At 62.4% G+C, this 57,671-nt stretch carries 47 protein-coding genes and 4 pseudogenes (1 of these 51 only partly in view); 32 read left to right on the top strand and 19 right to left on the bottom strand.

Annotated features, from left to right (window positions below; all coding sequences use genetic code 11):
* The 4 genes from K410_RS0134700 to K410_RS37725 form a co-directional block, all read right to left on the bottom strand.
* Positions 1-345, bottom strand: partial view of an RNA polymerase sigma factor gene (locus tag K410_RS0134700; RefSeq protein ID WP_024342274.1) — the start only. The gene continues 345 nt to the left of window position 1, outside the view; 345 of the gene's 690 nt are visible here — the first part of the coding sequence; it begins with the start codon at positions 343-345; the stop codon falls past the left edge of the window.
* A gap of 175 nt (positions 346-520) precedes the next feature.
* On the bottom strand, positions 521-4,078 hold the full coding sequence (locus K410_RS0134705) for a YhaN family protein (RefSeq protein ID WP_024342273.1): 3,558 nt from the start codon (positions 4,076-4,078) through the stop codon (positions 521-523).
* Positions 4,079-4,082: 4 nt separating this feature from the next.
* Positions 4,083-4,841 (bottom strand): metallophosphoesterase family protein, encoded by a 759-nt coding sequence (locus K410_RS37720; protein ID WP_049820484.1) that lies wholly within the window; start codon positions 4,839-4,841, stop codon positions 4,083-4,085.
* Positions 4,796-5,857, bottom strand: a complete 1,062-nt coding sequence (locus K410_RS37725; RefSeq protein ID WP_080654952.1) for a DUF3987 domain-containing protein — start codon at positions 5,855-5,857, stop codon at positions 4,796-4,798. Before K410_RS37725 ends, K410_RS37720 begins: the two co-directional genes overlap by 46 nt.
* Positions 5,858-7,970: 2,113 nt before the next feature.
* On the opposite strand from K410_RS37725, the pseudogene K410_RS0134725 reads away from it, so the two are divergent.
* A pseudogene (locus tag K410_RS0134725) lies at positions 7,971-9,317 on the top strand (IS5 family transposase).
* Between the two features lie 97 nt (positions 9,318-9,414).
* Here K410_RS0134725 and K410_RS0134730 read toward each other — a convergent pair.
* Positions 9,415-10,182: a FadR/GntR family transcriptional regulator gene (locus K410_RS0134730; protein ID WP_024343210.1), complete on the bottom strand. Its 768-nt coding sequence runs from the start codon at positions 10,180-10,182 to the stop codon at positions 9,415-9,417.
* Positions 10,183-10,355: 173 nt separating this feature from the next.
* Here K410_RS0134730 and K410_RS0134735 point away from each other — a divergent pair.
* Positions 10,356-11,091: pseudogene (locus K410_RS0134735) on the top strand (SDR family NAD(P)-dependent oxidoreductase).
* A gap of 41 nt (positions 11,092-11,132) precedes the next feature.
* Here the strand turns inward: K410_RS0134735 and K410_RS0134740 are convergent.
* From K410_RS0134740 to K410_RS0134755, 4 genes are all read right to left on the bottom strand, one after another.
* Positions 11,133-12,776 (bottom strand): acetate--CoA ligase, encoded by a 1,644-nt coding sequence (locus tag K410_RS0134740; protein WP_024343211.1) that lies wholly within the window; start codon positions 12,774-12,776, stop codon positions 11,133-11,135.
* 45 nt (positions 12,777-12,821) lie between these two features.
* Positions 12,822-14,021: an acyl-CoA dehydrogenase family protein gene (locus K410_RS0134745; RefSeq protein WP_245265987.1), complete on the bottom strand. Its 1,200-nt coding sequence runs from the start codon at positions 14,019-14,021 to the stop codon at positions 12,822-12,824.
* The gene (locus tag K410_RS0134750; RefSeq protein ID WP_283805945.1) at positions 14,018-14,995 is read right to left on the bottom strand and encodes a phosphotransferase family protein; all 978 of its coding nucleotides are present in this window, start codon (positions 14,993-14,995) and stop codon (positions 14,018-14,020) included. The genes K410_RS0134745 and K410_RS0134750 overlap by 4 nt, the downstream gene beginning before the upstream one ends.
* A gap of 95 nt (positions 14,996-15,090) precedes the next feature.
* Entirely contained in the window at positions 15,091-16,722 is a 1,632-nt protein-coding gene (locus K410_RS0134755) for an AMP-binding protein (protein WP_024343214.1), read from the bottom strand.
* A 318-nt stretch (positions 16,723-17,040) separates the two neighbouring features.
* Between K410_RS0134755 and K410_RS0134760 the strand changes: the two genes are divergently transcribed.
* Genes K410_RS0134760 through K410_RS0134775 form a run of 4 tightly spaced genes read left to right on the top strand, consistent with a single transcriptional unit; the run spans position 17,041 to position 21,111 of the window.
* Positions 17,041-18,213: a CaiB/BaiF CoA transferase family protein gene (locus tag K410_RS0134760; RefSeq protein WP_024343215.1), complete on the top strand. Its 1,173-nt coding sequence runs from the start codon at positions 17,041-17,043 to the stop codon at positions 18,211-18,213.
* Entirely contained in the window at positions 18,210-19,007 is a 798-nt protein-coding gene (locus tag K410_RS0134765) for a crotonase/enoyl-CoA hydratase family protein (protein ID WP_024343216.1), read from the top strand. The genes K410_RS0134760 and K410_RS0134765 overlap by 4 nt, the downstream gene beginning before the upstream one ends.
* A gap of 30 nt (positions 19,008-19,037) precedes the next feature.
* Positions 19,038-19,949: an SMP-30/gluconolactonase/LRE family protein gene (locus K410_RS0134770; protein ID WP_024343217.1), complete on the top strand. Its 912-nt coding sequence runs from the start codon at positions 19,038-19,040 to the stop codon at positions 19,947-19,949.
* A gap of 25 nt (positions 19,950-19,974) precedes the next feature.
* The gene (locus K410_RS0134775; RefSeq protein ID WP_024343218.1) at positions 19,975-21,111 is read left to right on the top strand and encodes an acyl-CoA dehydrogenase family protein; all 1,137 of its coding nucleotides are present in this window, start codon (positions 19,975-19,977) and stop codon (positions 21,109-21,111) included.
* A gap of 38 nt (positions 21,112-21,149) precedes the next feature.
* Here K410_RS0134775 and K410_RS37730 read toward each other — a convergent pair whose 3' ends face one another.
* Positions 21,150-22,193 (bottom strand): acyl-CoA dehydrogenase family protein, encoded by a 1,044-nt coding sequence (locus tag K410_RS37730; protein ID WP_024343219.1) that lies wholly within the window; start codon positions 22,191-22,193, stop codon positions 21,150-21,152.
* A 239-nt stretch (positions 22,194-22,432) separates the two neighbouring features.
* On the opposite strand from K410_RS37730, the gene K410_RS0134785 reads away from it, so the two are divergent.
* The 3 genes from K410_RS0134785 to K410_RS0134795 all read left to right on the top strand — a co-directional run bounded on the left by K410_RS0134785 (position 22,433) and on the right by K410_RS0134795 (position 25,723).
* On the top strand, positions 22,433-23,587 hold the full coding sequence (locus K410_RS0134785) for an ABC transporter substrate-binding protein (RefSeq protein ID WP_245269622.1): 1,155 nt from the start codon (positions 22,433-22,435) through the stop codon (positions 23,585-23,587).
* A 73-nt stretch (positions 23,588-23,660) separates the two neighbouring features.
* A complete protein-coding gene (locus K410_RS0134790; protein WP_028139103.1) occupies positions 23,661-24,470 on the top strand; it encodes an alpha/beta fold hydrolase in 810 nt (269 codons plus the stop codon).
* 113 nt (positions 24,471-24,583) lie between these two features.
* Complete coding sequence (locus tag K410_RS0134795) at positions 24,584-25,723, top strand: iron-containing alcohol dehydrogenase (RefSeq protein WP_029674754.1); 1,140 nt, start codon at positions 24,584-24,586, stop codon at positions 25,721-25,723.
* A gap of 7 nt (positions 25,724-25,730) precedes the next feature.
* On the opposite strand, the gene K410_RS41340 is transcribed toward K410_RS0134795, so the two are convergent.
* Together K410_RS41340 and K410_RS37740 are read right to left on the bottom strand one after the other, a co-directional pair.
* Positions 25,731-26,540, bottom strand: a complete 810-nt coding sequence (locus K410_RS41340; RefSeq protein ID WP_080655014.1) for an ABC transporter substrate-binding protein — start codon at positions 26,538-26,540, stop codon at positions 25,731-25,733.
* 106 nt (positions 26,541-26,646) lie between these two features.
* Positions 26,647-27,279 (bottom strand): TetR/AcrR family transcriptional regulator, encoded by a 633-nt coding sequence (locus K410_RS37740; RefSeq protein ID WP_024343224.1) that lies wholly within the window; start codon positions 27,277-27,279, stop codon positions 26,647-26,649.
* Positions 27,280-27,472: 193 nt separating this feature from the next.
* Between K410_RS37740 and K410_RS0134810 the strand changes: the two genes are divergently transcribed.
* From K410_RS0134810 to K410_RS0134860, 11 genes and pseudogenes are all read left to right on the top strand, one after another.
* Positions 27,473-28,660: an ABC transporter substrate-binding protein gene (locus tag K410_RS0134810; protein ID WP_024343225.1), complete on the top strand. Its 1,188-nt coding sequence runs from the start codon at positions 27,473-27,475 to the stop codon at positions 28,658-28,660.
* A gap of 66 nt (positions 28,661-28,726) precedes the next feature.
* Positions 28,727-29,584, top strand: a complete 858-nt coding sequence (locus K410_RS0134815; protein ID WP_024343226.1) for a branched-chain amino acid ABC transporter permease — start codon at positions 28,727-28,729, stop codon at positions 29,582-29,584.
* Positions 29,581-30,531: a branched-chain amino acid ABC transporter permease gene (locus tag K410_RS0134820; protein WP_024343227.1), complete on the top strand. Its 951-nt coding sequence runs from the start codon at positions 29,581-29,583 to the stop codon at positions 30,529-30,531. The genes K410_RS0134815 and K410_RS0134820 overlap by 4 nt, the downstream gene beginning before the upstream one ends.
* Positions 30,528-31,283, top strand: a complete 756-nt coding sequence (locus K410_RS0134825) for an ABC transporter ATP-binding protein (RefSeq protein WP_024343228.1) — start codon at positions 30,528-30,530, stop codon at positions 31,281-31,283. The genes K410_RS0134820 and K410_RS0134825 overlap by 4 nt, the downstream gene beginning before the upstream one ends.
* Positions 31,280-31,981 carry an ABC transporter ATP-binding protein gene (locus tag K410_RS0134830; RefSeq protein ID WP_024343229.1) on the top strand — a complete coding sequence of 234 codons (702 nt, stop codon included), beginning with the start codon at positions 31,280-31,282 and terminating at the stop codon, positions 31,979-31,981. Before K410_RS0134825 ends, K410_RS0134830 begins: the two co-directional genes overlap by 4 nt.
* A gap of 9 nt (positions 31,982-31,990) precedes the next feature.
* Positions 31,991-33,226 (top strand): thiolase family protein, encoded by a 1,236-nt coding sequence (locus tag K410_RS0134835; protein WP_024343230.1) that lies wholly within the window; start codon positions 31,991-31,993, stop codon positions 33,224-33,226.
* A gap of 9 nt (positions 33,227-33,235) precedes the next feature.
* Positions 33,236-34,786 (top strand): AMP-binding protein, encoded by a 1,551-nt coding sequence (locus K410_RS0134840; protein ID WP_024343231.1) that lies wholly within the window; start codon positions 33,236-33,238, stop codon positions 34,784-34,786.
* Between the two features lie 15 nt (positions 34,787-34,801).
* Positions 34,802-36,310: an AMP-binding protein gene (locus tag K410_RS0134845; protein WP_024343232.1), complete on the top strand. Its 1,509-nt coding sequence runs from the start codon at positions 34,802-34,804 to the stop codon at positions 36,308-36,310.
* Positions 36,311-36,333: 23 nt separating this feature from the next.
* Positions 36,334-37,512, top strand: coding sequence for a lipid-transfer protein (locus K410_RS0134850; protein ID WP_024343233.1), 1,179 nt, complete (start codon positions 36,334-36,336; stop codon positions 37,510-37,512).
* 24 nt (positions 37,513-37,536) lie between these two features.
* Positions 37,537-38,330, top strand: a pseudogene (locus tag K410_RS0134855) (SDR family NAD(P)-dependent oxidoreductase).
* A gap of 22 nt (positions 38,331-38,352) precedes the next feature.
* Positions 38,353-39,144, top strand: a complete 792-nt coding sequence (locus K410_RS0134860) for an enoyl-CoA hydratase (protein WP_024343234.1) — start codon at positions 38,353-38,355, stop codon at positions 39,142-39,144.
* 96 nt (positions 39,145-39,240) lie between these two features.
* On the opposite strand, the gene K410_RS0134865 is transcribed toward K410_RS0134860, so the two are convergent.
* Both K410_RS0134865 and K410_RS0134870 read right to left on the bottom strand, forming a co-directional pair.
* The gene (locus K410_RS0134865; RefSeq protein WP_049820487.1) at positions 39,241-39,885 is read right to left on the bottom strand and encodes a TetR/AcrR family transcriptional regulator; all 645 of its coding nucleotides are present in this window, start codon (positions 39,883-39,885) and stop codon (positions 39,241-39,243) included.
* An 80-nt stretch (positions 39,886-39,965) separates the two neighbouring features.
* Positions 39,966-41,123: an acyl-CoA dehydrogenase family protein gene (locus K410_RS0134870; RefSeq protein WP_024343236.1), complete on the bottom strand. Its 1,158-nt coding sequence runs from the start codon at positions 41,121-41,123 to the stop codon at positions 39,966-39,968.
* A gap of 536 nt (positions 41,124-41,659) precedes the next feature.
* On the opposite strand from K410_RS0134870, the gene K410_RS37745 reads away from it, so the two are divergent.
* The 6 genes from K410_RS37745 to K410_RS0134900 are packed head-to-tail and all read left to right on the top strand — an operon-like array spanning position 41,660 to position 48,515.
* On the top strand, positions 41,660-42,484 hold the full coding sequence (locus tag K410_RS37745) for an ABC transporter ATP-binding protein (RefSeq protein WP_349509787.1): 825 nt from the start codon (positions 41,660-41,662) through the stop codon (positions 42,482-42,484).
* Positions 42,484-44,448 carry an AMP-dependent synthetase/ligase gene (locus tag K410_RS0134880; protein WP_024343238.1) on the top strand — a complete coding sequence of 655 codons (1,965 nt, stop codon included), beginning with the start codon at positions 42,484-42,486 and terminating at the stop codon, positions 44,446-44,448. The genes K410_RS37745 and K410_RS0134880 overlap by 1 nt, the downstream gene beginning before the upstream one ends.
* Complete coding sequence (locus K410_RS0134885) at positions 44,445-45,329, top strand: branched-chain amino acid ABC transporter permease (RefSeq protein ID WP_028139109.1); 885 nt, start codon at positions 44,445-44,447, stop codon at positions 45,327-45,329. Before K410_RS0134880 ends, K410_RS0134885 begins: the two co-directional genes overlap by 4 nt.
* A 51-nt stretch (positions 45,330-45,380) precedes the next feature.
* A complete protein-coding gene (locus K410_RS0134890) occupies positions 45,381-46,385 on the top strand; it encodes a branched-chain amino acid ABC transporter permease (RefSeq protein ID WP_210164251.1) in 1,005 nt (334 codons plus the stop codon).
* Positions 46,386-46,433: 48 nt separating this feature from the next.
* A complete protein-coding gene (locus K410_RS0134895; RefSeq protein WP_024343241.1) occupies positions 46,434-47,663 on the top strand; it encodes an ABC transporter substrate-binding protein in 1,230 nt (409 codons plus the stop codon).
* A gap of 60 nt (positions 47,664-47,723) precedes the next feature.
* Positions 47,724-48,515: an ABC transporter ATP-binding protein gene (locus tag K410_RS0134900; RefSeq protein WP_024343242.1), complete on the top strand. Its 792-nt coding sequence runs from the start codon at positions 47,724-47,726 to the stop codon at positions 48,513-48,515.
* A 22-nt stretch (positions 48,516-48,537) separates the two neighbouring features.
* Here K410_RS0134900 and K410_RS0134905 read toward each other — a convergent pair whose 3' ends face one another.
* Both K410_RS0134905 and K410_RS0134910 read right to left on the bottom strand, forming a co-directional pair.
* On the bottom strand, positions 48,538-49,638 hold the full coding sequence (locus tag K410_RS0134905; protein WP_210164252.1) for a phenylacetate--CoA ligase family protein: 1,101 nt from the start codon (positions 49,636-49,638) through the stop codon (positions 48,538-48,540).
* Positions 49,639-49,793: 155 nt separating this feature from the next.
* Positions 49,794-50,573, bottom strand: a complete 780-nt coding sequence (locus tag K410_RS0134910) for an enoyl-CoA hydratase/isomerase family protein (protein WP_024343244.1) — start codon at positions 50,571-50,573, stop codon at positions 49,794-49,796.
* A 108-nt stretch (positions 50,574-50,681) separates the two neighbouring features.
* Here K410_RS0134910 and K410_RS37750 point away from each other — a divergent pair, with 108 nt between their 5' ends.
* From K410_RS37750 to K410_RS0134925, 3 genes are read left to right on the top strand one after another with little or no spacing between them, the layout of a single operon-like run.
* Positions 50,682-51,791, top strand: coding sequence for a CaiB/BaiF CoA transferase family protein (locus tag K410_RS37750; RefSeq protein WP_024343245.1), 1,110 nt, complete (start codon positions 50,682-50,684; stop codon positions 51,789-51,791).
* 44 nt (positions 51,792-51,835) lie between these two features.
* Entirely contained in the window at positions 51,836-53,074 is a 1,239-nt protein-coding gene (locus K410_RS0134920; RefSeq protein ID WP_024343246.1) for a thiolase family protein, read from the top strand.
* Between the two features lie 28 nt (positions 53,075-53,102).
* Entirely contained in the window at positions 53,103-53,876 is a 774-nt protein-coding gene (locus tag K410_RS0134925) for an SDR family NAD(P)-dependent oxidoreductase (protein ID WP_024343247.1), read from the top strand.
* A 56-nt stretch (positions 53,877-53,932) separates the two neighbouring features.
* On the opposite strand, the pseudogene K410_RS41595 reads toward K410_RS0134925, so the two are convergent.
* Positions 53,933-53,983: pseudogene (locus K410_RS41595) on the bottom strand ((2Fe-2S)-binding protein); the annotation flags it as partial.
* A gap of 176 nt (positions 53,984-54,159) precedes the next feature.
* Here K410_RS41595 and K410_RS0134930 point away from each other — a divergent pair.
* Together K410_RS0134930 and K410_RS0134935 are read left to right on the top strand one after the other, a co-directional pair.
* On the top strand, positions 54,160-54,351 hold the full coding sequence (locus tag K410_RS0134930) for a hypothetical protein (protein WP_024343248.1): 192 nt from the start codon (positions 54,160-54,162) through the stop codon (positions 54,349-54,351).
* Positions 54,352-54,636 (top strand): phasin family protein, encoded by a 285-nt coding sequence (locus tag K410_RS0134935; RefSeq protein ID WP_024343249.1) that lies wholly within the window; start codon positions 54,352-54,354, stop codon positions 54,634-54,636.
* Positions 54,637-54,883: 247 nt separating this feature from the next.
* Here the strand turns inward: K410_RS0134935 and K410_RS37755 are convergent, their stop codons facing one another.
* Positions 54,884-55,240, bottom strand: coding sequence for a hypothetical protein (locus tag K410_RS37755; protein WP_024343250.1), 357 nt, complete (start codon positions 55,238-55,240; stop codon positions 54,884-54,886).
* A gap of 357 nt (positions 55,241-55,597) precedes the next feature.
* Here K410_RS37755 and K410_RS0134950 point away from each other — a divergent pair.
* Positions 55,598-56,781 (top strand): IS3 family transposase gene (locus K410_RS0134950; protein ID WP_155253859.1). Its coding sequence is split into 2 segments (ribosomal slippage): positions 55,598-55,850 and positions 55,850-56,781, totalling 1,185 coding nucleotides; the frame shifts between segments, so codons are not numbered across the junction.
* 109 nt (positions 56,782-56,890) lie between these two features.
* Here K410_RS0134950 and K410_RS40125 read toward each other — a convergent pair.
* Complete coding sequence (locus tag K410_RS40125; protein WP_155253860.1) at positions 56,891-57,046, bottom strand: hypothetical protein; 156 nt, start codon at positions 57,044-57,046, stop codon at positions 56,891-56,893.
* Positions 57,047-57,671: the final 625 nt, after the last annotated feature.

Raw genomic sequence — 57,671 nt, forward strand, 5'->3', positions numbered from 1 at the left:
TTCGACGCAGGTCTTGAAGGTCTTGCAGAGCGCCTGCCCGTCCTTCGAGTTCGGCCTCAGCACCGCCACGATCAACTGGTGGTGCGCACGCCAGATAATGTCCTCACCCTCGTTGCGGTGGTTCTTGCCGACCAGCCGTTTGATGCGGCGCAACAACTCGTCCGAGACGTGGTTGATCAGAGCGGCAAGCAGCCGTTGATCGCCATTGGGGCCGATGTGCTGTATCGCGGCCACGACGTCTCCAGGCGGCAAGCGGCGAAGGCCGTTGCCGGCGGCGACTTGCCTCCAACCTTCCAGGTCGGATGGCGAGGGCGGTTCCTCGGGCGTCTTGGCACCTGTCTTCATGTTTTTAACCTCGCGATCCGGAAGGGCGGCCCTACCTAGGAAGCGACCGCACATCCAAAATTCCGGAAGCGGGGTCCGAATATTTCTTCAAATGTAGATTTGTCGTCCTTTAAGCCATTGAAATAAAAGGAAAAACATCAGAGTGATACCATAAATTACGGGAAATAACTTGGCTTCAGGCGGCCTCCGACTGCGGCGTCGGCGGGCTCGCGGCGGCCGCCGGCAGCGTAGCGCCGGTAATCGGGACGCCCAAGGCCTTTCGTGCAACCTCAAGCAGATGCTCGTGGTGCGTGAAGAATAGAACTTGCGTCTTCTTCGCCAGCTCCCCCAGCACGCGGAAGCCGGCCGCCGCGCGCTTGTCGTCGAAGTTGATGAACAGATCGTCCGCGATGAACGGCATGGGCTCGGCGTGGTCAAGATAGTCTTCGACCGCGGCGATGCGCAGCGCGAGATAGAGCTGGTCCGCGGTGCCGGAACTCATTCCGGCGACGGCCACCCGGCGGCCGTCGTCGCGGATGCCGGCGAGCTGCACATTGTCGTGGTCGTCGAATTCGAGCTGGAGCGTCTTGAACGATCCGCAGGTGAGCATGGCGAACAGCTCCCCCGCGCGCTTGAGCAATGGCGCCTGCTTTTCGCGCCGGTAGCGATCGATCGCCCATTGCAGCAGCACGATGGCCGAGCGCAGCCGGACGTATTGTTCGGCGATCTCAGTCATCTCGGCAAGCGCCGTTTGGCGATCCGCTGCGTCCCTCGCCGCCTTGTCGTCCCCGCCGATGGCCTCGAAGGCCTGGCGGGCGGCGTTGCGGGTTTCGCGCGCCTCCATCAGGTTGTTGCGCAATTCCTGTACTTCGTCGTTGATCGTCTGCTCCTTCGCGGCGGTGGCGTCGAGATCGATGCCAGTGCACTCGGCGGCCAAGTCCGCGACTGAGAGGCCGTCTCCATCCTGTGTCAGCGCCTTGGTGAGGCGATCCAATTCTCCAGTCAGCGCACGCATTTCATCTGAACGCCGGATGGCGGTGCGCAGGTCGTCGATGGTTGAGACCGAAGCCATCCGCTGTAAGCGCGCGATGATGTCGCGGGCTTCGGCGCTCGATGCGCGGCATTCCTCGATCTTCTTCTGAACGCCGCCGATGCCTGTCTCTTTGGCGGCTTTGAGATCGCGAACACGCGCAGCTTCGGCTGCGAGACGATCGAGATTCAAGACGGCTTCCTCGGCATCGGTGCCGTGCAGGTGCGGCGCGATGGCCTGCACCAATGCGGCCACGTTGGCCTCGAATGCCATCGTATCCCTTTCGATCTTTTCGATCCGCTCATGCCTGAGGTCATTGATGCGCACGGAAGTTTCGCGCATATCGTCGAGGGCATTGATTTGCGCTTCCGCGGTCTCGGGCGCCGCTGTCAGCGGGAATTGCAGAGTCTTCAGTGCCGAAGCCCATTCGGCCGTCCACGCTTTCCATTCAGCCTCTGCCTTCTCCAGATCCTTATGCTTGCGCGTCAAGGCGCCTGCCGCCTTGTGATACGCGGCATCAAGATCGCGCCGGGCTTTGGCGGCGGTTTCATGCGTGCGTTCCACCGAAGCGGCGGCCTCCACGACCAGAAGGAGCGGCTGGCCGGACAGCGCATCTGTGGAGAGACCCAGCGCGCCAAGTTCGGCCAGGACGAGTCGCTTGGCCTCCGCCACACGCTGCTGGCAGGCGCTCGTATCCCGCTCGGCTGCGCCGCGTGCCGCGATGCGTTCCAGGATATCGGAGCGTGCGCGCAGCCACTCGATCATTACGTCCGGGGTCTCGGGCGCGGCGAAGACGCCAGCCCACAATTGGCTCCAAGCAACATCGAGCTTCGTGCGCTCTTCTTCCAGCGCCTTCTCTTCCAGGCCCAAGGACTCCAGTAAATCGTCCTGCTCGCTGATCTGCCGGCCAATGACCGCGAGCTGCGCGGCCGCGCCGGCATGCTCGAAGCGGCGATCCGCCGCCGTATCCGCAACCTGGATCGCGGTCTCGAAGTCTTCCGCGAGCACCCCCGACGGGGAAAAGGCCGCAACCTCATCTCCCGGAACCGCGGCGCCCTCAAGGTGGCGCCGCCGGATAATGGACCAGCCCGCGTCGCGCCGGCCGCGTAAGCGCTCAATTTCATCGGCCGAGACGAGTTGCTCGTCGGCGATCAGGCGCTCATGGGCTTTGCGATGCCGTGCGCGTTCTTGCTGTGCATGGCGGATGCGTTCGCGGCAGGTCTGCTGCCGTTGTTCGAGGCCGCGGCAAGCATCACGGTGGGCTTCAACGGCAGCGAGCGGCGGAACGTGCATGGACCCAAGAACGGCAGATTCAGCCACCGCCGGGCGCAAGGCTTTCAGCGCGCGTTCGATCGCGGCCTGCGCCTCCTGCTCGGCGCGCTTGGAATTGGCGATCTGGCCGGCAAGGTCGCCGAGTTCGCGGACAGCCTTGATGGTCATTGCGAGCTTGGACACATCGGTCAGTGCGCCGAGCGCCTCGATATCGGCCTCGATCTCGGCGAGTTTCTCCTGCGCTTCGGCCACGGCCCCTCTTGCATTCTCAACCGCGCTGGACTGCGCGCCGCGCCGATTGAGCAAGCCGCGAAGGGCGGCCACTTTGGCCTTAGCGGGAATCCGCCCGATCACCTGATCGAGGTCACCGCTCCATTCGAGTTCTGCGGCGAGTCGAAGGAGTGCCGCCTCGGCCGCCGCAAGTTCCGCCCGCCGCTTGGGGAGATCGGCTTTGCCGGCCCGGACCTGAATGCGGCGATCACGAAGTTGCGCGATGTCTTCGGCGCGCGCGAGCAATCCGTCATCGAAGTTGAGCGCTCCCCGTTCGACCTCAAGGGCCGCAATCTGCTCGCTCAAGGCGACGATACGCGCGGTGGCCGCGGCTTCATCAGCCGCCGCCGCCTCCAGGATTCGGGCGGCATCGGCATCAAACGCAATTACGGTCCCGAGCGTCTCAATGGCGCTTTGCGTCTCCGCGCGCTTGCGTACGTCGCGGCACACACGGCGAATGCGGTTGAGCTTGCTCAGCTCCGCCGATTTGAGCTCGATTTCCTGCTCGATCGCGGTGTGTGCATCGTTCGATGTCTCGAAGGTGCTTTTGAGCAACTGCCACTTGCTTGTGGTCACGACGTTTTCGCGCAAGCCCGCTTCGGCTGCCTTCAGGCGTTCTTCCGCCTGGAAATACTTGCGGTGCGCCGCCCGGCGCGAGGCCCAAAGCGCGTCGGCTTCAGCCTCCATGGCTTTAAGTGTCTCGCGCAGGCCCGTGATGCCGGCGCTCGCCGAGAACAGCATCTGGCCGACATCGTCTTGGGCTTGCAAGATGTCCTTGCCGCCCTGTTGCAGGCGTGGATGATCGAGGCTGAACATCCGTGTGTAGAAGCGGCGATCCGCGCCCGCAAGAAACGGGGCGAGCGCCCCCTCGCCCGACGGGAGCGGAATGTCGTCATCACCCAGCAGCGTGTCCTTGTTGCCTTTGCGGCGGCGCACTTTGAGCGTCTCGACGCCCTTCTCCAGGAGCGCTCCCACCCGCATGGCGTTGTACTCGTGCAGGAAGTTGCGCGGTGAATTAGCCGGGATGCCAAAGAGCAAATCTTCGACACCGCCCATGGTCGTGGACTTGCCGGCCTCATTCTCGCCGAGCAGCATCTGGAAGTCCGGCTTGCCAGCCGGAAGGTCGATGGTGGCGTTCGTGAAATGCCCATACTTGAGAAGATCAAGCTGTCGGATGCGCATCGGATTACACCTTCTCTGCTGCGAGGCGTGCATTGAGATACGCGCCGGCATGCGTGATGACGCCCGCGATGTCGGCATCGATGGCGGCCTTCAATGCAGCGTCGCTCGACTCCGCTCGGATATCGTGGGGCAGCTTGCGGACGAGATCGCCAAGCTCCGACGCGAGCCGCGCCTGAAGGTCAGCATCGCCTCCGGCGCCCTGGATCATCCGCTGCAAATCGCCCAGAGCGTCCTTGCGGGAGGCTGAGGCGTCAGGGCTTGCGGTCGCGATAACGAGGCGCTCGATCCAGGCCGTCTCCTCGCCCAAGCCCAAAGCGGCGGCCCGCGCCTCTGCAAGGAGGCGATCCGCCGACGCGAGCAACTCGCCGTGCAGCTTTGTCTGCCCGGTCAACTCAACCCTGCATGCCAAAAGACGGCCTTGCGCGTTGCGCGCCACGGCGTTCTCGATTGCCGCGCGCACGCGATCGATGGCGTCGGCCGATGCGTTGCAAGAGCCCACCGGCACCGGCAAATGGATCCAGCGCACGCAATCCACGTGGAGCGGCGAGATCGCCTCGACCTGGCCGTCCTCGACCGCGACAGGCGAAGCGCCTTTCGGGCCGCTTTCGCGGATGTGTCGGCCTTGCAGGTTGCCGCAGAAGACGACATGCGGCCGCTCATTGAGAACCGCGGCTTGATGCACATGCGCAAGCGCCCCATAGTCGTAGCCCTTGTTGATCAGATCCTCGATGACGCAGGGCGCATAATTTGCGTGCCCCTGCATCCCGCCCAAAGACGGCTCAAGAGTGCCGACAATCGTTCGACAGGCCCCGGTGCGCGCGGCAACTGGACGCGCGGCTCGACGTCCGGATAGATCCACCACGTTCGTGCAGCCAATCCGTCGTGAGCGTCGCCCAGCAGCGCAGGAAGTCGGCTCGGCTGCGTCGCGCCCAAAATTGAGACCAGAAGCGCCGGAATGAAAACCTTCCCTTCGCTCTTGGTGCGAACGACGTGCGGCTTGCCATCGTAGCCCTTCAGGATGAGGCCGCGCGACCGGAGACCTTGATTTGATGCTCCGAACGCCAACGCACCGCTGAGTTCGTGCGAGAGCATCATGCGGCCATCGATTCCGGTGCGAAGCTCATCCAGCAGGCCGGCACCACTGAACTCCGAGAGAATGATCCCGGGCGCCGCGACGACACCATCTCCATCGGAAGCTTCGTTCTCCATCGGAATGCCTTCGAGCAACAGGCGCCGCGCGACGGTTTCGCGCAGCTTTCGGTCGAATTTCTCCAGGAATTTGTGCTCGGTCCCCTTCAGCATCAACCCGTGCGCTTTCTGCATCTCGTGCTCGATCGCAAGAAGAGGCCGTTCAACCACACTGATCCCCAGCGATTTGCCGACTGACGGCGGCCCGATAAGGCCGGTGAACACCGCCAGGGGCTCTGCATCGCCGTCGAATGTCAGAAGGCGGGCGCGGTTGCCGATCGCGCCCGAGCAGGCGGTCAAGATGGAGCCCGCGACATAGTCGGCGCAGAGCAAGCGGGCCTCCGCAAAATCTACAACCAGCGAACGAAGGTTCGCCGGCAATGACTCAACCGGGAAGCGCGGAGCCGGCGACGTCGTCGGCAACAGAAACGAAGGATCGAAGGTCGGCCACCCGTCGGTGTTGGAGGCATCGGGACGCTCCGCTCCCGATGCCTCCGCCGAGCCAATCATGATGGGGGCATCGGCCCCTAATTCGTGCACGTTAGCCTGGTTGAGTTTCGGCTCCTGCTTGGGCTTAGCTTGTCTGGCCATATGGTTTTTCCGCAATTCTGCGGTCCCTGGTGAGGTCACGCGTCACGCGCCATTCGCGCGACGAACCTCACAGCTACCCGGCGGAAAACCGACCTTACCGGGCAACACCCCGAGATAAGGGCTCCGGCAGGGAAGATTGGTCGAAATTTTCGTGTTGGCCTTCTTTCATCATCGGGGAGCACCGGCCCTGCCAAAATGCCAAAATGTCAAAAGCCGTTAATGCGGAGCTACGGGACTGGTTTTAGGCCTAGTCCCGGCAATTCTGGCATATTGGCATTTTGACAGGTGCATACGTCTTCAAATGATCCGTCTCATGTTCGGATTCATGCTCAAGACAACCGGGCGCGCCCCCCAATCGAAGCTGGATTGACGGCGGCGCTGCCGAAAAGCCAAAATGCCAAAGCTCGATCAGAGCAAAATGGTAACTATCCTGGGTCGTATGACATCCGCGGATTTTACGTAAAGCGCGCTGGGCTGCGCCTGATACTCAAGAGAGGCCCATTTGTGATGCGCCGGCACAGGGCATGCCGCGCGCATCAGCTAGACTTTCCGTTCCGGGTTAATCCGCCGCCTTCAACGCGAGCGCCTCAAGCCGTGCTTTCAGCCATACGCGGCTAGCCTCAACGTCAGTCTGGTCACGACACGCCAAGCGGTTGTCAGCGACGACGCTGACCGCGTTTTCATTCATCACAGTTCAATATTCCACCTGATCAATCTGCAACATGAAGTCGCCGGCGCCCCGGCACGACTGATTTCAATTTGGATTTGCAACACGCTTTCGGAAACCTCATGAAAGCCATATCGCGACCGCGATGGCCCGATTGCAAATCGTGGCGTGGGGCAATCGGCGCAGCGATGCTCTGCCTCGAATACGCTCATCGGCGAAAAAGCAAAAAGACCGGGGTTCGTGCGGATGCAGGCCAGATTCCGCGTCAGTTTGTCCGCAAGTACGTGAATCGGACTCGGCAAGTACCGCCCGGCCAGGTCATCGCTCTGGAAAATGTTCACATTGGCGTCCGAACTAAGAGTTGCGATTTCGGTTACGAAAGCGAAACCGCGATCGATAAGTCGGTAAATGGGGTCGTAGTTGGTGCCAGCGGAGTGAAGGACTGAAGATCATCGTGTTGTCCGCAGCTTTGCGGTCCCTGGTGAGGTCGCGCGCCATTCGCGCGACAAACCTGACAGCTACCTGGCTGCAAACCGATCCTACCGGGCAATACCCTGAGATGAGGCTCAGGCAGGGAAGGAAAGTTACATATTCGCCTTCTTTCATTACAGGCAGCGATCTTCCCCCGACTGCCAAAATGCCAAATCCGCGATAGCGCGGAGGAAACCGGCACTGATCTTGAGCCAGCGTGATCGCCCGTGGCCGACCCTTCGACCGAACTTACGATGGCCTGGTGGCGTGTGGCATGAGGTCGGTTCAGAAGACACCGAACTCTTGCTTCAACTCAGTGCCGACGGTTGCACGGTTCATCTTCGTCGTTCTTGCTTGTCAATTCGGCTGGAAGGAGTCCGGCCATACGCTTGGTCCGTTGAAGAAGCTGGAGAGGTTGAATTTGCCAGAATGCCAGATCGTCCTCACGCAAGGTCGGCGCTTCTTCGGCCGAAGACACCCTTGCTGTCCACGTGTTAACGATAGTGCGGGGAGGGAGCTGACGGAAGTCAACAATAGTCAGCAGATGTAAACGTTGATCCTTGTTGACTCCCGTGGGGGGCACACCTGTGCATCGCTGGATGGCGTCCGCATGGCAAGGACTTTTTCGACGTCTTGGCGACTGATGGTCGGGGTGCGGTCATCGCTCCGGCCTCATCGAAAGCGGATTTCTGTCCGCGGGCCCTAATGGTAGTCCGCGGATCGGGTCCCAGCCACTGTTGTCGCGCTTGATGCGCATGCACAGGTACGGGTTCTCCGATCCTCGGTCTCGACCGGTTGCCATTACGTCGTCGTCCGTGAAGTTCGGCTAAGCGACTGAGCCAGAATCGCATTTGTCTTTGTGGATGTTTTGGGATTGCAGGGTTTTGATGGGTCGAGCATCGGAACCTTGCAATTTCATTTTCAGGATTCCGTCGAATCGCCAGTCATGATTCCTTCGTCGTATCGGAGGTGGCGATGCGACCGAAGAAGCACAGGACGACGGGATCGGGCGATCTGTTCCGGGCCAGGCTGGACCAGATCATCAACATGAAGCACGAGCTGGTTCAGCTCGCCGGCAAGATCGATTGGGACTGGCTCGACGGCGAGATCGCGCCGCTCTACAGCGAGAACGGTCGGCCGGGCATCGCGACCCGCTTCGTGATCGGGCTGCTGCTACTCAAGCACATTTACGGCCTGTCCGATTAGGGGGTGTGCGAGCGTTGGGTCCACGACACGTATTTCCAGTACTTCACCGGCGAAGAATTCTTCCAGCACGCGTTCCCGCACGAGCGCTCGGACCTGAGCCATTGGCGCAAGCGGCTCGGCGACAAGCTGGAGCTGTTGCTGGCCGAGAGCTTGCGGGTGGCGCACGAGGCCGGCGCGTTACGCAGCCAGGACCTCAAGCGTGTCACGGTCGATACCACCGTGCAGCCGAAGGCGATCACCTTCCCGACCGACGCCAAGCTGCTGCACGCAGCGATCAAGGGGCTCAACCGCCTGGCGAGGAAGCACGGGGTCAGGCTGCGGCAGTCCTATCTTCGCATTGCCAGGACCGCGGCCATGATGGCGGGGCGCTACGCCCATGCCAAGCAATTCAAGCGGCATCACCGGCAGTTGCGCATTCTGCGCAGCCGGCTGGGCCGGATCATCCGCGATATCCGCCGCAAAATCGAAGGTCAGGCTGCGCTCGAGAACGCGCTCGCCCTCCCGCTCAGCCGGGCTTCGCAGATCCGCTCGCAGCAGCAGCGCCAGCGCGGCTGGAAGCTCTATTCCTTTCACGCCCCGGAGGTGGAGTGCATCGGCAAGGGCAAAGCAGCCGCGCCTTACGAGTTCGGTGTCAAAGCCTCCATCGTCACCAACAACCGCCGTGCTCCCGGTGGCCTCTTCGTGCTGCACGCCAGGGCTCTGCCCGATAACCCGTACGACGGTCACACCTTGCGCGACGTCATCGACCGCACCGAGACGCTCACCGGCTGCGCGATCGAGCGGGCCTATGTCGACAAGGGATACCGCGGCCACGACGCGCAAAATCCCCGTCGCGTCTTCATTTCGGGTCAAAAACGCGGCGTCTTCGGTATCATCAAGCGCGAGCTGCGCCGCCGCTCCGCTATCGAACCCATCATCGGACACCTGAACACCGATGGTCACCTCGGCCGCTGCTACCTCAAAGGCCGCGCCGGCGATGCCGCCAACGTCATCCTCTCCGCCGTCGGCCACAACTTCCGCCGCATCCTCGCCTGGCTCAGGGCTCTTTGGTGCCTAATCCTGCGCGCCCTCATCGCTGCAATCAGCGACCGCTCATCGCTGCAATCGGCTTCTTAACGGACGACAGGAGAATGGCGGAATGCGCTTCGCTGATCGGCGCTGCGAAGTGGGTGGACGCTAAGCGGATTACGTCACCTGCGGTCTTCCGCACATTTCAGGCGGTCGGCCCAATCGGCATCGGCCAGACAACCGGTGACTCAATATCGAAATTGGCGAGTTCGTAACCGCGCCTGAAATCGACGATATGCTTGTCCATCCAGGAGCGCGCCTCCTTCCCGTCACGCTCAGTCAGCGCATTGAGTATCTTCTCATGCGCAAACACCAGACGCTCGCCGGCATTCAGGCGGGAGAAAACCCGAAGGAAGGCCGGGTAGAACAGCTGACTCATGGGCTGGCGGCTGAGCTGGAGCGCGCGATTTCGCGAGGCCCGGGCAATGATCTGATGAAATTCGATATCAAGGTCGACCAGGCCCTGCTTGTCTTCAAGCGCCGCCTTGGTGTTCTCGACATTGGTCCGGAGCGCCTCAAGCATATCGTTGTCGATTCGTGTCGCGGCGCATTCGGCCAGCACGGGCTCGAGACAGCGCATGCTTTCCCACAACTCGAAGAAGCTGATCTCATGCAGGACGATCGCCGCCGTGACCCTCTGCGAGATATCGGCCTCGCGCGGCGCGGTGACGTAAAGAAGCTTGCCGCCGTCGTGACGACGAACCAGGCCATTCTGCTCCAATACCCGTATCGCTTCTCGAATGGTCGAACGGTGAACATCGAACGCCTCGGCCAATGCCGTCTCAGAAGGCACGCGGTAGCCGACTGCCCATTGGCCGGACATGACCCTGGCCTCAATGGTGCGTACCACCAATCGGTATGCCGGTTCGTTTCGCTCGCGCGATGAAGCATTCAGATCGTCAACTAGCGCCATTTTTAGTCCGACAAATTGGTATGCTACACAGTACCGCGGTGCAGAAAAATATCAACAATAGACAGAATCTTCTGGTTGATTGTGCGATCGATTTGACAACTTGCGACGATAACCCACATTATTGTCCGACAATAATCGCCGTTTTAGATGACCCTACCGCGGAGGTTGGAACCTTGGACGATATTGATTTCGCGCGAAAATCGGTGCTGGTGGTCGGTGGATCGAGCGGTATCGGCAATGCGATTGCGCAGGGATTTCGTTTGCGCGGCGCCGATGTCCACGTCTGGGGAACCCGGCAATCGGCGTCCGACTATGCCGCGGAGCAAGGTTGCGACCTCACCGGTGCACTATTCCCAGGTGAATGTCAGCGATTTCGATGCCATCGAATCGTTGCAGCCAGCCTTCCCGAATCTTGACGTGCTCGTCCTGTCACAGGGAATCGTGCTGTACGGTCGGCGCGAGTTCGAAATGCAGGGGTTTCGTCAAATCATCGATGTGAACCTCAACAGCCTGATGGCGTGCAGCCTCAAATTCCACGAGATGCTGAGAGCCAGCCGAGGGTCGATCATCATTCTCAGTTCGATGGCAGGGTTTCGCTCGACCAAAGGCAACCCGGCCTACAACGCCTCGAAAGCGGGCGCCGTTGGCCTCACGCGTACGTTGGGAGAGGCTTGGGCGGAGGACGGGATCAGGGTCAACGGCATCGCACCCGGCTTAGTCGCCACCAAGCTCACCAAGGTGACGACCGATCGTCCAAAGCGACGAGAGGCGACCGAGCACCGCGTCCCGTTGAAACGGCTCGGACAGCCGGAGGATATGGTCGGCACCGCCCTGTTCCTGGCATCTCCGTTGTCGAGCTACATGGTCGGACAGACGCTCATCGTGGACGGCGGCATCACGCTGGCCTGAACCGCCGTCCAGCCGGAGCATGATTCGCAAAGTGTCACGCTTCAGGTGCGTCGCGCGAACTCGCGGTCGCGCAACTCGCGGCGCCGGATCTTGCCCGTGATTGTCATGGGAAGTTCGCTCACATACTCGATCGCGCGCGGATACTTGTATGGTGCGGTCACCGACTTGACATGATCTTGCAGCGCTCTCGTCAGATCGGGCGATGGCTCACCTCCCTGGCGTAGCACGACGAATGCCTTCACGATTTCGCCGCGCTCGGGATCGGGGCTGGCGACGACGGCGCACGACTGCACCAGTGGATGTTCCGCCAGGGCATTTTCGACCTCGATCGGACCGATGCGATAGCCTGCCGAATTGATGACGTCGTCGGACCGCCCGCGATACCAGAGATAGCCTTCGGCGTCCTTCTCCGCCCGGTCGCTGGTGAGATACCAGCGCCCGTCAGGACCGTCGACGAAACACGCGGCCGTCTTGTCCGGCTCCTTCCAGTAGCCGAGCATGAGCTGCGGATTGGGCACCTTGAGCGCGAGGTCGCCTTCCTGGCCGGGCGGCAGACGGTTTCCACCGGCGTCGATCACGTCCAGATCGCTTCCGGGTGAAGGACGGCCCATCGAGCCGTATCGCACATCCTCTCCGGGGTAGTTCAACGCCACCATCAGGGCTTCGGTCTGCCCATAGGCCTCATCGATCCGGATGCCGGTCACCTCCTGCCATCGTTCGGCAACCACGGGGTTCATGGCTTCGCCTGCGGTGACGACGCGGCGCAGCCTTCCCATGTCCGCTCTGGTGCCGACCTCGGCAACGACGCGCGACAATTCCGTGCTGGCGGCGCAGTACACGGTGACGCCGTGCCGACGCAACAAGCCAAGCCGTTCGCTCGGAACGAACGGCCCATCGTAAAAGAACGCGCAGGCGCCGCAGCTCAGCGGCCCGAAAATGATGCTCGTTCCGGCTTTGCTCCATCCGGTATCGGCGGTGCACCAGATCACTTCGCCCGGACGCAGATCCAGCCAGTAGATCGCCGAAACGCGCCACGCATAGATGGCGCGGGACGCGTGCACCACGGCCTTCGGATGCCCCGTCGAACCCGAGGTGTAGTACATGATGGCCGGATCGTCGGCACGGACCACCGCAGGGCTGAGCTGTTCCGACGCTTTCGCCAGCTCACCGTTCCAATCCAGCCAGCTTTCAGCTTCGCCGAGAGCGATGCGAACGGGAATGGCATCTTGAACCGATGCAAACTTGGCGGTGTGTTCGGCGCGGCAGATCGCTGCGCTCGCCTCGGCGTTGGAAACCCGGTACTCGATGTCGCGCGCGGTCAGCATCTCGATGCAGGGGATCGGGACGGCACCGATCTTCATGATCCCGATCAGGGCGATGAACCATTCAGGCAGGCGCGGCAGCATGACGATGACGCGATCGCCCTTCTTGATGCCCCGGGATCGCAGCACGTCGGCCAGTTTGTTTGAGAGTCGCGACAGGTCGGAATAGCTGTATCGTTGCGTGCTGCCTGCCGCGTCCTGCCAGATCAGCGCCGGACCGTCCTGCTCCCGAGCGCGACGATCGATCACGTCCGCGCCGAAGTTGAACGTCTCCGGTACCCGCCAATCGAACCCGGCGCGGAGCGCATCGTAGTTCTCGGCTGTTTCCCCGCTCACCTCGTTGAACGACCAGACGTCCCGCATCTCATCCTCCCGTCATGCACGGCTTGTTCGAGCTTGCCATCCGGATCACTTCCCCACGATCCGGCGTCCGATTGCCCAGCGATGCACCTCGGAGGGGCCGTCATAGATGCGGAACGCGCGCACGTCGCGATAGAACCGCTCGACCACCGTATCGCGCGTCGTGCCGAGGCCGCCGAGGATCTGCAGCGAGCGGTCGGCGACGCGGGCGATCGCCTCGGAGCATATCACCTTGGCCATCGAGCTCTCCGTCGAGGCGCGCTCGCCCTTGTCGAGAAGCCATGCCGTATGCCAGATCGTCAACTGAACCTGGTGGATGTCCATCGCATTGTCGGCAAGCATGAACGATACGCCTTCATGCTGGCCGATCGGATGACCGAAAGCCGTGCGGCGACGCGCGAATTCGGTTGCGATCTCATGGGCCCGGATCGCCGAGCCGAGCCAGCGCATGCAATGCGTCAGCCGCGCCGGCGCAAGCCTTACCTGGGCATGGCGGAAGCCTTGCCCAATCTCGCCCAGCACGGCATCGGCCGGCACGCGGAGTCCGTTGAAGCGAACCACGGCGTGGCCGCCGACGAAGCTGGAATCGATGGTGTCGAGCGTCCGCTCGATCGTGATGGCGGGATCCGACATGTCGGCGAGAAACATGGTCGCCGCGCCGTCCAGCCCCTCACCGGTCGCACGCGCCATGATGATCGCGAAGGCGGCCCCCTCGGCGCCCGTGATCAGCCATTTCTCGCCGTCGATGATCCAGCTGTTGCCTTCACGCCGCGCGGTGGTCTGCATCTGGGCCGGATCGGAGCCTGCGCCGGGAGCCGGCTCCGTCATGCAGAAGCAGGAGCGCACCTCTCCCGTCGCGAGCGGCTTCAGATAGCGTTCGCGTTGATCCGGCCGTGCGACCACGTCGAGCAGATGGATATTGCCCTCATCGGGCGCCGCGCAATGCAGCGCCACCGGCCCCAGCATCGAATAGCCGGCGGCCGTGAACACCGCCGAACGACCGATATGCGACAGCTTCTGGCCGCCATACTCGGCCGGCGCATGCAACGCCAAGACGCCGGCCTTGCGCGCGAGCGCGTTGAGCTCACGCCGCAGCTCGTCGGTCGGCCCATGCGACGTCCAGCGCTTGTCCTTCTCGAACGGAATCACCTGATCGACGACGAAGGCTTTCACGCGATCGGCGAGTTCGGTGACGTGCGCAGGCAGGGAGAAGTTCATGTCGAGCTGGTTGACCATCGGTTTCCTCATTCAGAGCCGCCCGTCGCGTCACGCGCAACGAGAAGAATGTCTTCGCCCAGGCGAGCGAATTCGACGTAGCGATCGTCCTTCACCGCACCGTTGATCCATTGCCGATGCAATTGTAGGAACACGACGCCAAGCTTGAACAGTGCCAGCACACGCAGCGCTGGCAGATCGTCGATATCCTCGCCGGTGAGCGCCGCGTAGCGCCGCGCGACCTCGCTGCGCCGCCAGAAGCCCGGATGGGCCGTGGGCATCTGCCCGAGCCGCTGCAACGCCGGCGGATCGTCGGGCTGGGCCCAGTAGCTCAACAGGGTTGCCAGGTCGAACAAGGGATCGCCCCGCGTGCCCATGTCCCAGTCGACAAGCGCGACCGGTACCAGAGCTTGCGGATCGAGGATCAGATTGTCGAGCTTGAAGTCGCAATGCAGCAGGGTCGGAGACCGTTCGCGGAATAACTGCCGGGAGAGCCAATGCGACACGTCCTGCAGCAGCGCCTTCAGCGCCGCGTTGTCGGTGACCAGCGCGCCGCGTCTGGACCATCCCGCGATGGCACGTCCGATGAATCCGTCGGGACGGCCGAGGTCGTCGAGACCGATCTTGCGGCAATCCACCCGATACAGGGCCGCCAGCGTCTCGACCATCATCGCGGAAAGTTTGCCGGGTGCATCGGTGCGATCATTCAAGGGCGACAGGTCGGCACCACGGATGACCAGGCCCGGCCGGTATTCGATCAATTGAAATGAAACGCCGATGACGCTGCAGTCGTCGCAATAGTGCAGCGCGCGCGCCACGAATGGAAGCGCGTCCGCAAGCCGCGACAGGATGCGGTGCTCGCGCGCCATGTCGTGGGCGCCGGGCGGCAGATCGCCGTCGGGCGGCCGGCGCAACACCGCGGGCTTGCCGTTCACGACCATCAGATAGTTGCGATTGGCGAGGCCGCCGGCAAACTGCCGGATCGGTCGCTCGAGATCGACGCGCATGCCGTTGGTCTTCAAATAGCCGGACAGCCTGCCCCAGTCGCAGGGCACGGTTTCCTCGAGCGGCAGAAACTTCGAAGCGTCTCCCGGTTCCGCGCTCAACTCGAACCACCCATTTTGCGAATTTCGCGCTCGCGCAGCTCGCGCCGCAAGATTTTGCCGTTGGCGCTGAGAGGTAGGGCATCGACGATCTCGATGTCACGCGGCGCCTCGTGTTTGGCGAGCCGCGTCTTGACCAGCGTCCGTATGCTCTCCTTGATGTCGTCGGATGGCACGACGCTGCGCGACAGCACGATGAAGGCCTTGATCGACTCGTTTCGGACCGGATCGGGCACGCCGATCACCGCGGCCATCGCGACATCGGGATGCTTGATCAATACGTCTTCGATCTCTCCCGGACCGATCCGGTACCCCGAACTGGAAATGATATCGTCGGCTCGGGCATGGAACCAGAAATAGCCTTCCTCGTCGCACGTCCCGAGGTCACCGGTGATCATCCAGTCGCTGATGAACTTGGCTGCCGTCGCCTTGGCGTCACGCCAATATTCGAGCAGCATCAGGGGGTCCGGCCTGCGAAACGCGATATTGCCAATCGTGCCCGGCGCAACCTCCTGGCCGGAATCATCCACGACCGCGCAGACGTGCCCGGGCATCGCCCGCCCCAGCGCGCCGGCCTTGAACGGCATGACGCGCCCGTTATTGCCGATCGTCGAGTTGCACTCGGTCTGACCGAACACGACGTTGACGTTCACCTTCAATGCATCCTGTGCCCACCTCACCAGTTCGGCGCCGACCGCCTCGCTTCCGCTCACGACCGACCTCAGATCCAGGGCCTCGGGCAATCGCCCGACCTGACGCAGCATCTTCAGCATTGTCGGCGTCAGCAGCGAATTGCGCACCCGATGCTTCACCATCATGGCCACGGCCTGCTCGGGATCGAAGCTGGACGCCCGAAATGCCAGCACCGGCTTGCCGTGAAACCACGCCGGCATCAGGATGTTCATGAAGCCTGCCAGCCAGGACCAATCCGCCGGCGACCAGAACAAGTCGCCTGGCTGCGGAAAGAAATCATGGCAGAACTCGATGCTCGGCATGACGCCGATCATCGCGCGGTGCGCCTTGAGCACGCCCTTGGCCGGCCCGGTCGTCCCTGACGTGAAGTTCATGAACGCCGGATCCGCCGACGATGTGCCGATATTTAAGAAGTGATCGCTGGCGCGCGCAATGGCGGCGTAAAAATCGGAGGCGCCGTCGCTGACGCCGTCGACGATCAGAACGTGCTGGAGATGCGGCAGCCGGTCCCGGATCGGCGCGACGACGGACCATCCTGCCTTGTCGGTGACGAGCACGCGCGCATCGCTAATGCCGAGCCGGTGCTCAACGGCCTCGACCCCGAACAATCGGGAGATGGTCACCGAGACCAGGCCGGCCTTCCAGCAAGCGACATGGGTAATTCCGGCTTCAGGATCCTGCCCGAGCAGAATCGCGACGAAACTGCCGCGCGCTAATCCGTAATGCGAAAAAACATTGGCGAGCCGGTTGGCGGAGCGTTGGATATCGCGGAAGGTGTAATGTCTGACGTCGCCGGTGCCGCGGTCGTGGATCAGAGCCACCGCATCGCCGCCAGCGTGGCGGTCGCACACATCGGACGCGATGTTGTAGGCTTTGGGGATATTCCAGCGAAACGACCGGTATGTCTCATCATAACTGTCCGAACGCGTGATGAGCATTGTGCCTCCCAAACCGCGCCTCGCCGTGAGTTCAACGTGGCGGAGATCATTATTGTCGGACTGAAACTAGCGCCACAATATCGAGTTTGGCAACCGGCAGGCTCGTATGTTTTCACATTTCAGTGTTCCAGGAAATAACTCACAACTATACATTAACTATTTGATCCAAAGACACAATGTGGACTTCCACCGGTTCAACGCGCTGCCCTCGAAGCCTATTGACGCGAACCGAATGCAGCGCTTTTCTGTCGGGCAATAAAATCATAAGCCGGTCGACAGGCCTTGAGTGTCCGCGACCGCATCCTTCGGAGGACGTCCATGGGGCCGTTGACGGGCTTACGCGTCGTGGAGATGGCGGGCATCGGACCCGCGCCGTTCTGCGCCATGCTGCTCGCCGACATGGGTGCCGAGGTCGTGCGGGTCGATCGCGTCGCGCGCGCCGATCTCGGCCTCGATCTCGGCAAGGAGCCGCGCTTCGACGTGCTTCGTCGCGGCCGCAAATCGATCGCGCTCGATCTCAAGAAGCCCGAAGCCGTTGCCGCGACGATGCGCCTGATCGCGCAGGCGGATGTCGTGATCGAAGGGTTCAGGCCCGGCACGATGGAAAGGTTGGGCCTCGGTCCTGAGCCATGCCTCGCCGCCAACCCCAAACTCGTCTATGGCCGCATGACCGGTTTCGGTCAGGAGGGCCCCGAAGCGTCGCGGGCCGGTCACGACATCAACTACATCGCGTTGTCCGGCGTGCTGAGCGCAATCGGACGACAGGGCTCCGCGCCCGTTCCGCCTCTGAACCTGGTCGGCGATTTCGGCGGCGGCGCCATGTTTCTGGCCTTCGGCGTACTCGCGGCCCTCTACGAGCGCGGACGCTCGGGCAAGGGCCAGGTGGTCGACGCGGCGATGGTGGATGGATCGGCGTATCTGGCGACCGCCATTCACGGTATGGCCGCGCTGGGGTTATGGCAGCAGGAACGCGGCACCAACATCCTGGATTCCGGCGCGCCTTGGTATGACACCTACGCGACCTCGGACGACAAGTTCGTCTCGATCGGCCCGGTCGAACACCGCTTTTTTCAGGAATTGCTCGCGCGTTTGAAGATCGATCCGGCGACGTTTCCGGAACAGTTCGACCGCTTGCGCTGGCCCGAGATGCGTCAGCGCTTCGCCGAGATATTTCGCGCCAGGACCCGCGATGAATGGTGCGAGTTCATGGAAGGCAGTGATGCGTGCTTCGCTCCGGTCCTGACGTTCAACGAGGCGCCGCAACACCCGCACAACCGGATGCGCGGCACTTTCGTCGAGATCGCCGGCGTCACCCAGCCCGGACCCGCGCCCCGCTTCAGCCGGACAGCGCCGGCCGTTCCGCACCCGCCTCCCGTCATCGGCGCGAATGCACAGGAGGTTCTGCGCGACTGGGGCTTTTCGCCGCGTGAACTCGACGACCTCTACACCACGGGCGCGCTTTCTCGCCCCAATGATGAAGTGACGCAATGACCGAACACATCAAGATCACCGAACAGGACGGGGTGCTGACGCTCGAGCTCAACCGTCCCGATCTCCGCAACGCGATATCGGACGAGATGATCGAGACCATCGTCGCGACATGCGACCGGATCAACCGCGACATGAGCGTGGGGTGCATGGTGATCACGGGCGCCGGCGACGGGTTTTGCTCGGGCGGCGACCTTAAAGACATGGTGACGCGCACGGGCCATTTCGCCGGGCCGCCGTTCCATGCACGGCGCGTCTATCTTCACGGCATCCAGCAAATCCCGCTCGCGCTCTATCATTGCCAGGTGCCGACGATTGCCGCGGTGAACGGTTCAGCCGTCGGTGCAGGCTGCGATCTCGCCTTGATGTGCGATCTGCGCATCGCGTCCGAGAAAGCGTCTTTTGCCGAGAGCTTTCTCCGCGTCGGCCTGATCTCGGGCGACGGCGGCGCCTGGTTCCTGCCGCGGCGGGTCGGATTGGCGAAGGCTTGCCGCATGACTTACACCGGAGAGTTCGTCAAGCCCGACACGGCCCTTCAATGGGGCCTCGTCGAGGAGGTCGTACCGCACGAACAGCTGATGGAGCGCGCACGCGCGCTGGCGACGCAGATCGCAGCGCAGCCGCCGCAAGCGCTGCGAATGACCAAACAGCTGTTGCGTCGATCGCTCGACATGACATTGCCGGACAGCCTGGAACTGGCAGCCGCGATGCAGGCGATCTCGCTCGAAACGTCCGATCACCGCGAAGCGTTCACCGCCTTCAAGGAGAAGCGAAAGCCCAACTTCACCGGCAATTGAGCCGGCGTTTTCAAGCCAGAGGCCGCCACGATGTTTTCAGCACCTACGATCCAGACAACGGTTTTTGCCAGGCTTCCGGAAAAATATCATCTGACCGGCCGCCAGACGCCGTGGCTGAAACTGCAACGTCGCGGCGAGAATCTGCATTCGTTCCTGGAGGGCCCGAGTTTCGATCGCGACGGAAACCTCTACGTCGTCGATGTCCCGTTCGGCCGCATCTTTCGCATTTCTCCGACCGGCACGTTCGATCTGGTCGCCGAATATGACGGCGAGCCCAACGGTCTGAAGATTCACCGCGACGGCCGCATCTTCATTGCCGATCACAAGCAGGGCATCCTGCTGCTCGACCCTGCGCGCGGCGCCGTCTCGCCGATCGTCCATCGCGATCAGATCGACGGTTTCAAAGGCCCCAACGACCTGGTGTTTGCCGGCAATGGCGACCTCTACTTCACCGACCAGGGCCAAACCGGACTGCAGGATCCGAGCGGGCGGGTTTTCAGGCTGAGCGCCGCCGGAAAACTCGAAAAGCTTCTCGAGGGAATACCGAGCCCGAACGGGATCGTACTCGACGCAAAGGAGACCACCGTCTTCGTGGCGGTCACGCGTGGCAATTGCATCTGGCGCGCGCCGATGCTGCTCGACGGCTCGGTTTCGAAGGTCGGCATCTTCATCCAGATGAGCGGCGGTGTCGGGCCGGACGGAATGGCGATGGATGACGATGGCAACCTTGCGGTCTGCCATCCGGGAATGGGCGCGACCTGGCTGTTCTCTGCGGCCGGCGAACCGCTGTACCGCATTCGATCGTGCACGGATAATTTCCCGACCAACTGCGCGTATGGCGGCCCCGATCGCAAGTCCCTCTTTATCGTCGAGTCTCATTCCGGCGCGATTCTGCGCGCAGAGATGCCGACGGCGGGACGCAAGATGTTTTCCCACGTCTAGGCCGAACCGTCAGACAGAGAGCCCGATGAGCGGAATCCCACCCTTCACCCCACATGAGTTGCCGGAGACCTCCCGCCACAAGCGGGCCGAGGTTCGCGAATTCCTGATGCAGCAGCAGGCATCCGGGACTGAGTTTCGCTCGAATTCCTGGACGCGGGTCGATCGCGCCTTCAGCGAACAGTGCGGTAGCCGCGGCTATATCGGGGCGACCTGGCCGAAGAAACATGGCGGCCAGGATCTATCGCCCGTGGAGCAGTTCGTCATCATCGAGGAGATGCTGGCGGCCGGCGCGCCGGTCGGCGGCCACTGGCTCGCGGACCGGCAGAGCGGGCCCCAGATCATCCGCTTCGGCAGCGAGCGGGCCAAGCGGGACATCCTTCCGGAGATCGTCGCGGGGCGCTGCTGCTTTGCCATCGGGATGAGCGAACCCAATTCCGGCTCCGATCTCGCAAGCGTCCGCACCCGGGCAACGCGCGAGCAAGGCGGCTGGCGTATCGAGGGCCGCAAGATCTGGACCACGAATGCTCACAATGCCCAGTACATGACGGTGCTGTGCCGCACCGAGGCCGGCGCGCAACGGCATGCCGGGCTGTCGCAGATGATCGTCGCGTTGCCGGACCCCGCGGCTTCGATTTCTCCAATCCTCAATCTGGCGGATGAGCGCGAATTCAACGAAGTCGCCTTTGACGGCTGCTTCGTGCCCGACGATATGGTGCTCGGCGAGCCCGGCGAAGGCTGGAAGATCGTCACCAGCGAGTTGGCGCTCGAACGCAGCGGGCCCGATCGTTTCATGTCGACGGTGCCGTTGCTACGTGAAGCGAGCGCGCTCCCGGTGTCCGGCGAAGCCGAAGTGCAGCGGACCATCGGGCGGGCCATCGCCCATCTCGTCACCTTGCGCGGCATGTCGATGTCCGTCAGCGGCATGATCGGCGAAGGACAGTCGCCCAATCTGCAGGCGGCGGTGGTGAAGGATCTCGGTGCGGTCCTCGAGCAGGAGATCGTCGAGATCGCCCGCGACCTCATCGAGGAGAAGGCATCAGCGGTGGACGATAGGCTCATCCGCCATTTCACCCGTACGACGCTCGAGGCCCCCTCCTTCAGCCTGCGTGGCGGCACCCGCGAAATCCTGCGCGGCATCATCGGCAAGGCCCTGACGCCCTGAGCGCAGCGCGTTCGGGCCACGCATCGATTCCGGTTATCTCAGGCAGCGACCACGGCCCAGAGGTCGCCGTTCTCGCGCGCTCGCGCGCCCAACCATCCGTGCCAGTGACTTTCGCTGCCGTCCTCGCTGCGCCAGGACCAAAGCCGCTTGGTCATCGGCCCGAGGCCATATTCCTGGGTGAAGCCCATGGCGCCGTGGACCTGATGCGCCGATGCGGCAACGAGCGTGGCGGCATCGCTTGCGCGCGCCTTGGCAACCGCCGCCATGAACGCAATGCGCGCGAGATCGGATTCGACTGCGGCGATATCGACCGCCGACCGCGCCGCGGCGACCTGCGTTGCCATCACCGCCAGCGTTTGCTGGATGACCTGGAAACTTGCCAGCGAGCGGCCGAACTGGTGGCGCTCCGAAGTGTAGGTCACGCTCAGCTGGAGCACGCGCTCCATCGCGCCCACCATCGAGGCCGCGCGCAGCAGGGCCATCCTGGCCAGGATCGTCGATGCCGTGAGGTCGGGCGGGAGATCGTGCCAGACCGTCGTCTCGGCATCGCAGATCGAGAGATCGACGCGGTCGCGGGGTTCGCCGGCCATGTTGATGTCGTGGGCCACCACGATGTTCTCGCCCAGCGGCAACAGCGCGATCCGAAGCGCGGGCCCGTCTGTTGCAAGGACCACCAGATCGGAGCAGCGCGCCCACGGCACGCGATGCGAACGAACCTGGCTGCCAAACCGACCGCATAGAGGAAGCGGCGAGTCCACGCCGAATGCCAGGCTGACCGGATTATCCCGCGGCTCGATGCCGGCGAGGCCGAGCAGCCAATTGCCCAGCATCGGCTCGATGATCGGGAGCGGCAATGCTCCTGCGCCGCACAGCCGCGCCAACTGCGTTGCGCTGTCGAAGCCGAGGCCGATCCCTCCCGCACTCTCCGGAGCAAGGGTCAGGGGCAGTCCGGCCGCCAACACGCTTTCCCAGAGCGCTACCGGAAAGATGCCCTCGCGAAGCGCCGCGTGGCTCGATGCCAGATCGGCGCGCTCGAGCAGGCGTTCGACGGTTGTTTCGATTATCGCACTTGGGGACGACATCTGATCTCTCCACAAAAGTCGCATCATTGTCGGACAAAATAGCCAGCCGGTAAAGCCGCCGCACGCCACAAACTTCGCCTAAGCTGGCAAATTGCTCTGCAAGGGCGGCTGATTGCTTGACAAAGCCACCCATCGTCGGACAATTATTGTCCGACAATTAAAACGACATTTGGGAGGGAATGATGGTGCTCAGAACGGCCGCCATGCTTCTTGGAAGCGTCTTGCTGTTGGCGCCGGCGATGGCTCAGGATAATTCGGTGATCCGGATCGGGGTCATCAACGACCAGTCGGGTCCCTACGCCGACCTTGGCGGTAAGGGCTCGGTGATCGCGGCGCAAATGGCGATCGACGATTTCGGCGGCAAGGTTCGCGGCAAGCCGGTCGAAATGATCTCGGCCGACCATCAAAACAAGCCCGACATCGCCGCCAACATCGTTCGACAATGGTTCGACAATCAGAATGTCGGCCTTGTCGTGGACCTGACCACGACGGCAGTCGCTCTCGCGGTGCGCGAGCTCGCCGAAAGCCGCGACAAGATCCTCATTCCGTCGGCGGGAGCGAGTTCGGACCTGACCGGAAAATACTGCTCGCCCAACCTGATCCACTGGACATTCGACAGCTACGCGCTTGCGAACGTGACCACCAAGGCGCTCATCAAGCAGGGCAGCGACAGCTGGTTCTTCCTGACCGGCGACAACTCCGGCAGCATTGCGCAAGAGCAGGACGCGATGAAGTTCGTCAAGTCGAACGGCGGCACGGTCGTGGGCTCGGTTCGCCATCCGCTCAATACGTCCGACTTCTCATCCTTCCTGCTCCAGGCCCAGGCCTCGAAAGCCAAGGTGATCGGCCTGGCCAATGCGGGCTCCGACACCGTCAATTCGATCAAGCAGGCCGGCGAATTCGGCATCACTCATGCCGGGCAGAAGCTCGCCTCGTTGCTGATGTTCATTTCCGACGTGCATGCGATGGGACTGCAGACGGCGCAGGGCCTCTTGATTTCGACCCCGTTCTACTGGGACGCCAACGACGAAACGCGTGCCTGGAGCCGCCGTTTCATGGCCAAGTTCGGCCGCGCACCAACGATGGCCCAGGCCGGCGTCTACGGCGCCGTGCAGCACTATCTCAAGACTCTTGCGACCACCGACGAAACCTCCGGCCGGGCGATCGTGAAGAAGATGAAGGCGACCCCGGTCAATGATTTCATGGGCCATAACGTCCAGATCCGCGAGGACGGCCGCGTCATGCGCGACATCTACCTCGTACAGGTCAAGACGCCCCAGGAATCCAAGGAGCCCTGGGACTACTACAAGATCCTCGCGACCGTGCCCGCCAACGAAGCCTTCCGCCCGTTGTCCGAGGGTGGCTGTTCGTTCGTCTCCGGCAAGACGAACTGACGTGCAGATGACGGCTGCAGATCGGCAGGCGCCGGCTTGCCGATCTGCGGCGCACTGAATTGGAGTGGCTCAGATGTCCATCGCGATTTCGACCGACGGCGGCAAGATATTCTATCAGGCGAGTTCGCTGGTTGCGCCGTGGCGCGAACCCGCCGGGGTCGTGCTCATGCATCATGGCGTCGCGCTGACCGGCGATGCCTGGTGTGATTGGCAGCCGGCGCTGCTGGCGGCCGGATTCCGGGTGATCCGGCTCGACATGCGCGGTTTCGGTCGATCCGAGCCGACGCCGGAAGGGTATGGCTGGTCATTGCCGAATTTCTTCGCCGATATCGATGTCGTGCTGGCCGCGGAGAATGTCGACACGTTCCACTACGTCGGGGAATCGCTCGGCGGGCTGATCGGGCTCGGCTATGCCGCACGCTATCCGGAGCGGATTCGTTCCTGCGCTCTGCTTTCCACTCCATTTGACGGCAAGCGTATCAAGGCGGTCGATACCTGGCGCGCGACGATCGACAAAGGCGGCATGGCCGCATGGTCGGACGCGCTGATGCCGATGCGCTTTGCCGACGGCGATGTCGATCCGCGCCTCTATGCTTGGGTCCATCGGCTGCAGGCGGAATGCGCGCCGAGCGCCGTGTACGAGCAGGCGGAGTTCATCAAGACCCAGGACCTGTCATCGCAGCTCGACCAGATTCGCGCTCCCGTTCTGATCCTGGCTCCGGACGGCAGCCCCTTCGTCGATCGATCGCTCGCCGCCGACCTGCATGCGCGCCTGAAGACATCTGAAATCCAGTGGTTCCCCGGGCAACGCCACTCGCTGCTGCTGAGCCGCGCGGGCGAATGCGCCTCCGCTTATGTGGACTTCATCAAGCGCCGGCTGTAGCCCGCGAGCAACATCGATCGCGCATACCGCTCACCGATCGCAGCAGGAAGCACGCCATGACCAACTCCAACGCCGCTCATCCTGTCGGGACCGTCGAGGCCGGAGCGTTGGCGATGCTGGCGCAGCCTTCTGTTCACTATGGCGCACATGCCGAGGACAAGGTCGCCGAACTGGCGCAGCTCCGCGGCGTCCAACGTGTGCTGCCGATCGTCACCTCCTCGCTGGCGGAGAACCCGATCGTCAGAGCGTCGATCGATCGACTTGGAGCGGCGGCGCTTCCGATGTTTCGGGACCTGAAGCCCCATACGCCGTTCGATGTCGTGCTGGCGTTGACCGCCGCCATCGAACGTCATGCGCCCGACCTCCTTGTCGTGTTCGGCGGCGGCAGCGCGATCGATGCGGCGAAGATCGCCGGCTTGTCCGTCGCCACGGGCGTGCGAGATCACGAGGCCCTGCTCGGCCTGCGCTCGATACCCGACGCGCTCGGCGTGTCGCAGGCCTCGCCGGCCAAACGCAGCATCCCGATCATCGCGGTGCCGACCACGCTGTCGGCGGCGGAATTCGGCATCATCGGCGGAGCAACGGATACAAGGAGCGGGATCAAGCACCTGTTCAAATCGGACACGCTTGCGCCCGACATCATCGTCTACGACCCCTGGCTCGGCGCAGGCACGCCTTTGGATCTCTGGCTTTCCACCGGCATCCGCTCGGTCGACCACGGTGTTGAAACCGTTCTCTCGCGCGACGCCAACCCGTTCACCGACGCGTTGGCGCTACGTGGTCTGGCACTGCTGCGTGAAGGCCTGAGCGCGGCCCATGCCGATCCAGCCAACATCGAGGCGCGGCACCGCTGCCAGCTTGGCGTCTGGCTGGCGGGATCGGGCATCGGCCGTGTGCGATATGGCGCCAGCCACGGACTCGGTCACCAGCTCGGAGCGATTGCCGGCGTGCCGCATGGCATGACATCCTGTGTCCTGCTGCCCGCCGTGCTCGCGTTCAACGAACCGGTGTCACATGAACGGCAAGCCGAAATCGCCGCGGCTTTCGGCGCCGCCGGCAAATCAGCCACCGATGCCGTTCGTCACTTCATTGCCTCGCTGGGACTACCGACCCAACTGTCGGAGCTCGCGGTCGACGACAGCGCGCTGCCGCGGGTGGCCGAAACCGGCCTCGGCAATGCGTTCGTCAAAGCCAATCTTCGGCCGATCCAATCGGCCGAAGACATCATGATGATCCTGCGCGCAGCGCGTTAGCCGCACCTTACTTCTTCAGCAGGGGACACTCGCTCTCCGACAGTGGCCGCGCGGCGTCCTCGGCGGGAATCGTGGCGACCTGTTCGTAATAGTCCCATGGTCCCTTGGATGCCTTCGGATCCTTGACACGGAACACGTAGAAGTCGCGGAGCACACGCCCGTCCTCGCGGATCCTGCCATTCTTCGTCATGAAATCGTTGATCGGCAGCGACTTCATGGCCTTCATCACGGCAGCCGAATCGGTCGTTCCGGCGGCCTTGATCGCCTTCATGTAATGCAGAACGCTGCCATAGACTCCCGCTGGCACCATGTGCGGCATCACCTTGTTGCGCTCGAAGAAGCGCTTCGACCAGGCGCGGGTTTCGTCGTTCATGTCCCAGTAGAAGGATTCGCTGACCAGCAGTCCCTGCGAGGCATCCAGGCCCAGACCGTGAACGTCCGGCAGCAGGGTCAATAGACCGATCATCTGCTGCTTGGCCGAAACGCCGAACTCCTTGCCGGCCTTAGCGAGACACTTACCTCGGGCTGGGCGACTTCGGGGGCAACTCGGTTGCGCTGGACGCTGCGATTGTGGGCTGCGATAATGGCACCGGCGGCGATCACCGCGCGCACGGCTTCTGCTTGAGCGCGTCGACCGGAGGCTTCGATTTTGCGTCACGATCGCCCTTGAACTCAGCACAGCAAAGCACGTGAGCGGCCGATTATCATCGATCGCGAACCAGACGACGTCCTTTTTCTTGGTCTCGAGGTTCGGCTCGGGCGCGTACTCGGCCAACCTATTGGATGGCCCCAGCATCGGTTTTTCGGCTTCAGTCATCCGCGCCAGCGTGGTGACGACGTGTTGCGGATACCCATGGCAACTGTATGCCAGTATTGCTTTCCGTGTTGGTCAGTCCAGCCAGCGCTTTTTCAATTGCCCTGCTTTACCGAGCCGCAGCGCTGCGAAATACATGGAACATCGCAGCCGTGACTTCGTCCGGAGCGGATGCGCCTGTGTTCGAGAACCACTGCGGAGCCCAATTGAACGCACCAAAGATGGCAAATATGAACATTTTCGGATCGTCCACGCAGATCGTGCCATCTTTGCTGCCTTCTTCGAGAATTTTCCGAACGGTGATCTCAAATTGCTTCTTGAGCGAGCGAAGCTTGCGTCGTGACTGCGCGTTAAGCGAGCGGTCGCTGACCAGAGCCAGGCACACCCCGAACTCGGACAGTATGAGTCTGCCATACATCGTGAAGAACTGTTCGAGGCGGTCGATTGCGGGAAGCTTCGCGTCTTGATCGCGAGACAAGGCCTCATTGAGGTCGACGAGAGCCGTATGCGCCACCTGATAGAGCAGGTCTTCCTTACTCTCGATGTAGTAGTAGATCGTCGGCTTGGTTACATTGAGAGCTTCGGCGATCTGATCGATAGTTGTTTCGTGAAAGCCGCGATCCGCGAACAGAAGTGCTGCCTGTTTAAGGATTAGACGACGCTTGGCCTCGTGCTGCTCCTGGCGCAGGTCGACGCTTTCCCAAACATTGGGACGCTTTCTCCCCACTGGTTTTTTCGTCATCCCTGTACTTCCCCAAGTTGCGGCAGGATGCAGGAAGCGACACACCGTCGCGCCCTGTCTCCAATGCACATTTCTCCGGCTGCGTTCAAGCCGCAGGTCGCAAGCCGCTCCGCGGCTTGACATTTACCTAGAGGTCAGAGATAGCCTACTCCTCAGTAAGATACATCTAAATGACAGGTTTTTGGGAGGTTTTATGCATCGTCGTACATTTTTGCTGAGCTCGGCCGGTGCGGCGCTGTCGGCTTTTGCTCCGGCGACAGGTGTTCTCGCTGCGGATGAGCCGGCTGATTTTCATATCGCCGGTATCCTGGCGTTTTCCGGCGCTTACGGCATCATCGGCAAGGACATGCGGCAGGGCGTCGAACTCGCCATCGCCGATCGCGGCGGCAAGGTGCTCGGCAAGCCGATCCGGGTGTCGTGGGAAGACGACGAGACCAAGCCGCAGCCCGCGGTGCAGAAGGCGACCCGCCTGCTTGCGGGCGGTGCGCAGATGATGTTCGGCGCAGTCGGCTCGGCATCGACGCTGGCGCTGCAGGGCCTGGCCGACCAGCGCAAGATCCCGCTGCTGGTGACCATTTCCGCCGACGACAAGATCACGCGGCCGAACGGTTCGCGCTACACGTTCCGCACCTCGAACACGCTCGGCATGGAAATCCGGATGTGCATCGAGTTCGCGAAGGTGAAGGGGCTGAAGAAGATCTACGGTGTGACCGCCGACTACCAGGCGACCCGCGACGGCTGGGAACTGTTTGCCGCCGAGGCGAAGAAGGCCGGGATCGCGATCGTCGGCAATGACTACGCGCCGCTCGGCAACCGCGACTACTCCGTCATCGTGGACAAGATGGCGAAGTCCGATGCCGACGGCATTGCCGTCATCGTCACCGGCAACGACGCCGTCACCTTCCTCAAGCAGTCCGGCCAAGTCGGTCTCAACAAGAGCAAGACCCAGTTCGGCCCGGTGCTGCAGGACGAGACCCTCGCGGCGGCCGTCGGTCCGGCTGCGGTCGGCGTCTATTCCGGTGTGCGCTATCACTTCACGGTCGATAACCCGGCCAACAAGAAGTTCGTCGAGGCCTATCGCGCCAAGTACAACGAGTGGCCGTCGAGCTTTGCCGGCGAGGCCTATGACGGCATCAGCTGGTGGCTCGATGTCGTCGAATCCACCAAGAGCTGGGACCGCGAGACGTGGGTCGATGCCTTCGCCAAGAGCACCCGCGAGAATTCGCTCGAGGGCAAGAAGGTGATGCGCGGCTGCGATCATCAGGCCGCGCAGGTCGGCCTGTGGGGCGTCGTGACCGAAGGTCAGGCGCCGCTGCCGCCGCTGACCATGAAGATCACCGACGTCTTCGACGCTTCGAAGCTGTTCGACGTCTGCTCGTAAAACGGAGGCGTGTCCCGGCGTCGGGACACGCCTCACCCCCTTCTATAAACCGCGGACCAATCTGGCGTGTCGACGATCGTTATCGGCTTGAGTTTGAGCTTCCTGCTGTTCCTGCTGGCGGCAGGGTTGACGCTCATCTTCGGCATGCTGGGCGTGATCAATTTCGCGCACGGCGCCCTTTATATGCTGGGCGCCTATGTCTGCTATCAGATTGTGCACTGGACCGGTTCGTTCTGGATCGGGCTCGCTTTCGCCCCACTGGTCGTCGCGGCGCTAGGCGCAGCGATGGAAGTCGTCACGCTGCGGCCGGTCTACAATCGCGATCATATCTATCAGTTGCTGCTGACCTTCGGCTTCATCCTGGTGATCGAGGAATCGGTTCGCCTGATCTGGGGGCTGGATTACAAGCAGGTGCCGACGCCCGATCTGTTCTCGCAGCCGATTGCGCTGTTCGGCAGCCAGATCCCCTCCTATCGCCTCTTCATCATCGGCTTCGGCGCGCTGGTCTCCGTCCTGCTGTTCCTGCTGCTCGACCGCAGCAAGCTCGGCATGGTGATCCGTGCCGCGAGCTCGGATTCCGAAATGGCGCAGACGCTCGGCGTCGACGTGGCGAAGGTACGCACGGCGGTGTTCGCGCTCGGCTCGGGGCTGGCCGCGCTCGGCGGCGTCGTCGCGGCGCCGCTGGTGCCGATCGAACTCGGCATGGGCTTTAGCGTGATCATCGACTGCTTTGTGGTGGTGATCATCGGCGGCCTCGGCAACATCAAGGGAGCGATCTTCGCCGCGCTGCTGCTCGGCATGGCGCGCGCCGCCGGCTTCACCTATGCGCCCGAATGGGTGGAACTGATCACTTTTGTTCTGCTTATCGTCACCCTGATGACCCGGCCATCGGGCCTGTTCAGCCGCAAGGGACGTGCGGCATGAGCATGCTCCGCCTCGACCAGATCCTCATGGCCGCCGCCGTCGCTGCCATGATCGTCTTTGCGATGGTTTCGACCAGCGAGGAAAGCCTCAACCTGATCAGCCTGATCCTGATCTGGGGCCTGCTTGCGATCGGCTTCGACCTGATCTTCGGCATGGCCGGCATGCTGTCCTTCGGACATGCCGCCATGTTCGGCGCTGGCGGCTATGCGCTGGCGCTGCTGGCGCCTCAGTTCGGCTTCCTGCCCTCGCTGCTGGTGGCGGCCGTCGCCGGCGCGGCGCTGGCCTTCCTGCTCAGCGTGTTCGCATTGCGTGTGTCGGGCCTGTTCTTTTCGCTGCTGACGCTGTCGCTGGCGCAACTCGTCTACATCCTAGCCAGCACGAAGCTGCGGGCCTTCACCGGCGGTCTGGACGGTATTCCCGGCGTGCTGCGGCCGGCCCTCTTCGGCGTCGATTTCTACAACAACCGCAACTATTTCTACTTCCTCGTCGTGGTGTTCGTGATCGGCGTCGCGATCATGGCGCTGTTGCGTATCTCGCCGTTCGGCAGCGCGTTGAAGGCGGTGCAGGCCAATGATGTCCGCGCCGAGCAGATCGGCTACAATGTACAGCGGCTGCGCCAGTGCGCCTTCATGATCTCCGGCGCCTATGCCGGCGTCAGCGGCGCGCTGCTGGCTTCGCTGATGTTCTATGTCAGCCCGCAGATGCTGCACTGGAGCACGTCGGGCGACGTACTGATCATGACGCTGCTCGGTGGCAAGGGCACGTTGCTGGGACCGGTGCTCGGCGTGGCCGTATTTGAAGTCCTGAAGGAAGAACTCAGCCAGTTTACCGAACACTGGTACGGCGTCCTCGGCATCGTCTTCATTCTCTGCACCATCTTTCTGCCGAACGGCATCGCCGGCCTGTTCGCCGTCCTCGGACGCGGCAGGAAGGGGGCGTCGAAATGAGTGCGGGCAACGTCTCCCTGCAGTGCGAGAACATCCAGGTCGCGTTCGGCGGTCTCAAGGCGGTCGCGGGCGTCAGCCGCAGCTTCCAGTCGGGGCGGATCTATGGGCTGATCGGGCCCAACGGGGCCGGCAAGACCACGCTGATGAATGCGCTGTCGGGTCATGCGACGCTGGCGGCCGGGCAGGTGATCCTGAACGGGCGGGACATCACGAAGCTCTCCGTTCATGCGCGCACCCGCGCCGGCCTTGGTCGCAGCTTCCAGATTACCAAGATATTCTCCGGCATGACCGTACTGGAGAACCTGAAGCTCGCGGCGTTCGCACACCGTTATCGCGTACAGCCGTTCTGGATGCCGGCCGGCCGCTTCGCCGAGATCCGTCAGGATGCTGAAAAGGTGCTGGCGCAGATCGGGCTGGAGCGTCTCGCCCACGCGCCGGCTGAAAATCTCTCGCACGGCGACCAGCGCGCCCTCGAAGTCGGCCTGGCGCTGCTCAGCGATCCCAGCGTGCTGCTGCTCGACGAGCCGCTGGCCGGCGTCGGCCATGAGCGCCTCGAGCAGGCGCTCGAACTGATCAGGCGGATCGTGGCGGGCCGTACCGTCCTGCTGATCGAGCACAACATGGACGTCGTGATGCAGATCTCCGACGAGATCGTCGTGATGGTGCAGGGACAATTGCTAGGGTCCGGAACACCGGCGGAGATCAGGGCCAACCCGGCGGTGCGCGCCGCCTATCTCGGGAACGACGAATGAGCGCGCTGGCCCTGCAGGATTGCGACGTCTTCTACGGCAAGGCGCAGGCGCTGCATCATGTCTCGCTCGACGTGGCGGAGGGCGAGGTCGTTTCGCTGATCGGCCGCAATGGCGCCGGCAAGAGCACGCTGCTCAAGGCTGCGATCGGTCTCAATGCCGTGCGCAGCGGCCGGTGCCTGATGGGCGATCGCGACGTTACGGCACTGAAACCTTATGAACTCGGACGCCTTGGGCTGGCCTTCGTTCCGGAAAACCGGCGGATCTTCCCGAACCTGACGGTCGAGGAAAACCTGAAGATCGCGACCGTGATGGGGCGCAAGGGTCCGTGGTCGCTGCAGCGCATCTACCAGCTTTTCCCGCGACTTCAGGAGCGTGCCTCGCAAGGTGGCGATACGCTGTCCGGCGGCGAGCAGCAGATGCTGGCGATCGGCCGCGGCTTGCTGACCAATCCGGAAGTGCTGCTGCTCGACGAGCCGACCGAAGGGTTGGCGCCTTTGATCGTCGATCAACTCATCGAGGCCATGCGCATCATCAATGCCGAAGGCATTGCCATGTTGCTGGTCGAACAGAATTTGAAGGTGCCACTGAAGCTGGCGCGCCGGCAATTCGTCATCGATAATGGCCGGGTGGTCTGGTCGGGCACCACCGAAGAACTGCAGGCCGACCGCGCCCGTATCGAATCCCTCATCAGCGTCTAGGAGAAGGTCATGGCCGACGTTTACATCATCGGGGTCGGCATGACGCGGTTCGGCCGCTACCTCGACGACCGGTTGGAGACGATCGCCCGTGGGGCGGTGGAAGAGGCGCTGTCGGACGCCGGCATCGCGCGCGGCGATGTCCGGGCCGCGTTTTTCGCCAACACGGCGCAAGGCGTCGTGGAGGGCCAGCACCTGGTGCGCGGCCAGCTCGTTCTGCGGGCGCTCGGATTCGAGAGCATTCCGGTGACGAACGTCGAGAATGCCTGCGCCAGCGCATCCACGGCGCTCAACGCCGCCTTCTCCTACATCGCGTCGGGGCAGGGCGATATCGCGCTGGCGGTCGGCGCGGAAAAAATGAATTCGAAGGACCGCGAAAAATCCTTTGCGATCTTCGGCGGCGCCTGGGACGTACACGACGTGGATGGCAGCGTTCGCCGCCTGACTGCGCTCGGCAAGGATCTCGCGCTGCCGCCCGGCGCCGGCCAGAACAGCGGCAAGCGCAGCGTCTTCATGGACGTCTACGCCTCGCTCGCGCGCTATCACATGCATCGCTTCGGGACCACCCAGCGGGACATCGCCGAGGTGTCCGCGAAGAACCACCGGCACTCCTCGCTGAACCCGAAGGCGCAGTATCAGGACTCCATGACTGCCGACGATGTGCTGGCGGCGCGCGAGGTATCGTGGCCGCTGACGCTGCCGATGTGCGCGCCGATCAGCGACGGCGCGGCGGCCGCGATCGTCTGTTCCGCGGAGAAGGCGCGCGCGCTCGGCGCCACGCGGGCGATCCGGATCGCCGCCTCGGTGCTGGCATCGGGTTCTGACCGTGAGGCCGATGACCTCGAACGCCATTTGTGCCGGCTCGCGTCCAATCGTGCCTATGAGATCGCCGGAGTCGGCCCCGCCGACATGTCGGTCGCGGAGGTTCATGACGCCAGCGCGTTTGCGGAACTGCATCAGGCCGAACTGCTGAGCTTCGCGCCGATCGGCGATGGCGGCCGCCTGGTGCGCGACGGCGATACCGCGCTTGGTGGCCGGATACCGATCAACGTCTCCGGCGGCCTCGAGTCGCGCGGTCACCCGATCGGGGCCACGGGCTTGGCGCAGATCTACGAACTCGTCACGCAGCTCCGCGGCGAGGCGGGCGCTCGTCAGGTCGAGGGCGCGCACCACGCTATTGCCGAAAACGGCGGCGGCTTCCATCATTATGAAGAAGCGACCGCCTGCATCACCATCCTGGAGCGCTGAGGGCTATCCATGCGTCTGATCGATTTCTTCGACCGTGGCGTCGGCATCAATCCGTCGCGCACCTGCCTGAAGGATGCGACGGTCTCGCGCACCTTCCGCGAGGTCCAGCTGCGCAGCTACCGGATCGCAAACGCACTCGCATCCGCCGGATTGAAAACCGGCGAGATGGCCGCGGTCTACAGCCCCAACGGGGCGACGGCTTTCGAGTGCATCCTGGGCATCATCCGCGGCGCCAATATCTGGGTGCCGATCAACGCCCGCAATTCCACCGAAGACAACGCCTACATCCTCGAAAACTGCGACGTGCAGGCGCTGTTCTACCATAGTGAATTCGAGGCGAATGTGCAGGTGTTCCGCAAGGAATGCCCGCAGATCCGCATCTATATCTGCATCGACAAGGACGGCGCGGACGCCCCGTTCCTGCTGGACTGGATTGCGAACGCGCCCGAGACCGATCCCAACGTTCCCGAGGATCCGAGCAAGCCGATCTCGGTTTTCTCGTCGGGCGGCACCACCGGGCGGCCGAAGGGCGTGCTGTGGACCAATCTGGTCTGGGAGACCATGATCTCGAACTTCTTCACTTCGATGCCGGTGCAGAAGCCGCCGGTTCATCTCGTCGTGGCGCCGATGACTCACGCGGCGGGCGGCGTCGGCATCATGCTGATGGCGGCGGGCGCGACGCAGATCATCCTTCCGGGCTTCGACGCCGCCAAGGTGGTGAACGCGATCGAGACCGAAGGCGTCACCCACATGTTCCTGCCGCCGACGGCGATCTACATGCTGCTGGCTCATCCCGGTATCAAGCAGCATGATTTTTCCTCGCTCGAGCATTTCATCTACGCTGCCGCGCCGATGTCGGTGGACAAGCTGAGGGAGTGCCTTGAGGTGTTCGGGCCGGTGATGACGCAAACCTTCGGCCAGGCCGAAGCGCCGATGCTCTGCACCTTCCTGTCGCCGCAGGAACATCTGGTGATCGGCGATCCCGACAAGGAAAAGCGCCTGGCCAGTTGCGGCCGGCCGACGCTGCTGACTCCGGTCGAGATCATGGACGATGACGGCAATCTGATGCCGGCCGGCGAGCGCGGCGAGATCGTCGTGCGCGGCAATCTCGTGATGCCCGGCTACTACAAGAATCCGGAGGCGACCGCGGAGGTTTCCACCTTCGGCTGGCACCACACCGGCGACATCGGATTCAAGGACGAGGATGGTTACGTCTATATCGTCGACCGCAAGAAGGACATGATCATCTCGGGCGGCTTCAACGTCTATCCGAGCGAGATCGAGCAGATCATCTGGGGCCACCCCGCGGTGCAGGATTGCGCCGTGATCGGCGTGCCCGACGAGAAATGGGGCGAGGCGGTCAAGGCCGTCATCGAACTCAAGCAGGGTTCGAGCACCAATTCCGATGAGATCATTGCGCTGTGCAAGGCGAAGCTCGGCAGCGTGAAGGCGCCGAAGTCGGTGGATTTCTGGGACAGCCTGCCGCGCAGCGCGGTCGGAAAGGTCCGTAAGAAGGATATTCGCGAGACGTTCTGGAAGGGACGCACGCGCGCCATCTGAACGGGGAAGAAGCCCATGAATATCGCCATGGTACTCGCCAATGCGGCGAAAGCGTTTGCGGATCGCCCGGCGGTCTGTCTCGGCAGCGCGACGATCCATAGCTATGCGCAGCTTCTGCAGCGCAGCGCGGCGCTCGGCCAGGCCTTGCGCAACAAGGGCTTTGCGCCGGGCTCGCGGGTCGGCGTCTTCCTGTCCAATCGCCCTGAATATTTCGAGATCCTGTTCGGCGCCTGGTTCGCTGGGCTGGCGGTGGCGCCGATCAATGCCAAGCTGCATCCGAAGGAACTGGCCTACATCCTCGACAATTGCGCCGCCTCGGTGCTGTTCACCGACATCGAGGGCGGACTGTCGCAGCCGGGCAACGTCGTCGATGTCGACGGCGAGGCGTATCGCGCGATGCTTGCGACGGTGCCATCCGATCTTCGGCCGGCACCGGCCGCGCCCGGCGACAATGCGTGGCTGTTCTACACCAGCGGCACCACAGGTTATCCAAAGGGCGCGATGCTGACCCATCGCAACCTTTACAACATGACGATGAGCTTCCTCGCCGATATCGGCCCGGTCGACGAAACCGACGCGTCGCTTTATCCGGCGCCGCTGTCGCACGGCGCCGGGCTGCTTGCGCTCGCGCACCTGGTACGCGGCGCCGCCAATGTCGTGCCGGAGAGCGGCGGCTTCGAGCCGGGCGAGATCGTCGATCTCATCAATCGCTATCCGGGGAGTTCGTTCTTCGCCGCGCCGACGATGGTGAACCGGCTGGTCACTTCGCCCTCGATGGCGGATCTGACGGTGGAGAATCTCGATCACATCTTCTACGGCGGCGCGCCGATGTATGTCGAAGATCTCAAGCGCGCGCTGGTCGCGCTCGGCCCGCGGCTGTGGCAGGCCTACGGCCAGGGCGAGTCGCCGTGCACCATCACCTACCTGCCGCCCCACATGCATCTCGACAATGGCGACGGCCGTCTCGACGACCGGCTGTCATCGGTCGGCATCCCCCGCACGGGCGTCGCGGTCCGCGTCGTCGATGCCGACGGCAACGACATGCCGCCCGGCGAGAACGGCGAGGTCATCGTGGCCGGCGACGTCGTGATGGCCGGTTACTGGAACAATCCGTCGGCGACGGCGCAGGCGCTGCGCGACGGCTGGCTGTGGACCGGCGATGTCGGCACGTTCGACGCGCACGGTTTTCTCTATCTGAAGGATCGCTCGAAAGACGTCATCATCTCCGGCGGCTCCAACATTTATCCGCGGGAAGTTGAGGAGGTGCTGCTGCGCCATCCCGCCGTGGCGGAGGTCAGCGTGATCGGTCGCCGCCATCCCGACTGGGGCGAGGAGGTCATCGCCTTCGTGGCGTCGTCGGCGCCGGTGACGGCCGCGGAACTGGATGCCTTCTGCATCGAACATATCGCCCGCTTCAAGCGGCCGAAGTCCTACCGGTTCCTGCCGAGCCTGCCGAAAAGCAACTACGGCAAGATACTCAAGACCGAAATCCGGAAAATCATCGAAAGCGAAACGGCCGCGTAATCGGCGAACACAAGGAGCGCACAATGACCGCGATCGTTGCAGGTGTCGGCATGATCCCGTTCGCAAAGCCGGGCGCATCAGCGCCCTATGACGCGATGGGCGAGGAGGCGGTCAAGCTGGCGCTTGCGGATGCCGGCCTCGGCTACGACGCCATCGAGCAGGCCTATGCCGGTTTCGTCTACGGCGACTCCACGGCCGGCCAGAAGGTGCTCTACCGGGTCGGCATGACCGGCATCCCGATCGTCAACGTCAACAACAACTGCTCCACCGGCTCGACCGCGCTCTATCTGGCGCGGCAGGCGGTCGAAAGCGGCGCGGCGGATTGCGTGCTGGCCGTCGGCTTCGAGCAGATGCGCCCGGGTGCGCTGGGGTCGATCTTCGAGGACCGGCCGTCGCCGTTCTCGGAATTCGACCGCGTCACCGATGAACTTGTCGGCCATGGCGAGATTCCGCTGGCGCTCCGTTATTTCGGCGGCGCCGGCAAGCAGCACATGGACAAGTACGGCACGCAGCTCTCGACGTTCGCGAAGATCCGCGCCAAGGCCAGCCGCCATGCCGCGCGCAACCCGCTGGCGCTGTTCCGGAAAGAAATGACCGAAGGCGATGTGATGCAGGCGCCGGTGATCTGGGAGGGCGTGATGACGCGCTCGATGGCGTGTCCGCCGACCTGCGGCGCCGCCGCCGCCGTGCTCGTCTCCGAGGCGTTCGCCAGGCGCCATAACCTGAACGACACAGTTCGCATCCGCGCGCAGGCCATGACGACGGACCGTCCCAGCACCTTCGAGACCCGCGACATGATGCGCGTCGTCGGCTTCGACCTGTCGAAGTCGGCGGCCGAAAAGGTCTACGAGAAGGCCGGCATCGCCCCCGACGATGTCGATGTCGTCGAACTGCATGATTGCTTCGCGCAGAACGAACTCATCACTTACGAGGCGCTTGGCCTCTGCGGCGAGGGCGAGGCCGAGAAGTTCGTTCTCGATGGCGACAATACCTATGGCGGACGTTTCGTCACCAACCCGTCCGGCGGCCTGCTGTCCAAGGGACACCCGCTCGGCGCGACCGGCCTCGCGCAGTGCTACGAACTTGTCCATCAGTTGCGCGGCACCGCCGAGGCCCGCCAGGTCGACGGTGCGCGGCTGGCGCTCCAGCACAACCTCGGCCTGGGCGGCGCGGCCGTCGTGACGCTCTACGAAAAGAACTGAACCAGAAGCGGGAGTAATTCACCGATGTCGCAGCGGCTCAAGGACAAGATCGCGTTCGTCATGGGAGCCGGCTGCGTCGGTGAAGGCTGGGGCAATGGCAAGGCCACGGCCGTCCTGTTCGCGCGCGAAGGCGCGACGGTGATCTGCGTCGACCGCGATCTAGCATCGGCGGAGCGCGCCGTCGCGATCATCACGGAAGAAGGCGGCAGGGCCGAGGCCCTGCGCGCCGACATCACGTCGGCCGCGGACATCGATGCGGCCGTCGGTGCAGCCATCAGCCGTCATGGCCGCATCGACATCCTGCAGAACAATGTCGGCATCGCCGAGCCCGGCGGTCCCGAGCATATCGACGAGGCGAGCTGGGACCGCGTCATGGCGGTGAACCTGAAGGGGTTCTTTCTCACCTGCCAGCGCGTCCTCCCGGAAATGGTCAAGCAGGGCGGCGGCGCGATCGTCAACGTGTCATCGGTCGCATCGATCACCACGATCAGCGTGCCGATGATTTCCTATTATTCCTCGAAGGCCGGCGTGAACCACTTCACCCGCGCCGTAGCGGTCGAATATGCGCCGAAGGGCATCCGCTGCAACGCGGTGTTGCCGGGCCTGATGAACACGCCGATGATCGTCGAGCCATACAAGCACGTTTACGATTCCCCGACGACATGATTGCCCGGCGCGATGCGATGGTGCCGATGGGCAAGATGGGCACCGCCTGGGACGTGGCGCATGCCTCGCTGTTCCTGGCGTCGGATGACGCGAAATACGTCTCCGGCGTGCTTCTTCCTGTCGATGGTGCGCTCACGTGCCGAACTGGCTAACGAGACTTTCTGGGAACGTGTCATGAGCGAAGAAAAAGAACTTGTTATCCGCGATGATCGGGGTGCGGTATCGTACATTTCCTTGAACCGTCCGCGTAGCGGCAACAGCCTTTCCTTGTCGACAATCGATGAATTGACCCGCCATCTGATGGACCTCCGGGGGCAGCCGTCGATCGCGGTGATCGTCCTGACTGGGATCGGCAAGAAGATCTTCTGCGCGGGGCATGATCTTACCGAATTTGACGGGGAGACGGATCCCGAATTCTTCAAGACGGTGTCGACGCGCTGTTCGGCTCTGATGCAGACGATGCGGGATCAACCGCAGGTCATCATTGCCAGCGTCGCAGGCGTGGCCTCGGCCGCCGGTTGCCAGTTGGTCGCCAGTGCCGATCTCGCGATCGCCTCCAGCGAGGCGCGGTTTGCGACACCGGGCGTGAACATTGGCTTGTGGTGCCTCACGCCCATGGTGGCGTTGTCGCGCGCCGTGATGCCGAAACACGCGATGCAGATGCTCACCACGGGGCGCCTCTACGACGCGGCGTTTGCGCTACGCATCGGGCTGATCAACGATGTGGTCACGCCCGAGCAACTCGAGCAAACGGTCGAGTCGCTGGCAGCGGAGATCGCCTCGAAATCGACCTACACGTTGGCGCTCGGCAAACAGGCGTTCTATCGCCAGCTGCAAATGCCCATCTCCGATGCCTACGAATATTCCGGCGAACTCGTGGTGAGGAACATGGCCCACGCTGATGCGCGCGAGGGCATTGCTGCCTTCGTACAAAAGCGCAAGCCGCTCTGGAAGGGACGAAAGTAACATTGCTCTTGCGCCTCCGTCCGGCGGATCGTTTTCGTGGGTTCCAGGCGTCTTTTGCGAGCAGCGTTTCGGCTCCGCTGGGGCGGCGGGGCGCGATCAGCGGCTCCGCAGAGCTCCCTCTACGAGATCGACAAGTTGCCGGGCGACCTGCTCGCCGGTGAGCGGTCCTTCAGTCGTGAACCATCGCGTCATCCAGTTGATCGACCCCATGAAGAAGAACACCGTCAGCTTGGGATCGACGGCACGCACCGTCCCGTCGGCAATACCTTCAGAGATCAATTTCCGGAAGCCGCGGTCAAACTTGTCGCGACGCTTGCCGATGATCGCCTTGTTCTGCGACTCCAGTGCGTCGTACTCGCCGAGCACCGCGAAAGAGCCCATCTCGCTGGTGATGGTTTTGACGTACTTGTCGATAAGCAGGAGAATTTTTTCAAGCCCGGTCTTGCCATGCTCTTCGCTGTACTTCATCGCCTCGTCGCCGAAGTCGAGCGACATCATGTGGCATTCGAAGAGAATTTCCTGCTTGTTCGTGACGTAGTAGTAAAGCGCGGCCTTGGTGACGTCCAAGGTCTTCGCCACATCCTCGAGCGAGGTGTTGTGATAGCCGCGAAGGCTGAATGCGCGGCCCGCCTCGCGAAGCAGCGCGCCCCGCTTCAGCAAGAATTGCTGTTCCCGGTCCAGGACGACGCTTTTCCAGGCGGAAGCGTGGCGGCCGCGCCTTGCTGTCGATGTCTTCTTCATGAAGCGTGCCGAGTATCCGGATTAGCGATTCTCAAGGCTCCATAGTCAAAACTATTGCCGTAAAGTCAATTCTTGGGCCCTCAGGCCGAGAGGCTGCGTGCGATGATTTGCTTCTGGATATCGCTGGTCCCCTCGTAGATTTTGCAGACGCGAACGTCGCGGTAGTAGCGCTCGACCGGAAAATCCTTTAGGTAGCCATAGCCGCCATGGATCTGTAGCGCGTCCGAGCAGACCTGCTCCGCCATCTCTGAAGCGACGAGCTTGGCGATGGCCGCCTCCTTGGCACACGAGGCTCCGGCTTCGAGAAGCCGCGCGGCGTGGATGTAATATTGCCGCGCGACGTCGACCTGCGCAGCCATCTCCGCGAGATGGAAGCTCACCGCCTGCAGTTCGACGATCGGCTTGCCATAGGCCTCGCGCTCGTTGGCGTAGCGGATCGCAGCGTCGAGCGCTGCCTGGGCAACGCCGACCGCCTGCGCGGCGATCGCAATCCGTCCGTCAGACAGGCCGCCCATGACAATCCGGTACCCACCGCCAACTTCGCCGAGCACGTTCTCCGCCGGCACGCGAAGATTGTCGAGCTGGATCTGGGCGACATGGGCCGTACGCTGGCCGAGCTTGTCCTCGACGCGCGCGACATTGTAGCCAGGTGAGGTAGGGTCGACGATGAACGTTGTGAAACCACGTTTGCCGGCCTGCGGATCGGTGCGAGCGAGCACGATCGTTGTACCAGCCTCGCTCCCGTTGGAAATGAACTGCTTGGTGCCGTTGAGAATGAAGTGATCGCCTTCGCGGCGCGCGGTGGCACGAAATGCGGCGGTATCCGATCCGGCCTGCGGCTCAGTGAGAAGAAACGCGCCGATCTTTTCGCCGCGCAGCATCGGCGGCAGATACTTCTGCTTCTGTTCCTCGCTGCCGCGCAAGGCGATGGTGAAGGCGGTGACGTTGTGGACGTGGAAAATGGTGCCGACACCCGCGTCGGCCGCAGCGATCTGCTCCAGCGCCAGACAATAGGCGACGAACCCCGCGTTCGAGCCGCCATATTGTTCCGGCGGCAGCATGCCCATGAAGCCAAGATTCGCGAGAGCCTTCAATTCGGCGTGCGGCCACGTCGCGGTGCGATCGCGTTCCGCTGCCGTGGGGGCGATCGCGTCGGTCGCAACCTTGCGCGCGACGTCCCGAACCATCGTTTGCTGGTCGGTTAGGAACGAAAAAGATTTGCTCTCGGCTCCTGCCATCCCGGATTCTCCTCCTGCCTGTCCTTATCGGAGATTGGCAGCGTTGCTGGAGCGACGCGGTTTCGCGAGCGCGCGAAACCGGTGACAGACGTTGCTCACGGAGAGCTGCAGATCTTCCGTATTCGACCACATATTAGGATATTCGACGTTATGGTCAATTCATGTTCGAGGCTTTGCCTTTTCGGTTTGGTGCCATTGCAGGTCGAAAGGTCGAGGGCCGCTTCGTCGAAAGGCGCGCCTGAATGCGCCCAATCACGAGCTTCCTCCAAAGCGGGAAGTGCCTGCTGCCTGCTGCAACCGGAATCCGTGCCTCTTGATGCGTTCGCGCCGGAGTGTTCGATCTGCCTTTTCGTCGTGGTGTGTTGCAGGCGCCCGAATGGGCTTGACCTAAATTGACTGTCGAGTTAAAAATAATGCTCATCGGTCATAAAAATCCGCAGAGGATGGGGCGATTTGAGGGTGGGGCGCTGTTCGGTCGAAATGCCGCATACCGTGGGGAGGATGAATGTCGCAGGACTGCGTTGTGAAGGGGGAGCGTGTTGAGCGCTGTTTCGCCTCTCTATTCAGCATCGCAGAGCCGTGCGGCGCAGAATGCCGCGCTTCTCGTCGCCGACGGTATCCGGATGGCTTTCGGTGGCGTCGTCGCGCTTGACAATGTGTCCATCGCGGTCGGGGTGGACGAGTTGCTCGCGGTGATCGGGCCGAACGGTGCCGGCAAGACCTCCCTGATGAATTGCCTCAGCGGCTTCTATCGGCCGCAGCAGGGCGAGGTACGATTCAATGGCTCGCTGCTGTCCGGCATGGGCGTCCACCATATCGTGAAGGCCGGCCTGGCCCGGACCTTCCAGGGGACGCATATCTTTTCGAACATGACCGTGATCGAAAACATCATGGTCGGCCGTCACATTCACATGAAGAGCTCGATTCCGTCGGCATTCTTTTACTTCGGGCCTTGCAGACGCGAGGAGATCCGGCACCGCGAGGTCGTCGAGGAAATCATCGAGCTGCTCGAAATCGAATCCATCCGCCATCAGCCGGTCGGCAGCCTCGGCTACGGCTTGCGCAAACGCGTCGATCTCGGTCGGGCACTGGCGCAGGAGCCGAGCATCCTGCTGATGGATGAGCCGATGGCCGGGATGAATACCGAGGAGAAGGAGGACCTCGCGCGATTCATTCTCGACGTTCGCGAGGCGCGACGGATCCCGGTGGTGCTCGTCGAGCACGACATGGGTGTCGTCATGGATCTAGCGGACCGGATCGTGGTGCTCGACTTTGGCCGCAAGATTGCAGAGGGGACTCCGCTGGAGGTTCAGAAAAATCCTGCGGTGCTCAAGGCGTATCTGGGCGAAGGAAATCGCTGATGCTGCCGATGCGTACCATTCCGCAACTGTTGCTCGAGCGCGCCAGCGCGGCGCCGGACCGGCTCGTTGAGCGGCACAAGTATCGCGGCATCTGGCGCGAATACACCTATGGTGATGTTCTCGAGAAGGTGCGTTCCTTCGCCCTTGGCCTTGACGCGATAGGTATTCGCCGCGGCGAGACCGTGGCCATTGTCGGCGAGAACGAGCCGGAGAACTTCTGGAGCGAGTTTGCGGCGTTCTCGATCGGATGCAAGATCGTCTCGCTTTATCCTGACATCACTGCGGACGAAATCGAATACCTCCTTAACGATAGCGATGCGGTCTGTCTGGTAGCGCAGGATCAGGAGCAGGTGGACAAGGGGTTCGCGATTCTCGATCGCGTTCGGCACCTTCGCCAGATGATCTACTGGGACGATACCGGGATGTGGTCCTATCGTCACGAGCGCCTGACGCCGTTCGAGAAGGTGGTTGAGGTCGGACGCGCACGCCACGCCGAGGATACCGATCTGTTCCGGCGCCTGGTTGAGACAGGCCGACCCGACGACGTGGCCGTGCTGTCTTATACGTCCGGCACCACCGGGCGGCCGAAGGGCGTGGTGCTGACCCACCGCTACCTCGTCGACAACGCGCATCGCGTCATCGCGGCGACCGGCATCAAGCCCGGCATGGAGTATCTCACCTATATCGCCCCGGCCTGGGCGACGGAGCAGTTCTTCGGCGTCACCATCGGCCTCCTGCTGCCGCTGGTGGTGAATTTCCCGGAATCGCCTGAGGAGGTTCTCAACAATATCCGCGAACTCGCAGTCGAGGTGATGGTATTCGCTCCCCGCCAGTGGGAGAGCCTCGCCGCCACCATCCAGGGCCGGATGCTCGATGCTGGCCGGACGCGCAGGGCGATCTATGCCTGGGGTGTCGATATCGGCCACAAGGTCCATGTCGCGCGTCTTGAAGGCAGGCCCGTCCCGCTCGGCGCGCGGCTTGCGCTGCCGCTTGCGGAGATGCTGGTATTGAAGCCGCTGCGAGACAAGCTCGGCCTCACGCGCATCAAGCTCGCATTGTGCGGCGGCTCCACGATGGCGCCGGATGTGTTTCGCCTGTTCCATGCCATCGGCGTGCCGTTACGCAATATCTATGGCGCCACCGAGATCGGACTCCTGACCCTGCATCAGGGGAATCGGTACAATCTCGAGACGGTCGGGCACTGGCTGAGCTCGCACCCCGAATCCGGTGCGGCGCTGGAATGGAAGGTGTCGGAGCAGGGTGAATTGCTCGTTCGTGGCGGCAGTGTCTTTCAAGGCTATCACAAGAAGCCCGACAGCGTCGCCCAGCGCGTTGAGGACGGATGGTATCGCACGGGCGATGCCGTGTCGGTCACCGACAGCGGCGAGCTCGTATTCCTCGAGCGCCTCGACGATCTTCGACAGCTTCGCTCCGGCGAACGGTTTCCGCCTCAGTTTATCGAGACCCGGCTGCGTTTCAGTCCGTTTATCAAGGACGTCATGATGCTTGGCGACGATACGCGCGACTATATCGGCGCGCTGATCAATATCGACATGAGCGTGGTGTCGCGGTGGGCGGAAGATCGCAACATCAGTTTCTCCACCTTCACCGATCTTTCGCAGAAGGCCGAAGTGGCCGAACTGGTGCGCGGCGAGATTGCGCGCGTTAACCTGTTCCTGCCCGAACATGCGCGGGTCCGTCGATTCGCCAACTTCCCCAAGGAGCTCGATCCGGATGAAGGCGAGCTGACCCGTACGCGCAAGCTGCGGCGCGAATTCCTCGCCGAACGCTATGCCGTGCTGATCGAGGCGATGTACGGCGGCCGGGATGATCAGAAACTCGACATCGCGGTAACGTATCAGGATGGGCGAAAGGGAACGCTGTCCGCTCACGTCACCATCCACGATGTCGTTAAAGGCGACAAGCGCGGAAACGCCGCTGCACCGTTGCGAGCCATCGCATGATCGATTTCGTCAATTATTTCATCAACGGCGCATTGGTCGGGCTCCTCTATGCCCTCATCGCCATGGGCTTCGTGGTCATCTATCGGGCATCGAAGGTCTTCAATTTCGCCCAGGGTGAACTCGTCGTGTTCGGCGGTTTCATCGTCTGGTGGATGGTCGCCTCGCTCGGATTGCCGCTCTCGATCGGTCTTCCGCTCGCATTCGTCGCGGCGGCACTGTTCGGACTCCTGGTCGAGCGCGTCTTCTTTTCCCGCCTTGCCGGTGAGTCGGTCTTCGCCATGGTCATGGTTACAATCGGGCTGCTCATCCTGATCCGCGGTTTGATCCTCGTGCTGTTCGGGCCGCAGGTGCGTTCGTTCCCAATCATATTCCCGCTTCAGCCGGTGATCATCGGGGAGATTCTGATCCCTCGCTCGCTTCTCATCGGCGGCGTGATAACGGTGATCGTCGGCTTCGGTCTGTCGTGGTTTTTCAACCGAACGCGGGCCGGGCTGCGCATGACGGCGGTCGCCGAGGATCACCAGGTGGCATTGTCGATGGGAATTTCGGTAAAGCGCTCTATCGCGTTCGCATGGATCCTCGGCGCTGTGCTGTCGACACTCGGCGCCGTCATCTTCCTCAGCGGAAAGTCGCTGAACTTTCTTGCCTCCGACATCGGCCTCGCAGCATTGCCGGTGGCGCTGCTGGCGGGTTTCGAGGCGATCGCCGGCGTCCTGCTGGCCGGCCTTATCGTCGGCATCATTCAGGGGCTCGTGACCGCCTATCTCGATCCGATCGTTGGGGGCGCGATCGGCACCGTATTCCCATTCATCATCATGCTGCTCATCCTCTTTATTCGGCCGACCGGGATGTTCGGCTGGAAGACCATCGAAAGGGTCTGACCGATGGATCCGGCAGGCGTATTCGCCACCAGTTTCGAACGCGATAAGGCCTTGATCCGCACCCGCGGGCAATGGATCGCGCTCATTGTGTTTCTCGTCGCGCTGGCCGTTTTGCCTCATGTTCTGGGACCGCGCCTCGTCGCGATCTCGACCAACATGCTGATCATGGCCGTGGTCGTGATCGGCCTGCAGATCAACATGGGATATGCGGGCCAGATCAATCTCGGCCAAGCCGCCTTCATGGGCGTCGGTGCCTACGCCACCGGTGCGCTGGCCATCAAGTTCAATCTGCCATTCTGGCTCAGCATTCCGCTCGGAGGCTGCGCCGCTGCAGTATTTGGCTTCATCTTTGGCTTGTCTGCGGTTCGCATCAAGGGCTTTTACCTGGCGCTCACCACCATCGCGGCGCAGACCCTGTTTCATTTCCTGATCCTCAATCTGCCGCAGTCGTGGTTCGGCGGATCGAACGGTCTGACGCTGGAACCGGCGCAAATCTTCGGCTTCAGCTTCGTCAGCGAGACGTCGATCTACTATCTCTGTCTGGGCGTGACGGCGCTGATGGTGTTCGGTGCCTACGGCATCGTGCGCAGCCGGCACGGACGCGCCTTCGTCGCAGTCTGCGACGACGACGTCGCGTCCGGCCTGATGGGGATCAATGTTGTGCGGACCAAGGCGATCGCCTTTCTGATCGGCGCGTTCTACGCGGGGATCGCCGGAGCGTTGTGGGCCTACTACGTGCGCTTTGTCGCCGTCGACCAGTTCACGCTGTTCCATTCGATCTGGTTCATCGCCATGGTCATTGTCGGAGGTCTCGGCTCGATCACCGGGGCGTTGATCGGCGTATTCGTCATCAAGGCGATCCAGGAGAGCTTCGTTACGCTTGGTCCCGGCATCGTTGCGCAATTTCCGTCGCTCGGCGGGGATGTGGTGTTTGCGCTGATGAACGTTTTTCTCGGCGGGATCATCGCAGCGTTCCTGATTTTCGAACCACGCGGGCTGATGCATCGCTGGAACATCCTGAAACGATCCTATCGCCTTTGGCCGTTTCCCTATTGAAGGCCGGGCGCCCGAACATTGAAAACACACATGGGAGAAAACTGAACAATGACTATCTTGAAGAACATCAAGATTGCCGGGGTGGCGGCTGCACTCGGCTTGCTGACAATCACGGCGTCGGCCCGTGCCGAGACCACCTACAACGTCGCGTCGCTGGCGGATTTCACCGGTCCCTATGCGGACGTGATGAAGGACTTGATCGGGGCGCGCCGGCCGGTCATCGACTGGTGGAATGCCGAAGTCGGCAAGAAGATCGGGATCAAGCTCGGCATCAAGGACTACGATCATCGCTATGACGCGGCGCAGGTGGCAAGCCTGTGGCCTGGTATCAAGGCCGAGCTCAATCCGATCATCGCGCTTGGGGTCGGTGGACCTGACGTGGCCGCGCTTCAGGGGCGGCTGCCAACCGACAAGATTCCGATGGTGATGTCGACAGCAGCGTATGGCTTTGCCTGGAAGCCCGATCCATGGATCTTCAATCAGCGTCCGACCTACAGCCACGAAGCCGCAGCCTTCTTCGAGTGGCTACGTCAGAAGCGCGGCGGCAGCGGGCCGCTGAAGGTCGCGATCATTTCGTCGGAAGCCTCGCCCGCCTATGTCGATCAGCACAAGGGCGTCCAGCGCTACGCGGCCGACAATCCCGGCAAGGTCGAGGTCGTTGAGGTCGTGTTCACGGAAGTACAGCCCACCGATCTCACTACCCAGGTCAACCGCGTGACCCGCAAGGGTGCCGAGGTAATCATGATCATGACGAACACGGCTGCCGTGGTCGCCACCAAGCGTGCGCTTCAGTCGCTCGGCAAGAATGTGCCGATTGTCGTGAGCTCGCACAACGGACTGGCGGAATCTGGTCGCGCGATCGGCGACATCAAGCAGATGGAGGGCGATTATGAGGTCTATGCGATGGCCGCGCCCACTGATGCAAAGACGCCGGGGCGTGAGTTTTTCGAAATGCTTCAGAGCAAGTACAACCTCAAGGCCAAATGGACGGTTTCGGCTGTCCAAGGTCTTGGTCAGGCGCTGATTGCGATGCGGGCCATCGAAGCTGCGGCCAAGAAGGTCGGTGCTGACAAGGTCACGGGCGAAGCTGTCCGCGAGGCGCTGATGTCGACGACGATCTCCGCGGATGAGACCTACAAGATTCTCGGCAACACCAAGTTCTCGAACGACGGGCCATTCCCGACGCAGGGGCTGGTCGCGAGTATCGTCACCATCAAGGACGGCAAGTACACGGAGGCTGCTGCCAACGTGCCGGTGCCGTCCATTAACAAGTGGTGAAGTAACGCCATCCGGCCGGGTCCCGCGGGCCCGGTCGGATCCCCTCGGGAGGCTTGCGTTTTGCTCGAGCTGAACAACGTTGAAGTCATCTACAGCGACGTCATTCTGGCGGTGAAGGGCATTTCGCTCGCCGTGCCGGATGGCAAATGCGTTGCGTTGCTCGGCGGCAATGGGGCCGGCAAGTCGACGACGCTGAAAGCGATTTCCGGCATCATACGCGTCGAGGACGGCCGGGTGACCTCCGGCAATATCGGTTTCGACGGCAAGAGAATCGACAAGTCGGATCCGACCGAAGTCGTTCGAAGCGGCATCATCCACGTGATGGAGGGCCGCCGCGTGTTGCGCCATCTGACCGTTGAGCAGAATCTGCTGGTCGGCGGCCACATGGAATCGTCGGGGCGTGAGGTACGCAAGCGCCTTGATCATGTCTACGATCGCATTCGCCGGCTTGCGGCGCTCAAGGATCGGATAACCGGCTATCTGTCCGGCGGCGAACAGCAAACGGTCGTGATCGGGCGCGCGATGATGGCCAATCCCAGGCTGATCATGATTGACGAGCCGTCGCTTGGCCTAGCGCCGTTGATGATCGACGAGGTGTTCGAGCTGCTGAAGGACCTCAAGGCAAGCGGGACCACGCTTCTGATCGTCGAACAGAACACGCGCGTCGCGTTGGATATCGCCGACTACGGCTACGTCATGGAGAATGGACGCATCGTCCTCGAAGGCGCCGCGGAAGAGCTGCGAAACAACGAGGACGTGCGGGAGTTCTACCTCGGGCTTGACCTTAAGGGCGAGCGCAAGAGCTACCGCGACATCAAGCATTATCGACGCCGCAAGCGGTGGCTCGGCTGAGGCGCTGCGTGCCGGTGCGGGGTCAGGCGTCCTTCCGGTCGACGACGAATGGAGCGTCGGCCGGCAGTTCGTCTGTTCCTACCACCTCGATACGGTCGGCCTTCAGACGAGACAGCGCGTTGAAGCGGGCCGGCGCCGCCGCCAGGACGGCGTCGCGGTCCGCATCCGGAAGCAGCGAAAGCCGCACCGTGATCTCTTCCCGCTGTTGCGGGCGGGTGACGATGGCCTGCGCGCGGCCGATTCCCGGAATGGCAATAGCGAGGTCTTCGAGCTGGCGCGGATAGATGAATATCTCGCGCGCCTTCACCGCCTGCCCGACGCGTCCCTGCAGCATGCCGATCCTGCGCACCGTGCCATCGGCGTTCATAGCCGTGGCGACGGCGACGTCGCCGGTACCGAACCGGATCAGCGGCCAGCCCGGCGTCAGCGTGGTAACCACGATCTCGCCGGGCTCGCCGTGCGGAAGCGGAGCCCCCGTCGTCGGGTCACAGATTTGCACGATGCGGTCCTGGTGAACCTCGTAGCCGCCGTCCTGCGCGCCATTTTCGAAGGCGATCACGCCGAAGTCCGCCGTCGCATAGACTGCGAAGGTGCGAACGCCGTACCTGGCTTCCAGGCGACGGCGCTTGCCGAGCCAGTCGCCGAGTTCGCCGCCGAGCAACGCAGTTCTGACCTTCCAGCCACCGGGCAGCGAATGACCCATCGCCTCGATGGCTTCCGCTAGCGTGATGAAGAAGGCGGTCGAGGCGCAGATGCAGGTCACGCCAAGGTCGGTCACCAGCTTCGCCTGCAACTCGCTGCCGCCGGTGCCAGCTGGAATCACCGTCGCGCCGACCGAGCGCAGGCCCTCGTCGAGCAGAAGGCCGGCAGGCACGAGATGATAGGACCAGGTGTTGAGCACGCGATCGCCGGGGCCGAGGCCGGCGGCGGCAAAGGCCGTGCCGAAGCCGCATCCGTCGCGGTCGTGCCTCAGTTGAGGTTCGTTGATGGGGCCGGGAGAGACGAAGATACGGACGATTTCTTCATCCTTTGCTGCAAGGAAACCCCCGAATGGCGGCCGCTGGCGTTGTAACTCGACCAGCGACTCCTTTTTGAATACGGGCAGCCGCGACAGGTCGTCCACGGTCTTGAGATCGGCTGGAGCGAGGCCTGCGCGATCGAACATCTCCCGAATGGCGGGTGCGAGCTGGTGGGCCGCACGCTGGATCTGTTGCAGGACCGTGAAGCGCGTCTCCTGGCTCATTACCGTCTCCTCTTGGCATTCCCGACTTGCTTTTCCTATTTGCCGGTGAAGCGTGGTTTGCGTTTTTCCTCGAATGCGGCAAGTCCCTCCTTCAGGTCGTTGCTGCGGGCGTGGACTTCGCTGGCGAGCAGTTCTTGTCGCAGTGCTATCGCACAAGGTTGCTCGAGGCCATCATCGACCAGCACCTTCATGCGCCGAAGCACGAGCGGGCTCTTGTTGACGAGCTTGGCGACCAGCGCCTCGGTCGCCGGGATCAGCATGTCGTCATCGACGACCTCGTTGACCAGTCCGGCGGCAACGAGCTGTTCGGCTGGCACGAACTCGCCGGTGTAGAGCAGATATTTTGCGCGGGTGGGGCCGATCTTACGCGGCAGCCGCACCGAGCTGCCGCCGCCGGGCAAGAGCCCAAAATTTGCATGGGCGTCGCCCAGCTTGGCCGAGCGCGCCGCGACGACGAGATCGCAGCACAGCATCAGTTCCAAGCCGCCAGCCAACGTCAATCCGTTCAGCGACGCGATCACCGGCATGGGAAACGTCTCGAGCCGGTTCATGACAAGGAGAACGGTATCGAGAAAGCGGCTCAGCGACGTTTCGTCGTTCCCGGCTTCGCCGCGTATGAATTTGAGGTCGGCGCCGGCGCAGAAGGCGCGCCCCGTTCCGGTCAGCACCACTGCGTGGATGTCCGACAGCTGAGCCTTGTCGAGCGCCGCGTTGATGCCCGAAACCACTGCGGGAGTAATGGCATTGAGTGCATCCGGCCGGTTCAGCGTGATCCACATCGCGCCGGCCCGAATTTCAGAGATAACCGATTCCACCGGACTTTCCTCGGAATTGACTTTTGAGTTAGTTGATTATTCGTAAGGTTATGTTACAGACTGTCGGGATTAATGCAAGTCAAGCCGCTGCCGGAAAGAGCGATCGAGATGAGTCTTCCCCTCGCTGGAATTCGGGTGATCAGTCTGGCTGAGCAGTATCCCGGGCCCTACGCAACCTTGTTACTAAGTGATCTTGGCGCCGACGTGATCCTGGTGGAACGTCCGGGCGCGGGAGATCCTGCACGGCAGTTTCCGGCCTTCCACGGCGCGCTCAATCGCGGCAAGCGCTCGGTGGCGCTGGATCTCAAGAGCGTTGAAGGCAAGCTGAACCTGCGCAGGCTGGTCGCTTCCGCCGACGTGCTGATGGAAGGATTTCGTCCGGGCACCATGGCGCGTCTCGGCTTCGGCCATGAGGCGATGGCGGAGCTCAACCCAAGGCTGGTCTATGTCTCGATCTCCGGCTTCGGGCAGGACGGGCCGTATCGCGATCGCCCCGCCCACGACATCTCCTATCAGGCACTTGCCGGGTTTCTCTTTCGTCACGCCGAGCAAGGCTCGGTGGAGGATCCGGGAAGCATCGCGATCGGCGACCTGTCCTCCGGCATGTTCGCTGCCGTCGGCACGTTGGCGGCGCTGTTCGAGCGCGCACGTACGGGAGAAGGAAAATATGTCGACGTCTCGATGACGGACGGCCTGGTGTCCTGGATGTCGGTGATGCTCGGTCCGGTGATGAACGGTGCGCCGCTCGCCGACATCGGCGCCGAGCCGGCCTATGGCGTCTTCAAGTGTGCCGATGGCCGTCTCCTCACGTTGTCGATTGCTCATGAAGACTGGTTCTGGCGGCCGCTGTGCGAGTTGCTCGGCATGCCTGATGCGGCCGGCTTCAATCGCAGCGAGCGGGTCGCGCGCGGCGATGCCTTGCGAGGCAAGGTCGCTGCCGTGCTGGCGACGCGCGATCGCACCGATTGGGCGCAGAAGCTGGATGCCGCCGGGATTCCATGGGGGCCGGTGAACTCGTTGAGCGAGGTGACCGCCGATCCGCATTTCCGGGCGCGCGGGCTGTTCCGCGAGGTGGCGGATGGGAACGGCGGGCGGAGCCACCATGTGGCGCAGCCGTTGATTTTTTCCGGCGAGCATCCCGGTCCGCGCTCCGGCGTGCCCGGCCTTGGCGAGCATACGGAGCAGGTGCTGCGTGCACTGCCGGAGCTCAAGGACTAGCAGGTAGAGACCAGAGAAGATTCCAATCCTCAAGGGAGGGCGCGATGAGCGACATCTATGTGGTCGGTGTTGGCATGACCCCGTTTGGGCGCATGCTCGATATCGATATGAAGACTCTGTCGCGCAGCGCGGTGGATGCCGCGCTCGGCGATGCGGGATTGCAGAAGTCTGACATCGAAGCGGCCTTCTTCGCCAACGCGTCGCAAGGCCATATGGAGCGCCAGCACATGATCCGCGGCGAGATCCTGCTACGCGAAATGGGAATCGGCGGCGTTCCCGTTGTCAATGTCGAGAACGCCTGTGCCAGCGGCAGCACGGCGTTCAACCTTGCCGTGACTTTCCTTAAGGCGGGTGAGGGGGACTTTGCGCTCGCGCTCGGCGCCGAGAAGATGTTCTCGACAGATCGCAAGCTGATGTTCGAGGCATTCGATAGTGCCTGGGACGTCAGCCGCGACGGCGAAATTCGCGACAGGCTGCTAGCGCTCGGCGAGGGTGTCGAGGTGCCGGAAGGCACGACCTCGGACAAGCCCTACAGCGTGTTCATGGATGTCTACGCCGCGTTCTCACGTCAGCACATGAAGCGCTTCGGCACCACGCAGCGCCAGCTTGCTGCGGTGGCGGCGAAGAACCATCGGCATTCCGTGGAAAATCCGCTGGCGCAGTTTCGTAATGCCTATTCGGTCGACGAAGTGCTGAATGCCCCGCCGATCACCTATCCGCTGACGCTTCCGATGTGCTCGCCGATATCGGACGGTGCGGCGGCTGCGATCCTCGCGACCGAGGCGGGCTTGAAGCGGCTTGGTCTCGACAAGTCGCGGGCCATCCGCGTGCTGGCATCGGTCATCCAGACCGGTAGCGATCGTGACCCGTCCGAAGTGGAGCGGCACTGTACCGCGCTCGCGGCGAAAAAGGCCTACAACAAGGCCGGTATCGGCCCGGACGACGTCGCTGTCGCCGAGGTGCATGACGCGACGGCCATGGGCGAGATCATCCAGATCGAGAACCTCGGATTCTGCGATTTCGGTGAAGGCGGCATCATTTCGGAGCGCGGTGACACCGCGCTCGGCGGACTTATACCGGTCAATCCGTCCGGCGGACTTGAATCCAAGGGACATCCCGTCGGCGCCACCGGCATCGGGCAGGTACATGAACTGGTGGCGCAACTGCGCGGCGAGGCGGGACCGCGGCAGGTCGAGGGGGCGCGCATCGCGCTCGCCGAAAACGGCGGCGGCCTTCAGGGCATCGAAGAGGCGGTAGCCTGCATCACCATCCTTGGCCGCTGATACAGAAGATCGAGCAAGAGGGGCTCTCATGCAGTTGAATGGAAAAGTTGCAATCGTGACCGGCGCGGCGTCGGGGCTCGGGCGGGCATCGTGCGTCACACTGGCGAAGGCGGGCGTGCGTGTCGCCGCCTTCGATCGTGACGAGTCGCGGCTCGCCGATCTTTGCCGGGAACTGGGGAGCGCGGCATTCGGGCGTGTTGTCGACGTTGCCGACGAGACCAGCGTTAGCTCCGCGATCGAGGCTGTGCTCGAAGCATTCCAGGCGGTTCATATCGCCGTCAATTGTGCGGGCGTCGCCGATGCGGCCAAGACCGTATCGAAGGGGCAGCCGTTTCCGCTGGCGACCTGGAACAAGGTCATCGGCATCAATCTCACCGGCACCTTCAACATCATCCGCTTTGCGGCGCTCGCTATGACCTGCAACCAACCGGAGGGCCCGAGCGGCGAACGTGGCGTCATCATCAACACCGCATCCGGCGCAGCCTCGCAAGGGCAGGTGGGCCAGGCGGCCTACAGCGCCAGCAAGGCCGGCGTGGTCGGCCTCACCTTGCCTGTCGCGCGTGACCTCGCTGAACATGGCATTCGCGTCGTCTCCATTGCACCGGGGTTGTTCGACACCGGGATGGTCGCCGGCATACCGCCGAAGGTTTCGCAGTCGATCGTCGACCGTATGATCCTTTATCCGAACAGGATGGGGCAACCCCACGAGTTCGCCAGTTTGGTCAAGCACATCGCCGAGAATGCCTATCTTAACGCCACAACTATCAGCATTGACGCAGGCGCGCGAATGCAGCCGCGCTAGATGATGCCGCTTCTGGCCCTCCGAAATTTCAACAGGGGTTCAATGACCGCCGCCGATTACTTTGGGCAGGATGTGCAGAATTCAAAGCCGCGATTTCGATAACGTAAGAGTTCGCAGTTTTATTCCGAGTGGTGCGCCATTAGTCAAGCGAAATCCAGAATTCGCAAAGGCTTGGCAGTCGCGTCTGGCTAACCGGACGAGTGGGTTAGCCATGCTTTTGTTCGCTCTTCGGTCTTGCGCATCCCTTTGCTACGATCTGGCAGGAAGCGATGACGGGGCGAACATGAACTTCAAAAACTCTACTGACCAAAGCTTGCTCGCCATGTGGCAGAGCATCCATCGGCAAGTGGCGGCCGACGAAGCCAATGGTGGCCGATACAGATTCGTGGGGCCGACCGTGCGTGCCTATGCGGCGCAGCTTGAATCCGAGCTTGAAGCCCGCAAGCTTCGGTACACGCTTATCAGGTGGCACTGAATGCGAAACCAATTGGTTGACGTGCCACGCGAGGTGCGGGAGCTTGTCCAAAAAACCATAGATCAAACTGAGAAGGCATTTTCCATTTTCTTTCAGCAAGCAAAATTGCCTGGTGACCTAGCCTTCAATTTCGCGCAACAGAACGTCGCTACGTCTTTGGAATATGCGCGCAAGCTTGCCGCCGCCCAGAATTTTCAAGAAGTCGTGTCACTTCAGGCCGAATATCTTAGGGCGCAGATCGAACACGCAAGCCAGTTCATGCGCGAGTTCTCGCCGAAGTCTTAGCGTCTTGGAAACATAGTGGGTTCGGTGCGCTCGACCATCTTCAAAATACTCTTGCAAGCGGGGCACTTGTACGAACGTACCTCGTAACGGTCTTGTACCGGTTCGCGACTGATGAACTCTCGCGGCTTATCGCAAGCCGTACAGCGCTGTTCTGAATGTTGATGCATCGGCAGGGCTTGGCAATGATCGAAGCAATGTCGATCATCTTAGCCGCCGCTGCTACCTATAAAACCACACAAAGATTGTATCACTCGATGTGAACCAACCCGAACCTTTGTCGCCCTTCGATCCGCGAAAGTGCAGCGATCACGTCGTCATTAGTCAGCGCGTCCATTAGTTTTTCGACTGTGGTGGTCGAGTTGCGCGGTCCTGGCACTAGGTAATCACTCAAGATACCGCGTGCCTCTAGGAATGCGTCAACAAGCTTTTGCACATCGGTACGGTTCGGCACGATGGACGGCGCCTGCTCCTCTTCAATGGGATATTCGACGGCGGCGCCTTCAGGATCGTTGCGATTCAGCCATTCTATCGCTGTGTCGTAAGAGGCGAACACCTTGACGGTTTCCGTAGCGACGCTGACATAGAGCCAAACTGACCCGGTCATTGCGGAGCTTCTTCGGGGCACCTGAATTCCATAACCCTAAAATGCTTGCGAATGTCGATGCGCGATAACGCTGCATCCACGTTGTCGCTATCGAGCAAATCGATCAGCCTATCAAGAGCTTCGACGGCGCCAAGAAGATCGAGCGGATTGATGTATCGGCTAAGCTCGACGCGTGCTTGTCGCACTGCATCCAAACAGATTCAACATCTGTCATCACGCAACACTCCTCATCGGCGGCCGATTCAATAAATCTCCCCGATACAAGTTCCTCGCCCGAAGGGGAAAATGTGGTAATTGACCTGCCCCTGAGTATTTCCTCCAGATGGAGTTAGAGTCCGGCCTGAAAAGGACGGACAGATGAAGCGAGCAAGGTTCACGGAAGAGCAGATTATCGCCGTGTTGAAGGAGCATGAGGCCGGGGCGAAGACGGCCGACCTGGCTCGCAAGCACGGGATTTCCGAGGCGACGATCTACAACTGGAAGGCCAAATTCGGCGGCATGGATGTCTCCGAGGCCAGGCGGTTGAAAGCGCTCGAGGAGGAGAACGCGAAGCTGAAGAAGCTGTTGGCCGAGCAGATGCTCGATGCGGCCGCGCTACGCGAGCTTCTTTCAAAAAAATGGTAGGGCCCGCCGCCAAACGCGCCGCGGTGGCGCATCTGGAGGCCGCGATGGGCCTGTCGGAGCGGCGGGCCTGTTCGATCGTCGGTGCGGATCGGAAGATGATCCGCTACCGCTCTCGCCGGCCACCGGACATCGAGCTGCGCGCCCGGCTGCGCGAGCTGGCCAATGAACGCCGCCGGTTCGGCTATCGCCGGCTGTTCGTCCTGCTGCGGCGGGAGGGCGAGCCATCCGGGATCAACCGGATCCACCGGCTTTATCGCGAGGAAGGGCTCACTGTCCGCAAGCGGCGGGCTCGCCGCAAGGCGACAGGCACCCGGGCTATCCTGGTCGAGGCGAAGCCGAACGCACGTTGGTCCCTCGACTTCGTCTACGATCAGTTCGCCAACGGACGGCGCTTCCGCGTTCTCAATATCGTCGATGACGTCACCAAGGAATGCCTGGGCGCGGTCCCGGACACGTCGATCTCCGGACGGCGGGTGGCTCGGGAACTGACGGCGATCGTTGAACGGCGCGGCAAGCCTGGCTCGATCGTCTCCGACAACGGCACCGAGTTCACGTGCAACGCCATGCTGGCCTGGTGCAAGGACACCGGCATCGACTGGCACTTCATCGCGCCGGGCAAGCCGATCCAGAATGCCTTCGTCGAGAGCTTCAACGGGCGTATGCGTGATGAACTACTCAACGAGACCCTGTTCTTCGAACTCGACGACGCCAGGGCAAAGATCGCGGCGTGGGTTGCCGACTACAACGGCGACCGCCCGCACTCATCGCTGAAATACCTCACCCCGGCGGCCTATGCTGCCACATTCACCGCAACGGGCGATCGGCTGCGCAACCCCGACCAGCTCCGCCGATCGCCCGTTGCTCCACCTGCGCCAATCGGCGTACAAACCCCCGAGACTCTAATTGCCTCTGGATGAAAACTCAGGGGCAGGTCATTGGCGCTTCACCTGGCCGATGGGTCAGCGGGTGAGCAGCAAATACCAGATTCCGGCTAGCAGAAAGACGATGGTTGGCCACGCGAAATATTCAAAAGCGCCGCCCATGCGCGGCGGTGGGGAACAGCGCACGCTGCAACCGTAGGATCTGCTCGGGCTTGGGGAAAAAGATGATCTGGAGCCAGTGGAGAAGCCCCCTCAGGCGCTGATTAATTTCGCGCAGGTCGTCTATGTAAGCCTGGAGCACCGCCGCGCCTCGTCTTGGCCAGAATCTTGAGGGGGATCCTTCCGCTGCTGTGAGCTTGTGCCTGGTCATTTGCGAAGCCTGCCGCACGCCTCGCTCAGTCCTTTGATCTAGATCAAGCCCAGGCATAGGAAAGTTGGAACCGCCAGTCCTTCCTATGGTTATCGGATGATGCCAAAACAGATTGTCATCACCCTCTGGTCACTGGCGGCGGCCTCCCTGTTCGCCTTTAGCGTGGCGGCGCTGGTTTCTCCTCACTAGCTGCCCCCCCGCTGCCGGGTATTCAGCGGGCCCCCGCAAGCTTTAACCCCGTGTCTGGATTATCATCCGGCACGATACTTATCATCCTGTCGCAAGGGGATGCATCCGTCTCGAAGTGCTGATTCCGACGAAGTCCCCAGGCGTACCGATATGAAGTCGCCCGTGGATTCCGAGACGATGTCGCCCACCTTTCCGATTTGATCTCGCCCAGCGGCGAGGCGTTCTGGCCGGCTGGTTCTCTGGCACCGGTCAAGCCGCGCGGTCAACCGGAAACCCCAACTCAAACCATTTTTCTTCTTCTGCGGTTGCTGTGGGCATGTGGACAACGCGATTGCGTTGTCCAAGCGCAGCGGCATGTCCACAGCGC

This window comes from Bradyrhizobium sp. 22 (assembly GCF_000482425.1).
Taxonomy (GTDB): Bacteria; Pseudomonadota; Alphaproteobacteria; order Rhizobiales; family Xanthobacteraceae; genus Bradyrhizobium; species Bradyrhizobium japonicum_B.

Coding starts and splice junctions, on each gene's coding strand:
- K410_RS0134840 (WP_024343231.1), top strand. CDS start 33,236: ATGCGTCTGATCGATTTCTTCGACCGTGGCGTCGGCATCAATCCGTCG.
- K410_RS0134830 (WP_024343229.1), top strand. CDS start 31,280: ATGAGCGCGCTGGCCCTGCAGGATTGCGACGTCTTCTACGGCAAGGCG.
- K410_RS0134740 (WP_024343211.1), bottom strand. CDS start 12,776: ATGCGGGACGTCTGGTCGTTCAACGAGGTGAGCGGGGAAACAGCCGAG.
- K410_RS0134775 (WP_024343218.1), top strand. CDS start 19,975: ATGAGCGGAATCCCACCCTTCACCCCACATGAGTTGCCGGAGACCTCC.
- K410_RS41340 (WP_080655014.1), bottom strand. CDS start 26,540: ATGACTGAAGCCGAAAAACCGATGCTGGGGCCATCCAATAGGTTGGCC.
- K410_RS0134765 (WP_024343216.1), top strand. CDS start 18,210: ATGACCGAACACATCAAGATCACCGAACAGGACGGGGTGCTGACGCTC.
- K410_RS0134785 (WP_245269622.1), top strand. CDS start 22,433: ATGGCTCAGGATAATTCGGTGATCCGGATCGGGGTCATCAACGACCAG.
- K410_RS0134935 (WP_024343249.1), top strand. CDS start 54,352: ATGCGAAACCAATTGGTTGACGTGCCACGCGAGGTGCGGGAGCTTGTC.
- K410_RS37730 (WP_024343219.1), bottom strand. CDS start 22,193: ATGTCGTCCCCAAGTGCGATAATCGAAACAACCGTCGAACGCCTGCTC.
- K410_RS0134825 (WP_024343228.1), top strand. CDS start 30,528: ATGAGTGCGGGCAACGTCTCCCTGCAGTGCGAGAACATCCAGGTCGCG.
- K410_RS0134865 (WP_049820487.1), bottom strand. CDS start 39,885: ATGAAGAAGACATCGACAGCAAGGCGCGGCCGCCACGCTTCCGCCTGG.
- K410_RS0134845 (WP_024343232.1), top strand. CDS start 34,802: ATGAATATCGCCATGGTACTCGCCAATGCGGCGAAAGCGTTTGCGGAT.
- K410_RS0134750 (WP_283805945.1), bottom strand. CDS start 14,995: ATGCGCGTCGATCTCGAGCGACCGATCCGGCAGTTTGCCGGCGGCCTC.
- K410_RS0134870 (WP_024343236.1), bottom strand. CDS start 41,123: ATGGCAGGAGCCGAGAGCAAATCTTTTTCGTTCCTAACCGACCAGCAA.
- K410_RS0134860 (WP_024343234.1), top strand. CDS start 38,353: ATGAGCGAAGAAAAAGAACTTGTTATCCGCGATGATCGGGGTGCGGTA.
- K410_RS0134790 (WP_028139103.1), top strand. CDS start 23,661: ATGTCCATCGCGATTTCGACCGACGGCGGCAAGATATTCTATCAGGCG.
- K410_RS0134730 (WP_024343210.1), bottom strand. CDS start 10,182: ATGGCGCTAGTTGACGATCTGAATGCTTCATCGCGCGAGCGAAACGAA.
- K410_RS0134760 (WP_024343215.1), top strand. CDS start 17,041: ATGGGGCCGTTGACGGGCTTACGCGTCGTGGAGATGGCGGGCATCGGA.
- K410_RS0134895 (WP_024343241.1), top strand. CDS start 46,434: ATGACTATCTTGAAGAACATCAAGATTGCCGGGGTGGCGGCTGCACTC.
- K410_RS0134770 (WP_024343217.1), top strand. CDS start 19,038: ATGTTTTCAGCACCTACGATCCAGACAACGGTTTTTGCCAGGCTTCCG.
- K410_RS37755 (WP_024343250.1), bottom strand. CDS start 55,240: ATGACCGGGTCAGTTTGGCTCTATGTCAGCGTCGCTACGGAAACCGTC.
- K410_RS37740 (WP_024343224.1), bottom strand. CDS start 27,279: ATGACGAAAAAACCAGTGGGGAGAAAGCGTCCCAATGTTTGGGAAAGC.
- K410_RS0134795 (WP_029674754.1), top strand. CDS start 24,584: ATGCTGGCGCAGCCTTCTGTTCACTATGGCGCACATGCCGAGGACAAG.
- K410_RS0134745 (WP_245265987.1), bottom strand. CDS start 14,021: ATGAGGAAACCGATGGTCAACCAGCTCGACATGAACTTCTCCCTGCCT.
- K410_RS37725 (WP_080654952.1), bottom strand. CDS start 5,857: ATGGCCAGACAAGCTAAGCCCAAGCAGGAGCCGAAACTCAACCAGGCT.
- K410_RS0134835 (WP_024343230.1), top strand. CDS start 31,991: ATGGCCGACGTTTACATCATCGGGGTCGGCATGACGCGGTTCGGCCGC.
- K410_RS0134930 (WP_024343248.1), top strand. CDS start 54,160: ATGAACTTCAAAAACTCTACTGACCAAAGCTTGCTCGCCATGTGGCAG.
- K410_RS0134920 (WP_024343246.1), top strand. CDS start 51,836: ATGAGCGACATCTATGTGGTCGGTGTTGGCATGACCCCGTTTGGGCGC.
- K410_RS0134810 (WP_024343225.1), top strand. CDS start 27,473: ATGCATCGTCGTACATTTTTGCTGAGCTCGGCCGGTGCGGCGCTGTCG.
- K410_RS37750 (WP_024343245.1), top strand. CDS start 50,682: ATGAGTCTTCCCCTCGCTGGAATTCGGGTGATCAGTCTGGCTGAGCAG.
- K410_RS0134880 (WP_024343238.1), top strand. CDS start 42,484: ATGCTGCCGATGCGTACCATTCCGCAACTGTTGCTCGAGCGCGCCAGC.
- K410_RS0134755 (WP_024343214.1), bottom strand. CDS start 16,722: ATGCTCATCACGCGTTCGGACAGTTATGATGAGACATACCGGTCGTTT.
- K410_RS0134850 (WP_024343233.1), top strand. CDS start 36,334: ATGACCGCGATCGTTGCAGGTGTCGGCATGATCCCGTTCGCAAAGCCG.
- K410_RS0134925 (WP_024343247.1), top strand. CDS start 53,103: ATGCAGTTGAATGGAAAAGTTGCAATCGTGACCGGCGCGGCGTCGGGG.
- K410_RS0134820 (WP_024343227.1), top strand. CDS start 29,581: ATGAGCATGCTCCGCCTCGACCAGATCCTCATGGCCGCCGCCGTCGCT.
- K410_RS37720 (WP_049820484.1), bottom strand. CDS start 4,841: ATGCAGGGGCACGCAAATTATGCGCCCTGCGTCATCGAGGATCTGATC.
- K410_RS0134885 (WP_028139109.1), top strand. CDS start 44,445: ATGATCGATTTCGTCAATTATTTCATCAACGGCGCATTGGTCGGGCTC.
- K410_RS0134705 (WP_024342273.1), bottom strand. CDS start 4,078: ATGCGCATCCGACAGCTTGATCTTCTCAAGTATGGGCATTTCACGAAC.